General features: G+C 71.3%; 48 protein-coding genes and 2 pseudogenes (1 of these 50 cut by a window edge). 18 read left to right on the top strand and 32 right to left on the bottom strand.

Annotated features, from left to right (window positions below; genetic code table 11):
* Positions 1-1,041, top strand: partial view of a DEAD/DEAH box helicase gene (locus ACWD3H_RS07495; protein ID WP_451954414.1) — the 3' portion only. Its footprint begins 1,689 nt before the window's first position; only the last 1,041 of its 2,730 coding nucleotides appear in the window; its start codon lies beyond the left edge, outside the window; it ends in the stop codon at positions 1,039-1,041.
* Positions 1,042-1,096: 55 nt separating this feature from the next.
* Here the strand turns inward: ACWD3H_RS07495 and ACWD3H_RS07490 are convergent, their stop codons facing one another.
* From ACWD3H_RS07490 to ACWD3H_RS07480, 3 genes are all read right to left on the bottom strand, one after another.
* On the bottom strand, positions 1,097-2,524 hold the full coding sequence (locus ACWD3H_RS07490; protein WP_451954413.1) for an RNB domain-containing ribonuclease: 1,428 nt from the start codon (positions 2,522-2,524) through the stop codon (positions 1,097-1,099).
* Between the two features lie 80 nt (positions 2,525-2,604).
* Complete coding sequence (locus ACWD3H_RS07485; protein ID WP_451954412.1) at positions 2,605-3,498, bottom strand: 5'-3' exonuclease; 894 nt, start codon at positions 3,496-3,498, stop codon at positions 2,605-2,607.
* A 17-nt stretch (positions 3,499-3,515) separates the two neighbouring features.
* Positions 3,516-4,688, bottom strand: coding sequence for a PP2C family protein-serine/threonine phosphatase (locus ACWD3H_RS07480; RefSeq protein ID WP_451954411.1), 1,173 nt, complete (start codon positions 4,686-4,688; stop codon positions 3,516-3,518).
* Between the two features lie 270 nt (positions 4,689-4,958).
* Between ACWD3H_RS07480 and ACWD3H_RS07475 the strand changes: the two genes are divergently transcribed.
* Both ACWD3H_RS07475 and ACWD3H_RS07470 read left to right on the top strand, forming a co-directional pair.
* Positions 4,959-6,074, top strand: coding sequence for a M24 family metallopeptidase (locus tag ACWD3H_RS07475; protein ID WP_355561371.1), 1,116 nt, complete (start codon positions 4,959-4,961; stop codon positions 6,072-6,074).
* Positions 6,075-6,265: 191 nt separating this feature from the next.
* On the top strand, positions 6,266-7,420 hold the full coding sequence (locus tag ACWD3H_RS07470) for an acyl-CoA dehydrogenase family protein (RefSeq protein WP_451954410.1): 1,155 nt from the start codon (positions 6,266-6,268) through the stop codon (positions 7,418-7,420).
* Between the two features lie 54 nt (positions 7,421-7,474).
* On the opposite strand, the gene ACWD3H_RS07465 is transcribed toward ACWD3H_RS07470, so the two are convergent.
* Complete coding sequence (locus ACWD3H_RS07465; RefSeq protein ID WP_451954409.1) at positions 7,475-11,233, bottom strand: CHAT domain-containing protein; 3,759 nt, start codon at positions 11,231-11,233, stop codon at positions 7,475-7,477.
* Between the two features lie 62 nt (positions 11,234-11,295).
* On the opposite strand from ACWD3H_RS07465, the gene ACWD3H_RS07460 reads away from it, so the two are divergent.
* A complete protein-coding gene (locus tag ACWD3H_RS07460; protein ID WP_451954408.1) occupies positions 11,296-11,763 on the top strand; it encodes a hypothetical protein in 468 nt (155 codons plus the stop codon).
* Here ACWD3H_RS07460 and ACWD3H_RS07455 read toward each other — a convergent pair.
* Positions 11,760-13,169 carry a dihydrolipoyl dehydrogenase family protein gene (locus tag ACWD3H_RS07455; RefSeq protein ID WP_451954407.1) on the bottom strand — a complete coding sequence of 470 codons (1,410 nt, stop codon included), beginning with the start codon at positions 13,167-13,169 and terminating at the stop codon, positions 11,760-11,762. The genes ACWD3H_RS07460 and ACWD3H_RS07455 overlap by 4 nt on opposite strands.
* Positions 13,170-13,472: 303 nt before the next feature.
* A complete protein-coding gene (locus ACWD3H_RS07450) occupies positions 13,473-14,423 on the bottom strand; it encodes a pirin family protein (RefSeq protein ID WP_355567034.1) in 951 nt (316 codons plus the stop codon).
* Between the two features lie 124 nt (positions 14,424-14,547).
* Here ACWD3H_RS07450 and ACWD3H_RS07445 point away from each other — a divergent pair, with 124 nt between their 5' ends.
* The gene (locus ACWD3H_RS07445; protein WP_350919324.1) at positions 14,548-15,024 is read left to right on the top strand and encodes an Lrp/AsnC family transcriptional regulator; all 477 of its coding nucleotides are present in this window, start codon (positions 14,548-14,550) and stop codon (positions 15,022-15,024) included.
* 67 nt (positions 15,025-15,091) lie between these two features.
* Positions 15,092-16,048, top strand: a complete 957-nt coding sequence (locus ACWD3H_RS07440) for a nucleoside hydrolase (RefSeq protein WP_355567030.1) — start codon at positions 15,092-15,094, stop codon at positions 16,046-16,048.
* 120 nt (positions 16,049-16,168) lie between these two features.
* On the opposite strand, the gene ACWD3H_RS07435 is transcribed toward ACWD3H_RS07440, so the two are convergent.
* Entirely contained in the window at positions 16,169-17,008 is an 840-nt protein-coding gene (locus ACWD3H_RS07435) for a dioxygenase family protein (RefSeq protein ID WP_451954406.1), read from the bottom strand.
* A gap of 468 nt (positions 17,009-17,476) precedes the next feature.
* On the opposite strand from ACWD3H_RS07435, the gene ACWD3H_RS07430 reads away from it, so the two are divergent.
* Positions 17,477-17,737, top strand: a complete 261-nt coding sequence (locus tag ACWD3H_RS07430) for a hypothetical protein (protein ID WP_350919333.1) — start codon at positions 17,477-17,479, stop codon at positions 17,735-17,737.
* Positions 17,738-17,962: 225 nt separating this feature from the next.
* On the opposite strand, the gene ACWD3H_RS07425 is transcribed toward ACWD3H_RS07430, so the two are convergent.
* From ACWD3H_RS07425 to ACWD3H_RS07400, 6 genes are read right to left on the bottom strand one after another with little or no spacing between them, the layout of a single operon-like run.
* Positions 17,963-18,934, bottom strand: a complete 972-nt coding sequence (locus tag ACWD3H_RS07425) for an N-acetylglucosamine kinase (RefSeq protein WP_355567023.1) — start codon at positions 18,932-18,934, stop codon at positions 17,963-17,965.
* Positions 18,931-20,190, bottom strand: a complete 1,260-nt coding sequence (locus ACWD3H_RS07420) for a 6-phospho-beta-glucosidase (RefSeq protein ID WP_451954405.1) — start codon at positions 20,188-20,190, stop codon at positions 18,931-18,933. The genes ACWD3H_RS07425 and ACWD3H_RS07420 overlap by 4 nt, the downstream gene beginning before the upstream one ends.
* Positions 20,187-21,065 carry a carbohydrate ABC transporter permease gene (locus ACWD3H_RS07415; RefSeq protein ID WP_451954404.1) on the bottom strand — a complete coding sequence of 293 codons (879 nt, stop codon included), beginning with the start codon at positions 21,063-21,065 and terminating at the stop codon, positions 20,187-20,189. The genes ACWD3H_RS07420 and ACWD3H_RS07415 overlap by 4 nt, the downstream gene beginning before the upstream one ends.
* The gene (locus ACWD3H_RS07410) at positions 21,062-22,003 is read right to left on the bottom strand and encodes a carbohydrate ABC transporter permease (RefSeq protein ID WP_451954403.1); all 942 of its coding nucleotides are present in this window, start codon (positions 22,001-22,003) and stop codon (positions 21,062-21,064) included. Before ACWD3H_RS07410 ends, ACWD3H_RS07415 begins: the two co-directional genes overlap by 4 nt.
* 6 nt (positions 22,004-22,009) lie before the next feature.
* Entirely contained in the window at positions 22,010-23,353 is a 1,344-nt protein-coding gene (locus ACWD3H_RS07405; RefSeq protein WP_451954402.1) for an ABC transporter substrate-binding protein, read from the bottom strand.
* Positions 23,354-23,392: 39 nt separating this feature from the next.
* Positions 23,393-24,589 carry an ROK family transcriptional regulator gene (locus ACWD3H_RS07400; RefSeq protein WP_355567009.1) on the bottom strand — a complete coding sequence of 399 codons (1,197 nt, stop codon included), beginning with the start codon at positions 24,587-24,589 and terminating at the stop codon, positions 23,393-23,395.
* A gap of 409 nt (positions 24,590-24,998) precedes the next feature.
* On the opposite strand from ACWD3H_RS07400, the gene ACWD3H_RS07395 reads away from it, so the two are divergent.
* The 4 genes from ACWD3H_RS07395 to ACWD3H_RS07380 all read left to right on the top strand — a co-directional run bounded on the left by ACWD3H_RS07395 (position 24,999) and on the right by ACWD3H_RS07380 (position 30,833).
* Positions 24,999-27,110, top strand: coding sequence for a HelD family protein (locus tag ACWD3H_RS07395; protein WP_451954401.1), 2,112 nt, complete (start codon positions 24,999-25,001; stop codon positions 27,108-27,110).
* A gap of 579 nt (positions 27,111-27,689) precedes the next feature.
* Complete coding sequence (gene lnt / locus ACWD3H_RS07390; protein WP_451954400.1) at positions 27,690-29,375, top strand: apolipoprotein N-acyltransferase; 1,686 nt, start codon at positions 27,690-27,692, stop codon at positions 29,373-29,375.
* The gene (locus ACWD3H_RS07385; protein ID WP_451954399.1) at positions 29,375-30,127 is read left to right on the top strand and encodes a polyprenol monophosphomannose synthase; all 753 of its coding nucleotides are present in this window, start codon (positions 29,375-29,377) and stop codon (positions 30,125-30,127) included. Before lnt ends, ACWD3H_RS07385 begins: the two co-directional genes overlap by 1 nt.
* A gap of 130 nt (positions 30,128-30,257) precedes the next feature.
* Positions 30,258-30,833: an FxsA family protein gene (locus ACWD3H_RS07380; protein WP_350919362.1), complete on the top strand. Its 576-nt coding sequence runs from the start codon at positions 30,258-30,260 to the stop codon at positions 30,831-30,833.
* Here ACWD3H_RS07380 and ACWD3H_RS07375 read toward each other — a convergent pair.
* The gene (locus tag ACWD3H_RS07375; RefSeq protein WP_350919365.1) at positions 30,820-31,263 is read right to left on the bottom strand and encodes an SRPBCC family protein; all 444 of its coding nucleotides are present in this window, start codon (positions 31,261-31,263) and stop codon (positions 30,820-30,822) included. The two genes, ACWD3H_RS07380 and ACWD3H_RS07375, sit on opposite strands and share 14 nt — an antisense overlap.
* Before the next feature lie 204 nt (positions 31,264-31,467).
* On the opposite strand from ACWD3H_RS07375, the gene ACWD3H_RS07370 reads away from it, so the two are divergent.
* Complete coding sequence (locus ACWD3H_RS07370; protein ID WP_451954398.1) at positions 31,468-31,965, top strand: GNAT family N-acetyltransferase; 498 nt, start codon at positions 31,468-31,470, stop codon at positions 31,963-31,965.
* Positions 31,966-32,069: 104 nt separating this feature from the next.
* On the opposite strand, the gene ACWD3H_RS07365 is transcribed toward ACWD3H_RS07370, so the two are convergent.
* Positions 32,070-32,633 (bottom strand): snapalysin family zinc-dependent metalloprotease, encoded by a 564-nt coding sequence (locus ACWD3H_RS07365; protein ID WP_355564920.1) that lies wholly within the window; start codon positions 32,631-32,633, stop codon positions 32,070-32,072.
* 64 nt (positions 32,634-32,697) lie between these two features.
* Complete coding sequence (locus ACWD3H_RS07360) at positions 32,698-33,819, bottom strand: S1 family peptidase (RefSeq protein ID WP_451954397.1); 1,122 nt, start codon at positions 33,817-33,819, stop codon at positions 32,698-32,700.
* A gap of 255 nt (positions 33,820-34,074) precedes the next feature.
* On the opposite strand from ACWD3H_RS07360, the gene ACWD3H_RS07355 reads away from it, so the two are divergent.
* Both ACWD3H_RS07355 and ACWD3H_RS07350 read left to right on the top strand, forming a co-directional pair.
* On the top strand, positions 34,075-34,257 hold the full coding sequence (locus ACWD3H_RS07355) for a hypothetical protein (RefSeq protein WP_355564926.1): 183 nt from the start codon (positions 34,075-34,077) through the stop codon (positions 34,255-34,257).
* A 199-nt stretch (positions 34,258-34,456) separates the two neighbouring features.
* Complete coding sequence (locus ACWD3H_RS07350; protein ID WP_451954536.1) at positions 34,457-35,695, top strand: PP2C family protein-serine/threonine phosphatase; 1,239 nt, start codon at positions 34,457-34,459, stop codon at positions 35,693-35,695.
* Here ACWD3H_RS07350 and ACWD3H_RS07345 read toward each other — a convergent pair.
* The 4 genes and pseudogenes from ACWD3H_RS07345 to ACWD3H_RS07330 form a co-directional block, all read right to left on the bottom strand.
* A complete protein-coding gene (locus ACWD3H_RS07345) occupies positions 35,677-36,495 on the bottom strand; it encodes an isocitrate lyase/PEP mutase family protein (protein WP_350919380.1) in 819 nt (272 codons plus the stop codon). The genes ACWD3H_RS07350 and ACWD3H_RS07345 overlap by 19 nt on opposite strands.
* A gap of 171 nt (positions 36,496-36,666) precedes the next feature.
* Positions 36,667-37,011, bottom strand: coding sequence for an RNA polymerase-binding protein RbpA (locus ACWD3H_RS07340; RefSeq protein ID WP_030904469.1), 345 nt, complete (start codon positions 37,009-37,011; stop codon positions 36,667-36,669).
* 148 nt (positions 37,012-37,159) lie between these two features.
* A pseudogene (locus tag ACWD3H_RS07335) lies at positions 37,160-38,536 on the bottom strand (MFS transporter); the annotation flags it as partial.
* 162 nt (positions 38,537-38,698) lie between these two features.
* Positions 38,699-39,496, bottom strand: a complete 798-nt coding sequence (locus ACWD3H_RS07330) for a glycerophosphodiester phosphodiesterase (RefSeq protein WP_451954396.1) — start codon at positions 39,494-39,496, stop codon at positions 38,699-38,701.
* 241 nt (positions 39,497-39,737) lie between these two features.
* Between ACWD3H_RS07330 and qcrB the strand changes: the two genes are divergently transcribed.
* Entirely contained in the window at positions 39,738-41,417 is a 1,680-nt protein-coding gene (gene qcrB, locus ACWD3H_RS07325) for a cytochrome bc1 complex cytochrome b subunit (protein ID WP_451954395.1), read from the top strand.
* A 3-nt stretch (positions 41,418-41,420) separates the two neighbouring features.
* Here qcrB and ACWD3H_RS07320 read toward each other — a convergent pair whose 3' ends face one another.
* The 5 genes from ACWD3H_RS07320 to ACWD3H_RS07300 all read right to left on the bottom strand — a co-directional run bounded on the left by ACWD3H_RS07320 (position 41,421) and on the right by ACWD3H_RS07300 (position 45,812).
* Positions 41,421-41,978, bottom strand: a complete 558-nt coding sequence (locus tag ACWD3H_RS07320; RefSeq protein ID WP_355628495.1) for a TrmH family RNA methyltransferase — start codon at positions 41,976-41,978, stop codon at positions 41,421-41,423.
* Positions 41,979-42,054: 76 nt separating this feature from the next.
* Positions 42,055-42,669, bottom strand: coding sequence for a class I SAM-dependent methyltransferase (locus tag ACWD3H_RS07315; RefSeq protein ID WP_451954394.1), 615 nt, complete (start codon positions 42,667-42,669; stop codon positions 42,055-42,057).
* Between the two features lie 32 nt (positions 42,670-42,701).
* Positions 42,702-43,649, bottom strand: coding sequence for a VWA domain-containing protein (locus ACWD3H_RS07310; RefSeq protein ID WP_355564941.1), 948 nt, complete (start codon positions 43,647-43,649; stop codon positions 42,702-42,704).
* On the bottom strand, positions 43,646-44,707 hold the full coding sequence (locus ACWD3H_RS07305; protein WP_451954393.1) for a DUF58 domain-containing protein: 1,062 nt from the start codon (positions 44,705-44,707) through the stop codon (positions 43,646-43,648). Before ACWD3H_RS07305 ends, ACWD3H_RS07310 begins: the two co-directional genes overlap by 4 nt.
* A gap of 100 nt (positions 44,708-44,807) precedes the next feature.
* The gene (locus tag ACWD3H_RS07300; RefSeq protein ID WP_355564946.1) at positions 44,808-45,812 is read right to left on the bottom strand and encodes an AAA family ATPase; all 1,005 of its coding nucleotides are present in this window, start codon (positions 45,810-45,812) and stop codon (positions 44,808-44,810) included.
* Between the two features lie 229 nt (positions 45,813-46,041).
* On the opposite strand from ACWD3H_RS07300, the gene ACWD3H_RS07295 reads away from it, so the two are divergent.
* The 3 genes from ACWD3H_RS07295 (at position 46,042) to ACWD3H_RS07285 (ending at position 49,238) form a co-directional block, all read left to right on the top strand.
* Positions 46,042-46,806: a hypothetical protein gene (locus ACWD3H_RS07295; protein ID WP_355564949.1), complete on the top strand. Its 765-nt coding sequence runs from the start codon at positions 46,042-46,044 to the stop codon at positions 46,804-46,806.
* A gap of 239 nt (positions 46,807-47,045) precedes the next feature.
* Positions 47,046-48,704 (top strand): catalase, encoded by a 1,659-nt coding sequence (locus ACWD3H_RS07290; protein WP_355564952.1) that lies wholly within the window; start codon positions 47,046-47,048, stop codon positions 48,702-48,704.
* Between the two features lie 261 nt (positions 48,705-48,965).
* Positions 48,966-49,238, top strand: a complete 273-nt coding sequence (locus tag ACWD3H_RS07285; RefSeq protein WP_030904446.1) for a WhiB family transcriptional regulator — start codon at positions 48,966-48,968, stop codon at positions 49,236-49,238.
* Here the strand turns inward: ACWD3H_RS07285 and ACWD3H_RS07280 are convergent.
* From ACWD3H_RS07280 to ACWD3H_RS07250, 7 genes and pseudogenes are all read right to left on the bottom strand, one after another.
* On the bottom strand, positions 49,231-49,410 hold the full coding sequence (locus tag ACWD3H_RS07280; protein ID WP_451954392.1) for a hypothetical protein: 180 nt from the start codon (positions 49,408-49,410) through the stop codon (positions 49,231-49,233). The two genes, ACWD3H_RS07285 and ACWD3H_RS07280, sit on opposite strands and share 8 nt — an antisense overlap.
* Before the next feature lie 50 nt (positions 49,411-49,460).
* A pseudogene (locus tag ACWD3H_RS07275) lies at positions 49,461-49,556 on the bottom strand (hypothetical protein); the annotation flags it as partial.
* Between the two features lie 160 nt (positions 49,557-49,716).
* The gene (locus tag ACWD3H_RS07270; protein ID WP_355568494.1) at positions 49,717-50,457 is read right to left on the bottom strand and encodes a DUF3152 domain-containing protein; all 741 of its coding nucleotides are present in this window, start codon (positions 50,455-50,457) and stop codon (positions 49,717-49,719) included.
* 252 nt (positions 50,458-50,709) lie between these two features.
* Positions 50,710-51,654, bottom strand: coding sequence for a bis(hydroxyethyl) terephthalate hydrolase (gene bdeA, locus ACWD3H_RS07265; protein ID WP_451954391.1), 945 nt, complete (start codon positions 51,652-51,654; stop codon positions 50,710-50,712).
* Between the two features lie 208 nt (positions 51,655-51,862).
* Positions 51,863-54,622 (bottom strand): AAA family ATPase, encoded by a 2,760-nt coding sequence (locus ACWD3H_RS07260; protein WP_451954390.1) that lies wholly within the window; start codon positions 54,620-54,622, stop codon positions 51,863-51,865.
* Positions 54,623-54,809: 187 nt separating this feature from the next.
* The gene (ptsP, locus tag ACWD3H_RS07255) at positions 54,810-56,459 is read right to left on the bottom strand and encodes a phosphoenolpyruvate--protein phosphotransferase (protein WP_451954389.1); all 1,650 of its coding nucleotides are present in this window, start codon (positions 56,457-56,459) and stop codon (positions 54,810-54,812) included.
* A complete protein-coding gene (locus ACWD3H_RS07250; RefSeq protein ID WP_355568506.1) occupies positions 56,452-56,736 on the bottom strand; it encodes an HPr family phosphocarrier protein in 285 nt (94 codons plus the stop codon). The genes ptsP and ACWD3H_RS07250 overlap by 8 nt, the downstream gene beginning before the upstream one ends.
* Between the last annotated feature and the right edge of the window lie 289 nt (positions 56,737-57,025).

Genomic DNA, 57,025 nt, shown 5'->3' with positions numbered 1-57,025 from the left:
GACATCATCAGGATTCCCGGCGGGCGCCGCGCCGGCCTGGCCGTCGTTCTCGACCCCGGCCTCAACTCCCGGGGCGAGGGCCCGTCCCCGCTGGTGCTGACCATCGGCAAGCAGGTCAAGAAGCTGTCGCCGGCCGACTTCCCCGTCCCGGTCGAACCGGTCGAGCGTCTGCGCATCCCGAAGAACTTCAACGCCCGCTCACCGAAGGAGCGGGCCAACCTGGTCTCCTCGGTACACGCCAAGATCGGCGACCGGGACTTCGGCAAGCCCGTCAGGGCACGCGACCACGCCGCCGAGGACGAGGAGATCACCCGCCTGCGCCGGGAGATCCGCCGGCACCCCTGCCACGGGTGCGACGAACGCGAGGACCACGCCCGCTGGGCCGAGCGCTACCACAAGCTGCTCCGCGAGACCGAGGGGCTGCGCCGCCGGGTCGAGGGCCGCTCCCACGTCATCGCCCGCACCTTCGACAAGGTCTGCGGGGTGCTCGACCAGCTCGGCTACCTCGACGGTGAGAGCGTCACGACCGAGGGCCGCCGCCTGGCCCAGCTCTACACCGAGCTGGACCTGCTGACCGCCGAGTGCCTGCGCGCCGGGCTCTGGAACGACCTGGACCCGGCCGAGCTGGCCGCGTGCGTCTCCTCGCTGGTCTTCGAGTCCAGGCAGGCCGACGACGCCCGCCAGCCCAGGATCCCCGCGGGCGGCGCGCAGCAGACGCTGGCCGACATGGTCCGTCTCTGGAGTGAGCTGGAGTCGATCGAGAGCGACCACGGGCTGTCGTTCATCAGGGAGCCCGACTTCGGCTTCGCCTGGGCGGCCTTCCGCTGGGCCAGGGGTCACACCCTGGACTCCGTGCTCCGAGACGGCGCCGGTGGCGCGGAGCTGGCCGCGGGAGACTTCGTACGCTGGATGAAGCAGCTGCTCGACCTTCTCGGCCAGATCTCCAATGCCGCCCCCGGCGGGAGCAAGGTCAAGCAGAACGCGAGCAAGGCGATGGACGCGCTGCGTCGCGGGGTGGTGGCCTACTCGTCCCTGGCCTGAGCCGGGCCGTGCGGGGGGCGTACCGGGTACGGCCGGTTTCCCGGACGAGGCGCGATCAGGCCAGGCTGAAGCGGACCTCGCGGGTGGTCGGGTCGGCGCGCGTCAGCCGCACGCGCACGCTCCTGCCCAGCCCGAGCCCCTCGCCGTCGCAGCGGGCCACCACCGCCGGATCGGTGAGCTGCACCTGGCCCCACGGCCGGTCCTCGGCCACGTCGATCACCACCGCCTCGAACGTCTGGCCCACCCGCTCACGGAGCACGAAGGCCTCCACCAGGTCCACGCACGCCCGCTCGACGCCGTTCACGCGCCGCCCGGTGGCGTGCATGATCTCCGGCAGCTCGTCCATGGCCTCCTGGACGTCCTGCGGCACCGGCTCGCCCGCCGCGATGGCCAGGCAGATCTCCGTGGCGTAGCGGTCGATGAGCCGGCGCAGCGGCGCGGTCACATGCGCGTACGGCGCGCCCACCGCGGCGTGCTCCGCCTGCGAGGGGGGCTCGCCGTTGAAGGCCACGTAGCCGGCGCCGCGCAGCAGCACCGTCGACTCCTGCAGGAACGCGGCCTGCTTGGGGATCTTCGGGTCGAGGGCGTGCACGACGTCGCCGTACCCGGCACCCTCCGGCCAGGGCACGCCGAGTGCCGCGGCCACCCTGCGGACCTGGGCGACCCTCTCGGCGGGGGCGGGCGGCAGCACCCGCAGCAGGCCGATCTCCGCGTCCAGCATCATCGAGGCGGCGGCCATGCCCGTCAGCAGCGAGATCTGCGCGTTCCACGCCTCGGCCTCCAGCGGGGCGCGCAACTCCAGCCGGTAGCCGTCCCCGTCCGGAACGACCTCCTGGTCGGGGGTGGGCAGCGTGACGCCGCCTCTGGCCCGCTCCAGGGCGAGCCTGAGCCGGCCGATCTCGGCCAGCAGCCGCAGCGTGCCGTCGGCGGTGCCGGTGTCGATCGCGGCCTGCGCGTAGTCGTAGTCGAGCCGTTCGCGGCTGCGCACCAGCGCCCTGGTCACGTCCGCGCCCATGATCCGGCCCTCCGCGTCGAGGTCGACGCACCACAGCGCGGCGGGCCGCGTCACGCCCGGCAGCAGGCTGGCGGCGGCCTCCGACAGCAGGGGCGGGTGCAGCGGCACGCGCCCGTCGGGCATGTAGACCGTCTCGCCCCGGGTGCGGGCCTCGGTGTCGATCGCCCCGCCGGGCCTGACGAACGCCCCGACATCGGCGATGGCGTACCAGACGCGGTAGCCGCCGGGCCGCTCCTCCAGGTGCACGGCCTGGTCGAGGTCCATCGCCCCTGGAGGGTCGATGGTGATCAGTGGCAGGTCGGTCCGGTCCAGCCGGGGCAGGGCGGGCACCTCGGCGACCCACTCGGCCTCGTCGACCGCCGCCCGGGGAAACCCCTCGGGCAGCTTCATCTCACGGCGGATCCGTTCGAAACCGTCGTCGAGCCGGGGATGGGACTCTCCGGGTACCCGGATGCTCTTGTGAGGCACAGGGAGCAACCTACCGGCTTGCGGCGGTCCCGCCCCACCGACTAGGGCGAAATGGTCAGATCGGACATTCGGCGGGTGGGTCAGAGCGCGGAGGTCAGGCGTTCCAGCGGCCCGCCCAGGCCGTAGCGCTCGCTCAGCGCCGCCAGGGCGTCCGGGTCGCGGGGCTTGGTCGGGAGCGTGAGGTCGGTCTCGGGCAGGGGCGCGTCGCGGGCGACCCGGACCACCTCGGGGGCCACCCGCAGGTAGTCGCGGGCGGCCGACAGCCTGGCACGCTGGCCCGAGGTCAGGTCGCCGTCCCCGTCGACGGCGCGCAGCAGCGCCTCCAGCGAGCCGAACCGGGTGATCAGAGCCGCCGCGGTCTTGTCGCCCACCCCCGGCACGCCCGGCAGGCCGTCACTGGGGTCGCCGCGCAGGGTGGCGAAGTCGGCGTAGGAGCGGCCGGGGATGCCGTACTTCTCGGCGACGGCGGCCTCGTCGACCAGCTGGAGGTTCTTGACCCCTCTGGCGGTGTAGAGAACGCGGACCGGCCGGGAGTCGTCGACCAGCTGGAACAGGTCGCGATCGCCGGTGACGACGTCGACCTGGCCGCTCGCCCGTGCGGTGAGCGTGCCCATCACGTCGTCGGCCTCGTAGCCGGGCACGCCGATGCGGGCGATGCCCACCGCGTCGAGCACCTGCTCGATCACCGGCACCTGCGGGGCGAGCGTGTCCGGAGTCTCCTCGGCACCGTCCTCGGCGACCCTGTGGGTCTTGTACGTGGGGATGGCCGCCACCCGGAAGGCGGGGCGCCAGTCGGCGTCCATGCAGGCCACGAGCTCGTGGGGAGAGTGCCGGCGGACCAGCATGGCGATCATGTCGATGACGCCGCGCACCGCGTTGACGGGCATGCCCTCGGGCGAGGTCATCGACTCGGGAATCCCGTAGAAGGCGCGGTAGTACAGCGACGGGGTGTCAAGAAGCATCAGGCCGGGCATGGCGACCATTTAACCAATCAGCCGAGCACCCCGATGGCCAGAACGCAGGTGTCGTCCTCGGGATTGGGGCCGCCGATCACCTCGATGAGCTGATCGAGCCCGTCGTTCGGATCCCCCCTCAGCAGGGCCGCGGCCTCCATGGTCAGCGCCAGGCCCTCGTCGATGTCCCGGGTGCGCCGCTCCACCAGCCCGTCGGTGAAAAGCAGCAGCAGGTCGCCCTCCCGCAGCTCGACCCCGGCCAGCTCGTACGGCTCGTCGGGGGTGGCGCCCAGCAGCACCCCGGCGGGCGGGTCGAGCTGGGTGGCGGTCCCCTCGCGGACCAGGATCGGTGCCGGGTGCCCGGCCTGTCCCCAGGTGAACATCCTGGTGGCCGGGTCGAGGTGACCGACGATCGTGGTCGCCGTCGTCTCCGGCATCCGGTGCAGCACGAAGTCGTTGAGCCAGGCCAGCAGCCGGTCGGGGGAGTGGCCGGTCATCGCGAGGCCGACCAGGGCGTGCCGCAGCTGGGCCATCTGGGAGATCGCGGGCATCCCGTGCCCGGCCACGTCGCCGATGGCCAGCAGCACCCTGTCGTCGGGCAGGGGAACGGCGTCGTACCAGTCGCCGCCGAGGCTGGGCTTGGCGTCCGCCGCCACATAGCGGACCGCGATGCGCGCGTGCGGCAGGTCGATGGTCTCTCCAAGGCCGGGCATTATCGCCTCGCGTAGCGCGAGGCTCATGTGGTGTTCCTGCTCGGCCTGCTCGCGGACCCGCAGCAGCTTGCTCCGCGACTCGGCCATGATGCGCTCGGCGCGACGTCGGCAGGTGATGTCCTGGACGACACCGTGCACGGCGGCGTGACCGCCGGTCACGACGGGGTCGAGTACGGCGCGAAGGTGGCGGAGCTCGCCGCGGCGGCGGATGCGGAACTCGACCTCGCCGGGCTCGGCCCGGTGCATGACGGACCACAGACGCAGGTCGAGGTCGGGACGATCGGTCGCCTCGACGTGGCCGGCCAGATCGCGCAGGTGAATCGGGCCGTCGCCGGGATCTCGGCCGAATATGGTGTACACCTGATCGGACCAGGTGGACTCTCCGGTCTGAAGATTCCACTCGGTCCAGCCCATATCGCCCAGGCGTTCCGCGTGCGCCAGGCGGGTGTTGAGGAGTTGCCGCTCCACGGCCATGTGCTCGTCCGGTTCGTCTGGCAACCGCTGCGCCATCTCAGCGGCGATCGACGGAGCCGAACCGGTCACTTGGTCGTTTCGTGGGTGGAGGGGGGGCTGGTGGCCGCCCACTACGCCGACCATGTAGCTCGCTCTCGGAATGTATGGCTTTGCGGACATTTTGCCAACAAAATGTGATCGTACTTCAACGGATTGTAGTGGCGGGGCTGTCGTCGTACCTTCCTTTTCCTGAGTTTCGGTCCCGGGGCCGCTCCCGGATGCATCGCCGCTCCGCCCGGGATTAGATTGGTCGGTGTGACGACGGAGTCCTCTGATCTCTATCCCGTGACCCGCCTGGAGGCCGCCCGCGAGGCCGCCGCCACCGCCGGGCTCGACGCGCTGCTGCTCACGCCAGGCCCAGACCTGCGTTACGTGACCGGTTATGAGGCGCTGCCGCTGGAGCGGCTCACCTGCCTGGTGCTCCCGGTCGTGGGTGAGGCGTTCCTGATGGTGCCCCGCCTGGAGTTGCCCGCTGCCGAGCGCTCTCCGGCATCCAGGCTCGGCGTGGAGTTCGTCCCCTGGGACGAGACCGACGACCCGTACGCGGTCGTCGGCGGGCGTTTGGGCGCGGTTGGAAAGGTGGGCCTCGCCGACCGGATGTGGGCGATGCAGTCGCTGCGCCTGCGCGATGCGATCCCCGGAGCCGAGCAGGTGCTCGCCGGGACGGTCCTGCGCGGGCTGCGGATGCGCAAGAGCCCGGCCGAGGTGGCGGCGCTGCGCGAGGCGGGCGCCGCGATCGACGCCGTCCACGCCCAGGTGCCCGGCTTCCTGCGGGCCGGCAGGACCGAGCGGGAGATCGGCAGGGACATCGCCGAGGCGATCATCGCGGCCGGGCACTCCACCGTCGACTTCGTCATCGTCGGCTCCGGTCCCAACGGCGCCAGCCCGCACCACGAGCTGTCGGACCGGATCGTCAGGGAGCGCGAGCCGATCGTGGTCGACATCGGGGGTCAGATGCCCGGCGGCTACTGCTCGGACTCCACCCGCGTCTATGCCATCGGCGAGCCTCCGGCGGGCTTCCTGAAGTACTACGAGGTGCTCAGGCACGCCCAGCAGGCGGCCTGCGACGCCGTGCGTCCCGGGGTGCCGTGCGAGGCGATCGACGCCGCCGCGCGAGACGTGATCGCGGCCGAGGGGTACGGCGACTACTTCATCCACCGCACCGGCCACGGCATCGGCCTGGAGACCCACGAGGAGCCCTACATCGTCGCGGGCAACGCCGAGCCGCTGGCGCCCGGTTTCGCCTTCTCCGTCGAGCCGGGCATCTACCTGCCCGGGGCACACGGCGCCCGCATCGAGGACATTCTCATCTGCACGGAGGAGGGCGGCGAGCGGGTCAACCACCGCACTCGCGAGCTTGTGGTCGTCTGACGGGTGCCCCGGCAGGCCCCTGTCCGGTCGCGCCCCGGGGGGGAGCCGCGATCGTCCGGCGGGTGCCAGAATCGGGGTGGCCGGCGACCCCGGCCACCCACCTTCGTCGTCCGCGCCAGGACCTGGAGCACGCGGATGCGATCCCCTCCCCCCGAGCCCAGGGGAGGGGTCTCCACGTTGGAAGGATTCAGATGACCGTTGAGCGCGTTCTGCCGACCGGTGACGCCCATGACCTGCTGGACCTGGTCCGCGACCTGATCGGCAAGGAGGTCGCCCCCCGGGCCGCGGCCGACGAGTCCGCCGAGCGCTTCCCCCGGGAGGTGTTCACCACGCTGGGCCGCGCGGGACTGCTCGGCCTGCCCTACCCCGAGGAGCATGGCGGGGCGGCACAGCCGTACGAGGTCTACCTGCAGGTGATCGAGGAGCTGGCGGCCGGCTGGCTGGCGGTGGGGCTCGGCCTGTCGGTTCACACCCTGTCGTGTTTCCCGGTGGCCGCCTACGGCACCGCCGAGCAGCGCGCCGCGCTGCTTCCCCGGATGCTGGGCGGTGAGTGGCTGGGCGCCTACTGCCTGTCGGAGCCGCAGTCGGGGTCCGACGCCGCCGCGCTGGCGACCCGGGCGGTTTCCGGCGAGGACGGTTACACGGTCGACGGGGTCAAGGCCTGGATCACCCACGGCGGCGCCGCCGACTTCTACACGCTGATGGCCCGTACCTCGGCCGACGGCGCGCGCGGCATCTCCTGCTTCCACGTGCCCGCGGGGACGGAGGGGCTGTCGTTCGGCGCGCCCGAGCGGAAGATGGGCATGAGGTCGTCACCGACCGCCCAGGTCCGCTTCGACGGGGTGCGACTGGGGCCGGAGGCGCTGCTGGGCGCCGAGGGGGAGGGCTTCAGGATCGCCATGGCCGCGCTGGACGGCGGCAGGCTCGGTATCGCCGCCTGCGCCGTCGGCGTGGCGCAGGCCGCCTTCGAGGCCGCCACCGCGTACGCCGCCGAGCGCCGCCAGTTCGGCTCGCGGATCGTCGACTTCCAGGGCGTCGGCTTCATGCTCGCCGACATGGCCACCCAGATCGCCGCCGCCCGCGCCCTCTACCTCGACGTCGCCCGGCTGCGCGACGCGGGCCGGCCCTACGGCACGCGGGCGGCGATGGCGAAGCTCTTCGCCACCGACATGTGCATGAAGGTCACCACCGACGCGGTCCAGGTCCTCGGCGGCTACGGCTACGTGGAGGACTTCCCGGTCGAGCGTTACATGCGGGAGGCCAAGGTCCTGCAGATCGTCGAGGGCACCAACCAGGTCCAGCGCCTCGTCATCTCCCGCGCCCTCGCCAGGAGCGACCGGGCGTGACGTCCCGACCGGCCGGGCGGTGAGCTCAGGCCCTGGCGGAGGGGATCCCGGTCGTCACCCCGAGGCGCCACCGGAGTTCTGGGGGCCGGTGTGGATGATGGCGGCCCACAGGTCCGGCCGGCCGGGGTATCGCTCGCGAAGGGCCAGGCTCGCACCGTGGACGGCGTCGGCGACGCCGGCGCCGGGCGGGACGCCGGGATCCAGCCGGGCGTAGACGTGGTCGGCCGCCTGCGCGGCGACATCGTCCCTGATCCCCCACAGCGTGGCGATGACGTGCTCGTAGCCCGCGAGCTGGAAGGCCGACGCCAGGTGGATCGCCTCGTCGGCGATCCTGCCTGTCGGGGCGGCGGTGTGGCATGCCGAGAGGTAGGCGAGCTCCGCGTGGGGCAGGTCCTGCCGGGCGATGTCCAGAACACCGAGCCGGTCGTGCCCCAGGGCCAGGTGGCTCCTGGACGGCCGGTGCGGATCGGCGTAGGCGTGACCGGCGAAGTGCAGCCAGGCGTGATCGGGGAGCGCGGCCAGCAGCCGCTCGCGGGAGACCGCTCCCAACAGGACCGACCCGGGAATCCGGTGCGCGATCCGCTCGGCCTCCTTGACGGTGGCGGGCAGGTCGCTCATCCCCGGTGTGCGGTCGACGGCCACGACCAGGGGACGGCGCGGACGTGGAGGCGCCGGCGGCTGCCGGCGGGCGTGCTGCAGGGCTCGCAGCGTGGAGGTGTACGAGGACACGACGTGGTCGAGCACGCCCGGTTCCCCCGGCCGCCCCGCCGCGTGCAGCGGAAGGTACGAGAGAGCGGTGGTCGGGCACCAGCAGACACGGGGAGCGGGCCCGCCGGGCGCGGAAGGTCCGGTGAGGCCGAGGGCGTCGAGGACCGGCGCGGCGACCGCGTCCCACAGCCAGCTCAGCGTCTCCTCGGCGACGCGTATGTCCACGGTGCCCTCGACGGCCAGGCGGAATCGTATGGCGTGCTGGAACGACCTGTCGCGGTCCAGGAGGGGAAGGTGGACGGAATCGACGCCGTCTTTCCGCACGATCAGGGCGTCGCTGCGGTAGGGACTCACATTGACGACCACCACGGGGTCCTCGCCCACGGTGGCGATCAGATCCTCGCCACGCGGGGGCACGAGAAGGCCCATCGCGTGAACCGCCCGCAGCGCCTCCTCCCACTCGGCCGCCAGGCGCCAGCGGTGCTCGGCGGTGAGGCCGCCGGCCATGGCGGTGCCGAGGACGGAGGGCTCCTGATCCAGCAGGCCGCGCAACCGCCGCACGCGGAGCGCCAGCTCCGGTGCCCGCTCCTCAAGCTCACCCAGGTCGGAACGGGTTTCCAGGGACTGGGCGAACAGCAGGCCCCGGCCGTACTCCAGCAGTTCCAGCGCCCGGACCGGCTGCCCCTGATGGAGGGCGCACGCCGCGGCGTCCAGGCCGAAGTAGGCGTTGCTCCCGAGCACGCGTTCCTGCTCGGCCCTGGGCAGCCTGCGGGTGGTGGCCAGGGGAAGCAGCCGTACGGCTGCCGCGAACCCGTCCGCGCCCTCCTCCCAGCGCCCGTGGTCGGCCGCGGCCTGACCCCATTTCCAGCTCGCGCGGAGCCGGTCGGACAGATTCCCGCTGGGGGACCGCGCTACCTCTCGCAGCGTCCGCAGCGCCTCGTCGAGATCGGCGGCATCGCCGCTCCGGGTGAATCGCTCCGTCATGGCGTCGCCGACGCCGATGGGGTCGTCCGCCTCGCGCAGCAGGCGGATGGCTTCGGCCAGCTCGCCGGGATCGCCGGTCAGCTGTGCGCGGCGCAGGAGGGTCTGCCCGAGTTCCTTGAGCCCCGCCTGCCGCTGCGCGTCCCCCGGGGGAGCAGCGGCGGCCGCGGCCCGGCAGAGCTCGACGGCCTCGTCCAGCGCGGGCCGCTCGCCTGTGTGGTCGAACCTGATCCTGAGCGCCCAGGCGAGCCCGGAAAGCAGCAGGGGAGTGTCCCGCATGGCGGGGTCGGTCTCGGCGACCGCCTGGCGCTTCCGTCTGATGCCCTCGTTCAGGCAGGTGGCGTCGCCGCTCGCCTGGAAGCGGAGGAGCTGGACCGTGCCGAGCAGGTCCAGATGCAGGGCCCGTCCCGAGGCCCCGGGCGGAACGGCGTCGATGCTCTCCTCAAGCGCGTCGGCGGCCTCGGGGAAGGCGGACAGGTCGCCGAGGTAGGCGGAACGGATGAGGATGACCTGCGCGTACGTGGGGAGAACCGTGTAACGGCCGGCCGACCGGAGGGGAAACATCTCCAGTGCCTCGCGGGCGATCCGCACCGCCTCCTCGATGTCCTCCTCACTGCCTCGCTCGGCGAATCGCATCGTCAGCGACATGGCGAGCCGCGGCACGATGAAGGAGTGATGCGGATCACCGGGATTCAGGCCGCCGGACGCCGCGCGCAGCGCCACGACCGCCTCCTCCAGGGCCGTTTCGTCCCCGGTGCGGATGGCCAGGTTCCGCAGCGCGCTGCCGAGCGCGCTCCGGGCGATGACCAGGTCCTTCGACGGCTCGTCCCCGAGCAGTTCCACCGCCTCCCGCAGCGACGCGACCGACTCGGCCAGCGACGCGTCGTCACCGTGGCGCAGGTACACCTCCTCCAGAACGCTTCCAAGGGTCGTCAAGCAGGCCGCCCGGATCGGATCCTCGGCGCGGACACGCGCCACGGCCTCTCGCGCCGCGTGGACGGCGTCGTTCAGCGCAGGCCCGTCGGCGGCGAGGACGTAGAGGTTCCGCAGCGTCATGGCGAGATCTTTCAGGCACGCCACCCGCTCGGGAGCTTCGGGAGGGAGCAACGCGGCCGCCCGGCGCAACAGCGTGGCCGCCTCCCGTAGCTCGGCCCCGTCCCCGGTTCTCATCGAGGACTCGGACAGCACCCCGCCGTAGGCCTGGAACACGGCGGCCTCCGCGGGATCGCCCGGAGGGCAGGCCTCAAGGGCGAGCCGGCCCGCATCGATCGCCTCCGCGATCACGGACGGGTCACCGCCGTGCAGGAAACGGTGATGGAGGACGGCGCAGAGACCCAGCGTGGAGCTGAGTCGTTCCCGGCTGCCGGGCGGGGCGCTCGCCCATGACCGCCGGAAGGCCGTGGCGGCCTCCTCCAGGAGCCGTAGGTCGCGGGAGACGTCGAAGTGGTTCGCCGCCGCGAAACCCAGGGCGTTCAGGTACTCGGGCGTCTCGGGGCTGCCGGAGGGGAGCAGGGTGACGGCCCGCCGGGCGGTCTCCACCGCCTCGTCGAGGGCGTCCCGCTCACCCGTCGAGGCGCACCACTCCATCGCGTACCAGGAGATTTCCCTCATCAGGGCCGGCAGCATCGGGTCGCCCTCGGGCGTCAGCGATTTCGCCACCATGAGGAGCAGCCGGCCCAGCGCGATCCTCTCGTCCTCGGTCGGCAAAAGGCGCAGCGAGCCGCCGTCCGGGTGAAGCACCCCGAGGAGCCGGTCACGATGGCCGGGGCGTCTCCGGCGCGTGTGCTGGATGAACGGCAGGACCTGCTCCGGCACCGTGAGCCCGCAGAGATCGGAGAGGTCGAGGAGGACGAACATGGCCACGAAGTCCGGTGAGTCCATGGCGAGGTCCGCGGAGCCGCGGTCGCTCGCCCGGTATCTGGCGCCGTACAGCATGCCGGTCGCGTAGAGGAGCACGGCGGTCTCCCGCGGTGGCAGTCCCTCGTGGTCGCGGAGCCAGCTGCCGGACCTGTACAGCAGTTCCGCGGCGGCGGCACTCGTCCAGGGGCTCAGCACCTGATCCGGACGGCCGTCGTTGATGATGCCGCCAAGGCGCGTCAGGACGTCCTGGATGGTGATCTCCACACCGTCTCCTCTCCGATCTTCCAAGAGTGCGCGACGGCGGAAGATCGGCCAAGATTGACTTCGTGAGAGAGCAGAGTTCCCCCATGTCCCCCGGCGGGGATCCGGCCGAGCGGGGTGTGACCGAGATGCTGCTCGGAGCGCTCGCCGGGTCGGCCCTGCTGCCGTTCCTCCAGGCGGTCGCGACCAAGGCCGGAGAGGATCTGTACACGAGGATCCGGGACCTCCTCTCCGGTGAGAGCCGCGAACGCGCCAGGACCTCGATCGCCGAGGCCGGTCATGTCACGCTGGCCGACCAGGGCTCGAAAACGATCGTGCGACTGCCCGCAGACCTTCCCGCCGACGCGGCGGCGGCGCTCCGAGCCCTGAGGCTGCCCCCGGCGGAGCCGGGGTGGCGCGTCGTCTACTGGGACGGGGCGCACCGCGTGTGGGTCTGCCACGAGGTGGACGCCCCTCCCCGGGGTGCTCTGCGGGTCGACGAGATCACCGGGGACACCCCGCCCGAGCCGGAGCCTCCGGCACAACCCCGCTAGAGCCCGTACGTCTCCAGCAGCCGCAGCCAGATCTCGCTGACCGTGGGGAAGGACGGCACCGCGTGCCAGAGCCGGTCGAGGGTCACCTCGGCGGTGACGGCGATCGTCGCGGCGTGCAGCAGATCGCCCACGGCCGGGCCGACGAAGGTCACCCCCAGCAGGACGCGGCGCCGCTCGTCCACCACCGCCTTGGCCATGCCGCGGTAGCCGTCGCCCTGCAGGTAGGCTCCCGACACCCTGCCCAGGTCGTACTCGACCACGCGGACGTCGAACCCCTCGGTGCGGGCCTGTGCCTCGGTCCGGCCGACCGCGCACACCTGCGGGTCGGTGAAGATGACCTGCGGCGCGCCGTAGCCGTCCGCCACGTCGCGCATTCCCGGCAGGTCGTCGGGCTCGCCCTTGACCCGCGCCGCGATGACGTCGCCGCACAGCCGTGCCTGGTACTTGCCCATATGGGTGAGCAGGGCGCGGCCGTTGGTGTCGCCCACCGCGTACAGCCAGCCGCCGGGGACGCCGGTCGCGCGCATGCTGTCGTCGACCTCCACCGAGCGCCCGGCCTCCAGGCCGACACTCTCCAGGCCCAGGTCGCCGGTGGCGGGGCGCCTGCCGGTGGCCACCAGCAGCTCGTCCGCCTCGACGGGCGGGCCCTCGGACAGGTGGAGCGTGACCGGGCCCCCCGGCCCGGGCCGCTCGACCTTCGTCACCTGGACGCCCTCACGCACCGTGATGCCCGCCCCGGTGAACGAGGCGGCCACCAGTTCCCCGGCGAACGGCTCCATCCTGCCGAGCAGTCCGCCGCGTGCCAGCACCGTCGTCTCTCTCGCGCCGAGTCCGTGCATGGCCTGGGCCATCTCGCAGGCCACCACGCCGCCGCCCAGCACGGCCAGCCGCCTGGGGACGCTTCTGGCCGCCGTCACCTCATGGCTGGTCCACGGCCTGGCCTCGGCCAGGCCGGGGATCGGCGGGACGACCGCACCGCTGCCGGTGGCCAGCACGACCGCGTGCCTGGCGGTCAGCGTGCGGACCGAGCCGTCCTGCGCGGTCACCGCGACCCGCCTCGGGCCGTCCAGCCGCCCGTGGCCGCGGACGAACTCCACGGGCACGCTCCTGATCCACTCGACCTGGCCGCTGTCGTCCAGGTGGGACACCGCCTCGTCGCGCCGGGCGAGCACGGCGGCGGTGTCGATCGGGCCCAGTGTCAGGCCCGGTACCCGGGCGACCTCGGCGGCCAGCTCCACCGGGCGCAGCAGTGCCTTGCTGGGGATGCACGCCCAGTACGCGCACTCGCCGCCGGCCAGGTGCCTCTCGACGATCGCGGCGGTCAGCCCTCCCCTGACCGCGCGGTCGGCGACGTTCTCGCCCGCCGGGCCCGCGCCCACAACCACCACGTCGAACTCGTCGGACACGACTTACCTCCCAGGCAGAACCGGTCATGGGCCCGCGCCGCTCCCGTGGCGCGGGTCGTATCAGCTTCGCACCCTCCGGTCCGGGCCGGAGCCACGTGCGTGGCTCCGGCGAGGCGCGGGGCCTCGCCCTCTCGCCGCCTTGTCGTCGATCGCCGCGGCTCCCTCCCCCCGCGTCGAGAGGCGCGGCCTGACCGGTGGTCCCCGCCACGGCAAGAGCCGCGGGCCAGGGGCGCGGCACAGGGCCTGGCGAGGGACGGGGCCTGGCGACGGGCGGGACGTCCCGCGCGGGGTCGGGGCCGGTCGCTAGCGGCGGCGTCCGCGAGCCTTCAGGGCGGTCAGGGGAAGCTCGGGAGCGGGCAGCGGGGCGGCGCCGCCGGGCACCGTGCCGAACTCCTCGCCCTCCATCCACTCCTGCCGGAACCTGGCGATCTCCTCGTGGCTGCGGCCGACGAAGTTCCACCACATGACGATCCGCTCCTCGAACGGCTCGCCGCCGATGAGCAGCAGCCGACCGGCATCCTCGGCCCCTATGGCCAGCGCCGAACGCCCGCTGCCCAGGTAGAGCAGCGGCCCGGGGGACAGGTCCGTCTCGTCGACCCGCACGGTGCCGGACAGGGCCAGCGCGGCGTACTCGAAGCCGGGACGGAGCGGGACGGAGATCGCCGCGCCGGCCTCCAGCCTCACCTCGGCCCCGACCAGCGGGGTGTGGACCGTCGCCGGTGACGTGACGCCGCCCAGCTCGCCCATGATGACGGTCACCCTGGCGCCCGGCAGGGTCAGCTCGGGCAGCACCGGGTGGTGCTCGAAGGCCGGAGCCGTCTCGCGGGCGGCGGAGGGGAGCGCCACCCACAGCTGGACCCCGTGCAGGGCGGCCTCGGCGGCCGACTCCTCGGAGTGGGAGATGGCACGTCCCGCGGTCATCAGGTTGAGCCGGCCCGGTCTGATCAGTTGCTCGCTACCGACGCTGTCGCGGTGCAGGATCTCGCCCTCCACGAGCCAGCTGACGGTCTGCAGCCCGGTGTGCGGGTGCGGGGGGACGCTCATCGTCGTCTTCTCCGGGCCGTAGTGGTCGACGAAGCACCAGGCGCCGACCATTCTGATGTCCCGGTTCGGCAGGGTTCTGGTGACCTTCATCGCCCGCGGGCCGCCCAGCACCACATCCCTGCCGGCCAGCACTTCGGTCACCGGCTCCGCCACCACGTCCGCGAGGCCACCGCACGCCGACTCCCGCGGATCCGTTTCCAGGTTGCTCATTTCGCGACTGTACGTGCTGATCCGGCCGCCACGGGAACCGGGTCGCGAGATTGCCCGTGGGTTGGGACCGTGCCGTGACATCCGGGCGATGCGTGTGCTCTCCGGTGCCGTTACCGTTTACGGGATGGAGGAGATCGACCGCTGTATCGTCACGTTGCTGGCCAGGGATGGCCGGATGAGCTTCACCGATCTCGCCAGGGAGACCGGGTTGTCGGTGTCGGCGGTGCACCAGCGGGTGCGCAGGCTGGAGAAGCGCGGGGTGCTGCGGGGTTACGCGGCGCTGGTCGACTACGACGCCATCGGGCTGCCGCTCACCGCGTTCGTGTCCATCAAGCCGATCGATCCGGCCGCCGCCGACGACGCCCCGGAACGGCTGGCCCACCTGAGCGCCGTCGAGGCGTGCCACAGCGTGGCCGGGGACGAGAGCTACATCCTCAAGGTCCGGGTGGCCTCGCCGATCGCGCTCGAAGAACTGCTGAACCAGATCCGCACCGCCGCCAACGTCTCCACCCGCACCACGGTCGTGCTCAGCACGCCGTACGAGCACCGTCCCCCGGAGCCGGCCGGTACGGAGGCCGGTAAGCCCGACGAGCGCGCCTGAGCCCCGCGGGCGCAGGTTACTAAGTACCGATTTGCCGGACATGGGGTAGTTAATCCAAGCTGAACGGGTGTCTGCTAGGAAGATCATTATTGACTGTGACCCGGGGATCGACGACGCCCTGGCGCTCGCCCTCGCTCACGGGAGCCCCGACCTGAAGGTCCTGGGGATCACCACGGTCGGCGGCAACGTCGACCTGGCCAGGACCACGGACAACGCGCTGCGGCTCCGCGAGTTCCTGGGGTTCGGCGACGTACCGGTCACCGCGGGCAGTGCGGGCGCCCTGCTGCGCGCCCGGGTGGACGCGGCCGACGTGCACGGCGGCTCCGGTCTCGGGGACGCGCTGCTGCCTCCGGCGACGCTCCCGCCGGCCGCCGGGCACGCCGTCGACTTCATCGTCGAGACGCTCAGGGCCGACCCGGGCGAGGTGACCCTGGTCGCCATCGGCCCGCTGACCAACGTGGCGCTCGCGGTGCTCAGGGAACCGAGGATCGTCGACTGGGCGCGGGGGCTCACCATCCTCGGCGGGTCGTACACCCGGGGCAACTTCTCCCCGGCGGCCGAGTTCAACATCGCCGCCGATCCGGAGGCCGCCGCGATCGTCTTCGGCGCGGGCTGGACGGTGACCATGATCGGCCTTGACGTGAGCCGTGCCGCCATGACCACGGAGGCGGTGGCGGCCAGAATGGCGGCCATGGGCAGGCTCGGCACCGACCTGCTCATCCCGTGCGTGCGGTTCTACGGCATGATCACCGCCGACGACGGGCCCGCGATTCACGACGCCTGCGCGGTCGCCCACCTGATCGACCCGTCGCTGATCACCCTGGAACCCGCGGTCGTCGACGTCGAGACGGCGGGCCGCTTCACCTCGGGGATGACCGTGACCGACTTCAACCTCCGGGGCCGCGCCCCCAACGCCCTGGTCGGCACCTCGCTTGACGTCGGCCGCTTCTGGGACCTTCTGCTGGCCGTCTACGCGCGGGTCGCGGAGTCGATCGAACGCCGGGAGAAGCGCGTCGGACTTTGACCGGGAGACCTCGGGCGGGATGCCCGGTCCGGGGAGAGGCCGGACCGGGCCCCCGGGCCACGGCGACACGACGTCCACGAGCGGAGGTGGGGGCGCCGGTCACGTCGGCCGGTCGGTGCGTCAGACGCGCTGCCACAGGGCCGGTACGTTCGGCGGCTCCCATCCGGAGTAGGCCGTGTGCCCCTGGAGGCAGCGGTAGGTCACGCCGCCGTAGGTGACCTGGTCGCCGGCCTTGTAGTTCGTTCCGGCCTGCCACGTCCCGCCCGGCGGGGGGCTCGTGGTCGGCGTCGGGCTGGGCGACGGGGTGCCGACGATGTTGAGCACGAAGTCGAACGTCGCCTCCCTGCCGGAGCCGACCGTGCGCACGGTCATGACCAGTGACGGGTCGAAGATCGTGTCGGTGTTGTTGCGCGGTTCGTTCGGGAAGTAGAGCTGGGTGGTGAGCACCGGCCGGTTCGGGGCCTGGACCTTGACGTGGATGTGCCGGGTGCGTCCGGGATACAGGCCCGGAACGATCGTGGTCAGCTTGAACGCGCCCTGGGCGTCGCTGAACTGGTGCCCGCGGAAGCCGAATCCGCTGTTGTCGTAGGCGCCGTTGGTGTCCGCCTGCCAGAAGTCCAGAAGCGCGTTGGCGATCGGCTGGCACGAGCGGCCGAACACGTAGCCGCTGACGGTCAGCGGGACGCCCGGTGTGCCGGGCCCGACCAGTGAGGTGCGCCGTGGCGAGTTGGGCTTGAAATAGGGGCCCTCGGTCTGGGCGATCGTCGGGTCGTCGCCGTCGTCGCAGAAGGGGGTGGGGTCGAGCAGCCCGTCCGTCCGCTGCGCGTCGCGGGCCAGCACGGGGGCCTGGCCGACCAGCAGCGGGATCGGGGCGATGAGAGCGGCCTTCAGCAGGGTCTTGCGGCTGATGCCCCCGCTCTCGCTGCCGGTATTCTGGTGGTGGGTGTTCTCGGCGTCCACAATGGCCTCCTTGGCCTCCGGGGGGACGTGCCTGGACGCGACCTGTCGAACGCGTGCGGCGCCGGGGCGGCCGGTCGAAACCGGCACCGTGCGACACCGCCGCGGGGAACCGGCGGGACCTGGCAGCCTGGACGTGCACAAGGCTGACATTGGACGTGAGGCCGCAATACCCTCCATGTTTCTATAACTTTGCCATATGGCTACCGTGGTAATAATCATGCAGGTGAGGGCCGCCCGAATAAGGCTTTCGCCACGTCATACCAAATATTTATGACACGAATGGGATGACATGACCGGCGAAATTCCAATGGGGTGATTCACCTCGCGGATATCTCCGTTTCACCGCATGGGAACGGGGCGCCTCCGCGACGGCCGGGTCCTCCGCGTGAAGCCCGGGTGGCGACGGTTGTCTACAGCGTTCGACGCTGGGCAGGTACTTCCTGTGGACACTGGCGAAAGGAGCCGGCTGTGCCTGACAACGATGTACTGATCATCCGATTCCACCCGGTGGGGGGTGAGGACGTCTCCGTGACGAGCGGGGATTTCGACGGGGAGTCCGAGGCGGTGGAGGCGATCTCCCGTGCTCTGGACGAGCGGCGCAGCCTGGTGCTGACCCAGGTGAGATACGGCTTCGAGACCGAGATGATCGGCATGGTCGTCAACCTGGCCAACGTGGTGTCGGTGCGGGTGTCGAAGACGGACGGAGCCGAAGCCGGCCAGTACCTGTAACGGCTGGTCAGGGGAGAGGCGACCGCACCGCACGCGGGGACGAGGGGCTTCCCGATCACCTTCTCCCGGACGGCCCGGGGCGGAGACGCCCGTGACCGCACCGTGCGCGGGGAGCACCGCCTCCGCAGCCGGTACCCGGCGGCCCTCTCACCGAACTCCGCACCTGGATGCGACGCCGGGGGAGAGGACCGATCTCCGGGAGGGGGCGGGTGAGCCGGGCGCGTCTCAGGTCAGGGCGTGGAAGTGGGCCCGCAGGCGGGCCCTGGCCTCCTCGGTGGCGCCGAGGGCGTCCAGCCCCAGGAGGGCGGCACCCATGATGGGGGCGACGTCGGCGACGATCGGCTTGGCCTGCGGGGCCCGCTCGGCGAAGCCCCGCTCGAGCAGCTCGCTCATCAGCGGGTCGCGGGCGGTGAGCACGCCGCCGCCCAGGACCACCTCCATCGGCACGGCGAGCAGGTCCAGGCGGCGCAGCGCGACCACCGCGAGCACGACGACCTCCTCGGCCATCCGCGCCACCAGCGAGCGGGCCACCCCGTCACCCTGGGCGGCGACGGCCATCAGCACCGGTACCAGCTCGTTCAGTCTGCCGTAGGGCAGCTCGCCGAAGTGGATGGCCAGGGACACCTCCTCGACGGTGCGGGTGCCGAAGTGCCCGCGGATCGCGGAGGTCAGCGCGCTGGCGGGACCCCGGCCGTCCTCGGCGCGTACGGCGTGCCAGAGCGCCTCCTCGCCGAGGCCGAGACCACCGCCCCAGTCGCCGGTGAGCCGCCCCAGGGCCGGGTATCTCGCCACCTCCCCCGAGGGGGAGACCGCCACCGCGTTGATGCCCGCGCCGCACACCACGGCCACGCCCGCGGGGCCCGAGGCCCCGGCGCGCAGCAGCGCGAAGGTGTCGTTGCCGACGGTCACCTCCGTGCCGTACCCCCGCAGGAGGATCTCCGCGCGGAGCGCGTCCTCCTCCACCGGCAGGTCCGCGCCCGCCACGTAGGCGGCCACGTGGTCGGCGTACGGTGTCCTCGCCCCCTCGCCGAGCGCGGAGCGCACGGCGTCGCCGATCACGTCGATCGCGGCCCCCACCCCCGCGGTCTGCGGCTGGAAGGCGCCGCCGCGCCCGGTGGCGATGACCGAGCCGTCCTCGCCGACCAGCGCGACGTCGGTCTTGCTGTTGCCGCCGTCGACGGCCAGGACCGTCCTCACGCGTTCGCCCAGGACAGGTGCCCGCGGTTGGCCTCGATCAGGCGCCGGGCCAGGTCTTTCGAGAGTGCGGCCTGCCCGATCAGCGGGTGGGCCAGCAGCGCGTCGGCGACGCGGTCCTCGCCGCCGTGCAGCGCGGCCGCGAGCGCCAGCGTCTCGTACGCCGTGACGTGGGCGATGAGCCCGGCGAAGAGCGGCTCCACCGGGTCCACCGGCAGCGCGGTCGCGCCCGCCGCGGTGATCGTGGCCGGGACCTCGATGACCGCCTCGTCGGGCAGGAACGGCAGCGTGCCGTCGTTGCGCAGGTTGACCACCTGGGTGTCGCCGCGGTCGCCGACCAGCGAGGCGATCAACGCCACCGCGGCCTCCGAGTAGAAGGCCCCGCCGCGCTTCTCCAGGAGTTCCGGCTTGGTGTCCACGGCCGGGTCGGTGTACATCTCCAGCAGCGCCGTCTCCATCGCCGAGACCTCGGCCGCGCGCGACGGCCTGGTCCGCTGCTCGGCCACCACCAGGTCGTGCTCGTAGAAGTAGCGCAGGTAGTAGGAGGGGACCACGCCCAGGTGCCGGATCAGCGCGGCGCTCAGGCCGACGTCCTCGGCGATCTTCGCACCGTGGCTCTCCAGCAGCCGCGGCAGCACGTCGACTCCGTCCAGGTGGACGGCCCGCTCCCAGGTGAGGTGGTTCAGGCCGACGTGGCCCAGGGAGATCCGCTCGGGGGCGACGCCCAGGTTCGCGGCGAAGCGGCGCTGGAAGCCGATGGCCACGTTGCACAGGCCGATGGCCCGGTGCCCGGCCTCCAGCAGCGCCCTGGTGACGATGCCGACGGGGTTGGTGAAGTCGACGATCCAGGCGTCGGGCGCGTGCTTTGCGACCTTCTCGGCGATGTCCAGCACCACCGGTACCGTGCGCAGCGCCTTGGCCAGCCCGCCCGCCCCGGTCGTCTCCTGGCCGACGCAGCCGCACTCCAGGGGCAGGGTCTCGTCCACGTCCCGCGCGGCCTGGCCGCCGACGCGCAGTTGCAGCAGGACCGCCCCCGCCCCGGCGACGCCCTCCTCGACGGAGGTGGTGGCGACGACCGCGGCCGGATGCCCGGCCCGCGCCAGCATCCGGCGCGCCATGCCGGACACCGGTTCCAGCCGGCGGACGTCCGGGTCGACCAGCGCGATCTCGGTCAGTGGAAGCTCGTCGCGTAGCCGCGCGAACCCGTCGATCAGCTCCGGCGTGTACGTCGAGCCGCCCCCGACAACGGCGAGTTTCACCCTTTTACTCCTGTCAGCGTGACGCCCTCGATGAAGACCCTCTGGGCGAAGAAGAACACGATGATCACCGGGGCCATGACGAGCAGGGTCGCCGCCATGGTGAGGTTCCACTGCACGCTGTGCAGTGCCCGGAAGGACGCCAGCCCGAGGGAGAGCGTCCAGTTTTCCTCGTTTATCTGGGCGTAGAGCAATGGACCGTAGTAATCGTTCCAGCAGTAGAAGAACTGGAACAGACCCACCGCCGCTATCGCCGGACGCGCCATCGGCAGGATCACCCTGATCAGGGTCTGGAAGTCCGAGCACCCGTCCACGCGGGCGGCCTCGGTGTACTCCCTGGGGATCGTGACCAGGAACTGCCGGAGCAGGAAGATCGAGAAGGCGTCCCCGAACAGCATCGGCAGGATCAGCGGCCACAGCGTGCCGGTGAGGTCCAGGCGCGCCCAGATGAGGTAGACGGGGACCGCGACGACCTGTGGCGGCAGCATCATCATCGTGATGACCGCGAGGAAGGCGAGTCTGCGCCCGCGGAAGCGGAAGCGGGCCATCGCGTAGGCCACCGGGATCGACGACAGCAGCATGAACGCGGTGCCGAGCCCGGCGTACAGGAACGTGTTGCCCAGCCAGGCCAGCAGCCGCGACCTGGTGAACACCTCGGCGAAGTTGCCCCAGTTCCAGGTGTCCGGCCACAGGTCGCCGGTGAGAGTCTGGTCGGTGCTCATGAGCGCGGTCAGCGCCACGAACACCAGCGGAGCGACGAACATCAGCGACAGCGCCACGGCGATGGCGTGGGTGGCGATCCAGTACAGGACCCTGCGGGTACGCGGGCCGCGCGCGGGGGAACCCTGCGCTGCGAGCTTCATGGCCAGGGTCGTCACCGGTCCGCTCCCTGGTCGAACGCGCGGAACCGGCGGAGCAGGACGAGGGTGAAGAGCGTGGAGACCGCGAACAGCAGCAGGGCCAGCACGCAGGCGTAGCCCATGCTGAAGTCGCGGAAGCCCACGTGGAACAGCCACTGGGCCAGCGTCAGCGTCGACAGTTCGGGGTAGCCGGGGACGAAGGCACTGCCGGGGGAGTCGGTGACCCCGGCGGCGACCCGGGAGGCGATCATCGCCTGGGTGAAGTACTGCAGGGCGTAGATGACGCCGGTGACCGCCGAGAACATCAGCACCGGCGAGATCGTCGGCAGCGTGATGCTCCTGAACTGCCGCCACCCGCCGGCCCCGTCGATCGCGGCGGCCTCGTACAGATGCTTGGGCACGTCGAGCAGGGCCGCGAGGAAGATCATCATGGTGTTGCCGATACCCCACATGGCCAGCAGGGTCAGGCCGGGTTTGGCCCAGTTCGGGTCGCCGAACCAGTCGGGTGCGGTGATCCCGGAGAGTTCGATGAACTGGTTGAAGGGACCCGAGGGGTTCAGCAGGAACACGAAGGAGACGGTCCCGGCCACCACCGGGACCAGCGAGGGCAGGTAGAAGAGGGTGCGGAAGAAACCGGCCCCCGCCTTGAGGCGGGTGAGCAGCTGCGCCACGCCCAGCCCGAAGATCACCTGGGCGGGGACCATGAAGACCGTGAACCAGAGCGTGTTCCTGATGGAGACCCAGGCCCGGTCGTCCACCAGGAAGTAGCGGTAGTTGTCCAGGCCGACGAACTCCAGGGTGAACAGGTCGTAGCGGTGGAAGGAGAAGTAGACGGTCGCCGCGAGGGGGTAGGCGAAGAACACCGCGAACCCCACCAGCCAGGGCGATATCCAAAGGAGGGCCACCAGGCCCTCACGGCGCCGCCACCTGGGCGGCGCCGCGTGGACGATGCTCATCGAGGCTCAGCCCCCGGAGAGCTTCAGCTTGTCGTCGAGACGCTTGTCGACCTTGGCCAGTTCGGCGTCGAGGTCGGTGAGCGTCCCCTTCTCCCACCGGCCGAGGAACTCCTGCACCGTGTCCTGGTTGAAGGCGCTGTTGACGTTCGCCGGGACCGTGCTCGTCTTCGGGTGGGCGAAGATGTCGAGGAAGGTCTGGAAGTTCGGGTCCTTGTCCAGGTCGGGCGACTCCAGTGAGGCCTTGGTGGTCGGCACGTTGCGCAACGCGTTGGAGAGCGTGACCAGTGCCGAGGTGTCGGTGGTCAGATACTTGACCAGTTCCCAGGCCGCCTGCGGGTTCTTGGCGCCCTTGGGCACGCCGATCACGGTGCCCGCGGTGAAGCCGCTGCCGTACAGGTCGGGCTTGGTGTCGGAGACCGGGAGCGGTGCGGTGCCGTAGTCGAGGTCCGCGGCCTCATTGGCGATCATGGCGTTGCGCCACTCGCCGTCCAGGACCATGGCGACCTTGCCCTTGTAGAACGGGTGGTCGGCCGACCACTCCTGGCCCAGGCTCTTGCGGAACTTCTCCAGCTTGTCGTAGCCGTACCAGTCGACGAGCTCCTTCTGCCAGCGCAGCAGTTCCTTCCACGCCGGGTCGGAGCCGATCGCCGAGGTGCCGTCCGGCTTGTACCAGGTGGCGCCGACCATCGGGGCGAGGTGCGAGGCGGAGTTCTCGTAGTACGAGAAGCTCGGGATGAATCCGGCGACCTTGATGTTGCCCTCCGCGTCGCGGACGGTGAGCTTCTTGGTCAGCTCGGTCAGCTCCGAGAGCGTCTTCGGCGGCGCGGAGCCCTTCATCAGGGCCTTGTTGTAGTAGAGCCCGTACGCGTCGGCGAGCAGGGGCATCACGCACCGCCTGCCCTCGTACTCGGTGTAGGAACGCGAGACCTCGGGCAGTACGGACAGGTCGATGCCGTCCTGTTCGATCACCGGAGTGAGGTCCTGGAACGTTCCGCTGCGGCACCACTGGGCCACGTTGTCCGTGGTGAAGGAGGAGGCGACGTCAGGGGCCTTCCCGCCGCGCACCGCCTGGGTGATCTGCTCGTCCTGGACGCCCTTGACCAGTTTGACGGTTATCTGGGGAAATTTCGTACGGAATCCGGCTATGGCGTCTTCGAACGCCTTGACCTCGCCGGGCGCGGAGAATCCGTGCCACAGTTCGATGGCCGAGGCCGGCAGGGTGGCGGAGGCCGAGCCTGAGGGCTTGGGGCGCGAGCCGAGCGTGGGTGCGCCCTCCGTGCCCGCGGTGCAGGCGGTCAGAGCGGCGGCTGTCAGGGTGGCGAGGGCGAGGGTGAGAAAGCGTCGGTGCACGACGGCTGCCTCCTGGGGGGTGGGGGGTACACGGGAGGGTCAAGAAGGGACTGTGGAGCCGAAGACCTCGTCGCGTACGGTCGCGAGGGCCAGATCCAGCGCGCCGGCGAGAACGGGATTGCCCTCGACGGTCGACAGCAGCAGCGGTGGTCGGGGGATGGTCAGCGCGTGGAGTTCGTGCTCGACGAGCTCGCGCAGGGTGTCGCCGCCCGCGAGCAGGGTCCCGCCGGTCAGCACGATGATCTCGGGGTCGATGACCGAGGTGATCGAGGCCAGCCCGACCGCCAGCCGGGAGGCGATGTCGCGCAGCCCGGCACGGGCGTCGTCGGCGCGCCTGCCGGTGGAGGCGGCGGCCCGCACCGCGTTCAGCACCGCCTGCGCGGGGGCGCCGCCGCGCACGCCGTACGACCGGAGGATCTTGAGCACCGCGGGGCCGCCGGTCAGTGCCTGGTAGCCGTGGTTGGCGTAGCGGCCGGTCTCCCTGGCGGTCGGCGCGCCGGGGGTGGGCATGTAGCCGATCTCGCCGGCGCCGCCGGTGGCGCCCCGGTGCAGCCGGCCGCCGAGGACCAGCGCCGCGCCCAGGCCCTCGTCGGCCCAGAGCAGCACGAAGTCCCGGTGGCCCCGGCCCACGCCGTGCGCCTGCTCGGCCTGGGCGACGAGGTTGACGTTGTTCTCTATCGCGACCGGTATGCCCAGGCCGTCGCCGAGGGTGCGGACCAGGTCGGGGATGTGCCAGCCGGGCATGTCCCTGCTGGTGGCGTAGGCCAGCCTGCCGGTGCCCGGGTCGATCGTGCCCTGCACGCCGATGACCGCGCACCGCGGCGTCGCCGGGGCGCCCGCGCCCTCCAGCGCGGCGGCGACCCGCTCCACCGCGTCGCCGCCGGAGCGGCCGGGAGTGGGCAGGTGGTACTCGCCGACCACGGCGCCGGTGATGTCGGCGACCCTGACGTCGATGCCCGCGCGCGTGACGTCCATCGCGGCGGCGTACGCGGCGGCCGGGTTGAGCCGGTAGACCTCGGCGGTGCGGCCGGGCAGTCCCTCGCGGATGCCGTTGAGCACGACCAGGCCCGCCTCCTGCAGGCGGATGAGGAGCTGTGAGGCGGTGGGCTTGGACAGGCCGGTGAGGGCGCCGATCTCCGGGCGGGTCAGCGGGCCGCGCTCCAGCAGCGCCTGCAGGGCGGCGCGGTCGTTGATCGCGCGCAGCAGGCTGGGGGTGCCCGGCGTCGGCTGTTTCACTGGCCCTCCGCGTGCGTCCTCGCATTCACCGGCGAAGCGAAGTTAGGAAACTTTCCTAACTTCGAGTGAATGTAAGGAACCCGGCGGATCCTCGTCAAGCGGGCAGGAGCCGTCGCAATAAAGCTGTGATGGCGCAGGGGCGGGTAAACTTCTCAACGGACCTGCTAGGGTGATGGTTTGTCATAACAACTAGCGCAATGGTCCGGAGTATCCCATTACTAGCAACGATAATGGAGCGACGGCAACCCGTCAAATCGAGCTGACCAAGGAGCAGGAGTACGTCTCCGGTCTCTACGCGAGGCTCGATCTGCTGCGCGAGCGCACCCAGCGGCAGCTGGACGGCGTCCTCGCGCAGGGAGGGAGCGGGGGCACGCACCAGAACCGCTCTGAGCGCGACACCTTCGCCGGGATGTACGCCGAGCGTCTGGGCCGTCTGTGGGCTGTCGAGAACGGCCTGTGCTTCGGCCGGCTCGACAACGCCGACGACACCTCCCTCTACATCGGCCGCATCGGCATGGCCGACGACGATCAGCGCCGATTGCTGATCGACTGGCGCGCCCCGGTCGCCCAGCCCTTCTACGGTGCCACCCCCGCGGCCTCGATGGGCGTCACCCGCCGTCGCCACCTGCAGACCAAGGGCCGCAGGGTGATCGGGATCGACGATGATCTCCTGGATCTCGACAACCTCACGGACGAGGACGTGGCCACCCTCAACGGGGAGGCCGCCCTGCTCGCCTCCCTGGCCGCGCGGCGCACCGGGCGGATGCGCGACATCGTGGCCACCATCCAGTCGGAGCAGGACCGCATCATCCGCTCGGACCTGGGCGGGGTACTGGTCGTGCAGGGCGGTCCCGGGACCGGCAAGACCGTGGTCGCGCTGCACCGGGCGGCCTACCTGCTCTACACCCACAGGGAGAAGCTGGCCCGCAGGGGGGTGCTCATACTCGGGCCGAACCTGACATTCCTGCGCTACATCGAGCAGGTACTGCCCTCCCTGGGGGAGACCGACGTGCTGTTGTCGACGGTCTCCGAGCTGTACCCGGGGGTCGTTCCCGGGCGCAAGGAGCCCCCGGAGGTGGCCGGGCTCAAGGGCGACTCCCGGATGGCCCAGGTCATCGCACGGGCCGTGCGCGAGCGGCAGCGGGTGCCGCGCAAGCCGATCGAGATCCGCCTCGACCGCTACACCCTGCGGCTGGAGGGCAACGTCCTGGAGGCGGCACGCAACAGGGCGGCCCGCTCCAGGCGGGCGCACAACGAGGCCCGCGCGCTCTTCGTCCGCCACCTGCTCAACGCGCTCGCCCGCCAGGCGGCCAGGCAGCTGGGCAAGGGGATGATCGACGACGACGAGCTGGCCGACATCCGTGAGGAGCTCCGTACCGAGCGGCCCGTCAAGGCGGCCCTGAACCGGCTGTGGCCCTACGTCACACCACAGCAGCTCCTGATCGGACTGTTCACCTCCCGGGAGCGCCTCGACCACGCCGCCGCCGAGTTCGGCGAGGCCGAGCGGGAGCTGATGCTGCGCGAGCCGCCCCGCAAGGGGGAGAGCTGGTGGGCCGAGTCCGACGTACCGCTGCTGGACGAGGCCGCCGAACTGCTCGGCGACATCGACCCCGCGGTGCTGCGGGCCGGGGCCTGGATGGCCGAGGAGGAGCAGGCGGCGCAGCGTGCCGCCGCGCTCGACGAGCGGCAGCACCAGCTCGCCTACGCCAAGGAGGTCCTGGAGCTGACCGGGCTCTCCGACATCATGGACGCCGAGAAGTTCGCCGCCCGCCACCTCGGCGACGACGTCTTCCTGACCACCGCCGAGCGCGCCGCGGCCGACCGCAACTGGGCCTTCGGCCACGTCATCGTGGACGAGGCGCAGGAGCTGTCGCCGATGGACTGGCGGATGCTGATGCGTCGCTGCCCGACGCGGTCGATGACGATCGTCGGCGACCTGGCCCAGACCGGATCCTCGGCCGGGGCGCGCTCCTGGGGCCGGGTCCTCGACCCCTACGTGGCCGGGCGCTGGCGCGAGGAGACCCTCAGCGTCAACTACCGCACCCCGGCGGAGCTGATGGCGGTGGCCGCCGACGTGCTCACCCTGGTCGATCCGGCGCTGAAGGCCCCGGCCTCGGTCAGGGAGACCGGGGCGCGCCCGTGGGCGGCCTCACCGACGGCCTCGCTCGGCGACGTCGTCAAGGCCGAGATCGTGGAGGGTGGGCGACTTGTCGTGATCGTCCCCGAGTCGCGCGCGCGGGAGCTCGGAGAGGTGGTGGTCCGCTCCGTCGACGGCGCGGTCGCCGGTCCGGGGGCCGCCGCCCTGGACGCCCAGGTGGCGGTGCTGACCGTCGCCGAGGCCAAGGGGCTGGAGTTCGACGCGGTCATCGTGGTCGAACCGGAGTCGATCCTGGGCGAGTCCCCGCGCGGGGCCAGCGACCTTTACGTGGCATTGACCCGCGCGACCCAGCGGCTTGGCGTCGTGCACGACGGTCCGCTTCCCGATGCCCTCGCTCGACTTGAGAGACATCGGATCACATGAGACCATTGACGGCTCTCGTCGATCATGTCCCAGCTGCGAAAACTTGATGTTTCCGCTGTTAGTGACACGGTTGACATCTGCGCTGGGCTCGGTAGTTTGCTGCCCAGTCCAGCACGGGACTGGCCGGTCGGCCGCCTTTCGACATCGCCGTTTCCTGCGCCCGTGACGGGGGTGACCCCGTCCGTTCAGCCAGACGCAGGGCCGGCAGTCCGTCGAGGCGGGGCACTCCTTCCGGGCGGGGGGTTGGACCCAGGAGGGGTCCGGGCACCCAGTAGACAACGGCAATCCGCGCTCGCCGCCGACGGGACGGAACCGGTCCGAAGGGTTGTCCGGGCTCTCTTCCCGCTCCCGTGCGAGCGCCGCAAGCGTCGGGGCGGTCCGGGGTGTCGAAGGACACCCCGGACCGCCCCGTTGCCGGTTATGGAGCCCCTCTGGGGGTTTGCTGGTTTCAGGGCGATCTGGTGGGCTTGCGAGGAATATGTCGTGGAACTTTTTGGGGGCGTGCCCGCTGGGCGGTAGCGTTCGGGCTAGGAGGACCGGGCGTCACCGGCCCGTACGACATCGCAAGGAGCCCCGCCCGTGGTGCAGGAGAAGACGGCCGCCCCGGTGCCGGAGGCGTCCGATACGGACGACCCGTCAGGCGAGGTGACCTCGCCTCCCCCTTCCCGTCTGGAACTGCCCGCCCGCGTCGCGGGTGTGATGGCCGGTGGCCTGCTGATCTTCCTCGCCTTTCCGCCGCTCGGGCTCTGGTTCCTCGCGCCGCTCGGCATGGCCTCGGCGGTCCTGGCGGTGCACGGCACCCGCCCGCGCCGTGGCACCTGGCTGGGCCTGCTGGCCGGGCTCGCCCTGCTGCTGCCCGGCCTGTACTGGGTGAGCCCGATCGGCATCGATGCCTGGCTGGGGCTGGTCGCCATGGAGAGCGCCTTCTACGCCGCCTGGGGTGCGGGCACCGCCCTGGTGGCCAGATTGCGCCTGTGGCCGCTGTGGAGCGCCGCGCTCTGGGTGGCGGCCGAGTGGGCCAGGGGCGAGTTCCCCTTCGGCGGGTTCCCCTGGGCGCGGGTGGCCTTCAGCCAGGGTGAGTCGATCTTCACCCCGTACGCGGCACTCGGCGGGGCGCCGCTGGTGAGCTTCGCGGTGGCCCTGTGCGGTGGCCTGCTCGCGCTGGCGGTGTCGCGATCGTTCCCGGCTTCGCCCGCGCTCCGGGCATCGCGCACGTCTTCGGCCCCGGAAGGGGCCCGGGGCCCGCGCTGGGGGCGGGCCGTCGCGTGGCCGCTCGCCGGGGCGCTGGCCGTGCCGGCCGGGGCGCTGGCCGTCCCCCGGTACGGCGACGAGGGCAGAAACGTGACCGTCGGCGTCATCCAGGGCAACGTCCCCGGCCGGGGCATGCACCCGCTGGGCGACGAGCCGGCCGTGGTCCTCGGCAACCACACCCGGATGCTCCACCAGATGGCGCGGGACGTCAGGGAGGGCAGGACTTCCCGCCCCGACCTGGTCGTGCTGCCGGAGAACTCCACGGACATCGACCCGCTGCGCAGCGAGTTCGCCAGGAGCGAGATCGACGCGGCGGTCAAGGACATCGGGGTGCCCGTCCTGGTCGGCGCGGTGGTCGGGATCGGGGAGAACAACCGGGCGACCCGCAGCCTGGTCTGGGACCCGGTCACCGGGCCCGGCGCCCACTACGACAAGCAGCAACTGGTCCCCTTCGGGGAGTACACCCCGCTCAAGGACCTCGTGCTGGCCCTGTTCGAACGCGCGTCCCTGGTCGGCAAGCAGTCGGTGGCGGGCACCCGCGACGGCGACCTCAGGCTGGGGCCGGTGACCATCGGCGCGATCAACTGCTACGAGGTGGCCTTCGACGGCATCGTGGGTGACACCGCCAGGACGGGCGCCTCGCCGCTGGTGGTGCAGACCAACAACGCCACCTACGCGCTGACCAACCTGCCGCCGCAGCAACTCGCCATGTCCCAGTTGCGGGCCGTGGAGCACAATCGGGCGGTGATCACTTCCGCAATTACGGGTATATCGGCATACGTGACTCCGAGCGGTTCGATCGCCTGGCGCACCGGGGAACTGGTGCCCGCCATGAACGTCCTGACAGTCCCGGTCAGGACCGCGCAAACCATCGCCACACGCGTGGGCGCGCTGCCCGAATGGGCCTTGATACTTGTGGGTGCGGGCGCGCTGGCCGTCGCCTGGCGGCGCCGGACGCGTAGCGTGGGGCACCCCGTGATCCGGAAAGACGATCAGCAGGTGGGAGACGCGTGATGGAGCGGATGCTTGGTCGGGTGCTCGTCATCGTCCCGACGTACAACGAGCGGGAGAACCTGCCGATGATCACCCGGCGGCTGCGCGAGGCCGTGCCCGAGGCGCACCTCCTGGTCGTCGACGACGACAGCCCCGACGGCACGGGGGCGGTCGCCGACAAGCTGGTGGCCGACGACGACCACGTCCACGTGCTGCACCGGCCGGGAGGCAAGCAGGGCCTGGGCGCGGCCTACATCGCGGGTTTCCGCTGGGGCCTGGGGGAGGGCTTCGGTGTCCTCGTGGAGATGGACGCCGACGGCTCCCACCGGCCAGAGGAACTGCCCAAGCTGCTGGACAGGCTGGTCGACGGGGCCGACCTGGCGATCGGCTCCCGGTGGGTGCCCGGCGGCAAGGTCGTCAACTGGCCGGCCTCGCGGGAGTTCCTGTCGCGCGGCGCCAACATCTACACCCGGTTCATGCTCGGCCTTCCGGTCCGCGACGCCACCGCGGGGTTCCGTGCCTACCGTGCCGCCACCCTGGAGAAAATCGGCCTGGAGGACGTCGAGTCGCAGGGCTACTGCTTCCAGGTGGATCTGACCCTGCGCACGGTCCGCAACGGGCTGCGCGTCACCGAGGTGCCGATCACCTTCGTGGATCGCACCATCGGGACCAGCAAGATGGGCCGCGGCGTCGTGGTCGAGGCCTTCTGGCGGGTCGCCGCCTGGGGTGTCATGGGCCTGCCCGCGCGTCTGCGCCGCCGCCGTGGTCGCTGATCTCCGGGGTACGGCGAGAGCGTGGTCCCAAGGCTCCGCCGAAGATGCGTCCACGCTGAGCGAACGCGGAACGCGCGGCCGCTCTGCGGCGTTGTCATGTCATACGGCTGTCGCATGAGTTGAGGCAAAGATGCGCTTTCTGCTGGTCCTGACCTTCCTTGTAGTGCCGGTCCTTGAGGTGTTGGTGCTCATACAGGTCGGTCAGGTCATCGGTGGCTGGACGACGCTGGCCCTCCTGCTCGCCGGCGGCCTGCTCGGTTCCTGGATCGTGCGCCGCGAGGGCCGCCGGGCCTGGCGTAACCTCCAGAGCGCGCTGCAGAGCGGGCGGATGCCCGACCGCGAGCTCGCCGGCGGCGGCCTGATCCTGGTGGGCGGCACCTTGCTGCTCATCCCCGGATTCCTCTCCGACGTGCTGGGCATCCTGTGCCTGCTGCCCTTCACCCGGCCGATGGTCCGCAGGCTCGGAGCCTGGTTCTTCGCCCGCCGGGTCCGCACCATCATGGCCAGGAACGCGGCGGGTGCCGGGCTCGGCTCGCCGTTCGGCGACGGGTCGCCCTTCGACGTGCTGCGCGACGCCGGGAGGCCGCCCGGCTCGGGTCCGGTCCTGCACGGGGAGGTCATCCGTGACGAGCCGGCCGCACCTGGAAGAGCCCCCGAAGGGGCCTCCGACGGGACCGCCGGCCCCCGGAGCCTCACCGATCGCTGAGCGCGGCCAGACGGCGCAGCGAGAGCCGGAACAGCGCGGCGTTCAGCGGCCTGACCGCCAGCCAGCCGAGCCGCCCGGCCGCGCCGAACGGCAGGTCGAGATCCTCTTCCCAGATGATGGTGCTGCCGCCGCCCTCACGGGGCAGCACACGGAAGACCCCGGTGCCGCGCACCGGACGCCCCGTGTGCCGGACCCCCACGCTCCTGGGCGGGTCCCACTCGGTGATCTCCATGGTGTCGAGGAACCCGAGAGGCCCCACGCCGGTGAAGGCCGCCAGTCGGCTCCCGGCGCTACGGCCGTTCCCGGCGGTGACCCGGGCCCGGGTCAGGACCATCCACTCGTCGTGCCTCGACCAGTCGGTCAGCACGGAGAAGACCTGCTCGGGCCGGGCATGTGCGTCCACCGAGACGCTGATGTGAGAACGGGTCACCTCCGGTTCCTTCCCACTGCCCGGCGGCCGCCCCCTGGGGCGCGCCGCGAACATTGACAGGAAAATGCTATTTTCCTACCTTTTAAAGCGGTATTTAGTCGAGTCGGGACCGTGAGAATGTGATGGCCTGACGGGCGACGCCGGTGCGGGCCGGTGCCATGCGGGTCTGTGACCATGGGAACAGAGAGGGGGAGAGGGGCTGTTATGACCGCGTCCGCGGAGGGAACCGGCCTGGTCACGGTCAGGTCCGTGCCCTGGGACGACGCCGCGGCCGTGGCGCTGCGCCAGGCCATGGCCGAGGAGATGCGCGCCCGCTACGCCGACCTGCTCGCCGCCACCCCCGACCTGCTGCCCCGGGGCATGGACGTCGAGCCCGAGACCGTCGCCTACAGCGGGGTCGCGTACTCGGCGGAGGGTCTCCCCGTCGGGCACGTGGCGCTGCGCAGGCTCGGCGGGGAACTGGAGCTCAAGCGGATGTTCGTGGCCCCCTCGCACCGGGGCACCCGGGTGGCGCGAGCCCTGCTGGCCGCGGCGGAGGATGCGGCTCGCGGGCTGGGCGCGTCCCGGGTCGTCCTGCAGACCGGCGACCGCCAGCCGGACGCGGTGAGGCTGTACCGGAGGGAGGGGTACACCCCTGTCCCGATCTTCCCTCCGTACGAGCGGCTCGCGGGCTCCCACTGCTTCGAGAAACTCCTGTCATGAAAAGCCCGGGGGCTCCCGGCGAACGCAGGCCGACACGCCCTCGCCGGCCCGGCCGATGGGTTCGGCCGGGCCGGCGAGGTGCCCGCGGGTACCTGGACGATCGGCTAGGACGCCACGCGCTCCGGGCTGTCGACGTAGATCTCACCGAAGTCGATCGCCGGGGCGAACCCGGCGAAGTTCCGCTGGACTTCGGCCTTCTCCGCCGCGTTCGGGTAGGGGTTGGTGCAACTCGTGCCCGCGCTCGCGCCGGACATCAGGTCCGTGCACCGGCCGGTGCGCCGGTCGGGCAGGCCCAGGATGTGGCCGATCTCGTGGGTGGCGATACGCAGCGGGTTGTGGCCCTCGGTGGTCGCCTGCCGCCCCATCCACACGGTTCCGCGGCCCAGGCTGGTGGGCTGCGCGCGAGGCCAGCCGTTGTCGGCGAGCACCACGAAGTCCGCGGGGCTGCCGGCCACCAGTCGCACGTTCGAGACGCTGGAGTTCCAGATTTGTGCCGCCTGATCCACGGCGGACCGGAACTCCGCAGCTCTGCTCGCGTCGTACCTGAGCACGCGTACGGCCGCCGTACGGGCGTCCGCCGCGTGGACGAGCGTGGCCTGGGCGGGGATGGCCACCAGGAAGGCCAGTCCCAGGATGAGGGCGACACCGAGGCGAGTGATTCTGGACATTTCTAGCGGGCCTCCTCGGCCATCGGGGGGTTGCTCACGGGGAGCAGCTGGTGAGGAGGTGGGATCAGCCGGTGACGAGCGTCAGCCCGTACGCCGAGAGGATCTCGTTGACCGGCTGGTGGTAGGTGGTGCCGCCGACGGTGCAGTTGCCGGAGCCGCCGGAGGTGACGCCCTGGGCCTGGCTGCCGGAGATGTAGGAGCCACCGGAGTCGCCGGGCTGGGCGCACACGGTGGTGCGGGTCAGGCCGCTCACCGTGCCCTGCGAGTAGGTCACGCTGGTGTTGTGCTGGCTGATGACGCCGCAGCGCCAGCCGGTGGTCGAGCCCGAGCGGCAGATCGAGGCGCCGACCGAGGCCTGGGTGGAGCCGCGGACGATCACGTTCGCGCCGCCGGAACCGCGCACCCACGGCTGCACGGTGTGGCCGGGAGTGGCGACCCAGGCGTAGTCGTTGCCGGGGAACGACGAGCCCTGGAAGGTGCCGGACGGGTTGGTGGTGGCGTTGCCGGCCCGGCCGCAGTGTCCCGCGGTCACGAAGCCGGGAGTGGTTCCCTTACGGACGGAGAAGCCGATGCTGCACCGGCTGGAGCCGATGTAGTAGGCGCTGCCGCCGATGATGTTGATGAGGGGCTGGGGCTTCTCGGCGGAGAGCGTCACCCGTACGGCGTTCTTGTCGACGCCCGCGGCGGCGACGAGGGCCTCGCCCGCGGCCTGGTCGCCGGTGAGGACGACGACGCTGTTGGTGGTCACGTCGACGTACCAGAGGGACGCGCCGGCCTTCGCCTCCGCGGAGGCCTGGTCGAGACCGTCCTGGACGGCGTTGAGTTCGGCCAGGGTCCGGCCGACGATCACGGGTTGTGCGCCCTTGGCCCTGATGGCGGCGGCGTCGGCGGCGTCGGTGGTGGCCACGGAGAGCTGGGAGGCGTCGCCGTTGAGCCAGGCGCCGGCGTAGTCGGCGCCGAGCTCACCGCTCAGGGCGGACTCCGAGGCGGCCGCGCGCTGCTCGTTGGCCAGTCGCTGGACGGCCTGCTCGGCGGTGAGGCCGAGGTCGCGCTGGAGGGCCTCGAGCATCGCTGCCGGAGGCTGGGGGGCGAGGGGGGCGGGTGCTGCGACGGCGGGCGCCACGGTGGCGACCAGGTACAGGGCCACGGTGGTGGCTCCGGCCAGGAGGGTACCTCGACGTAACATGAACACTCCTTGTGAGGGGTGCTGTCAAGGTATTTGCGGGACGCCCGTCAAGGGATCTCCCAAACGATCCCTATCGCGATGTTATGGAGTCCTGATCACCGATGGCGGACGCGTGATCGACTGGTCCACCCCACTCGCGCGGCTGTGAAGGACTCTGGAAGACTGATCACCTTGCCCTCGGCGCACGGATGTCGATCTCTGAAAGCGATCGGACGGAGCGGCGTCGAACGATCGGTTGCAGGAGGACGCGTGCCCATGGCCGAAGAAGTCGCCGTCGACGGTGGGAGCGGAGGGCCGGCGCCGTTACCACGCCGCGATGACGCGTCCCGGTGCCCGCACACCGAGCACGACGAGCGCCGCTGCGTCCTGCCCCCCGGACACGATCTGAAGCACGTCTACCCGCACCAGCAGGCCGTCGCCCTGTGCGAGGGTGATTGACGGGTACGGATCCCGCCGGGAGAACCCGGGTCGATCCCCCTGGCAGGGGTAGAGGTTCTCTTACAAGCGCCGGATGGGCCGCTCGTGTTCGGCGTCCGGCGCGGGCCGGGGGTCTCGAGGAGTTGCCGTGGACGGATCTGCGCCATCCACGCCGCAGGCGGGCGGGAACGACGTGGGGCCTTACCAGGGACGGGCGAGAATGCTCGCGGGACTTGTCGAGGCCAGCCATCTGAGCACGGTGGAGCGGCTGCCGTCCCTTGTCGAGGAGCATGCCGCCCACGCCGGTCTGTACGACGTGCTGATCTATCTGGCCGACCTGCAGCAGGACGTGCTGCGCCTGCTTACCGGCCGGGGCGGTGGCGAGGGCGCCGAGCGGGAGCCGGCCGAGCTGCGGATCGACGGAACGCTGGCGGGGCGGGCCTTCCAGGAGGTGCGGGTCCTGTCCAGCGCCGGTGCCGCCGGCGAGGTGGGACGATGGTGGGTGCCGCTGCTGGACGGCACGGAACGCCTCGGGGTGCTGCGCGTCAGCGTCCGGCCGGACACCGACGGCGACCGGGCACAGGAGGACATGCGGTATCTGGCGTCCGTGGTCGCGCTGATGCTGGTGAGCAAGCGTTCCCAGAGCGACTCCTATGCCCGGCTGGTGCGGACCCGGCCGATGAACGTCGCCGCCGAGATGCAGTGGAACCTGTTGCCGCCGCTCACCTTCGCCGGCGAGAAGGTGGTGATCGGCGCCGCGCTCGAACCGGCGTACGAGCTCGGTGGCGACGCCTTCGACTACGGGCTGGCCGGCGAATCCGTCCACCTGGCGGTCTTCGACGCGATGGGCCATGACGCGTCAGCCGGGCTGACCGCCAACCTCGCGGTGGCCGCCTGCCGCAACCAGCGCCGCCAGGGTATCGGCCTCGTCCGGGTCAGCGAGGGGATCGAGGAGGTGCTGATCAAGGAGTTCGGCCGGGGCAACCGTTTCGCCACGGCCATTCTGGCCAACCTGAACATGCGCACCGGAGTGTTCACCTGGGTCAACCGGGGCCATCACCCACCGGTGGTGATCAGAGGGGGGCGATGGGTCACCACCTTGAGGTGCCCGCCCGCTCACCCGCTGGGCCTCGGACTCGGGCTGCCGGTGACCCTGTGCAGGGAGCAGTTGGAGCCGGGCGACCGCGTGCTCCTCTACACCGACGGCATGATCGAGGCCCGCGACCGGGAGGGCAGGGAGTTCGGCCTGGAGCGCTTCGTCGACTTCATCGTCCGGCACAACGCCGACGACCTGCCCGTGCCGGAAACCCTGCGCCGCCTGGTCCGCAGCGTGCTGAAACACCATGACAGCAGGCTCCAGGACGACGCCACGGTCCTGCTGGTGGAGTGGTGTGACGGAGCCGGGGGCAAGCTCAGCCTCTGGCCCGGTGGGGCGCCGGGTCAGAGCGCGGGGGAATAGGGGCTCTCGCCGTCCCGGATCGCGGTGAGCATCCGGGCCGTGTACGCCTGCACGGCCTTGTGCAGGCCGTGGCCGAAGCTCACCCGGGCCACCCCGAGGGAGGCCAGCTCGCCGAGCGACGGCGTGCCCGGACGGAACAGGATGTTGATCGGCCCCTCGATCCGCTCGGCCAGTGCGCGGACGGCCTCGGCCTCGGCCGCGAAGATCGGGTAGACGCAGTCGGCGCCCGCCTCCAGGTAGCGGCGGCCCCGCCGCACCGATTCGGCCAGTCGCTCCCCGGCGTCTCCCGTGCCGTTCATGTAGGTGTCGATCCGCGCGTTGATCACCAGGTCCACGCCGGCGTCGACCGCGGCGGACCGGACGGCGCCCAGGAAGGCCGCCTGCTCGTCGGCGTCGACCATGGCGCCGGTGCGCGGATCGGAATCCTCCAGGTTGCAGCCGGAAGCCCCGGCGGCGGCGAGCCGCTCGACCAGTTCGGCGGGCTCCAGCCCGTAGCCGCGCTCCATGTCCGCGGTGACGGGCAGGCCGACCGAGCGGCTGATCCTGGCGATCGCGGCCAGCATCTCCTCGACCGGTGTCTCCTCACCGTCGTCGTAGCCGAGCACCGGGGCGACGGCGGCGCTGCCGGTGGCGATCACCGGGAACCCCTCGGCCTCGACGGCACGTGCCGACGCGGCGTCCCAGACGTTGGGCACCACCAGCGGGCGGCCCGGCACGTGCAGCGCCCGGAGCGCCGCGGCTTTCTCACCGGCCGTCGTCGAGGTGGTGCCGGTGGTTTCTCTGCTGGTCTGAGTGGTCATGGAAGTGACCTTAGGGAGAAAGTGGACCGACCCCAAGGACCAATTCCGTATTAATCGGTTGAGCCACTTCGTGCCCAGGTCGTCACCGGGGCAGCGGAGAAGGCAGCGGAGAAGACGGAGACCTTCGGCCCCCTGGCCAGGGGGCCGAAGGTCTCCGTCCCTTCGAATCAGTCAGGCGCTCTTGCGGCGCTGGGCGCGTAGAATCGCCAGGCGCTCGTTGAGCACCTCCTCCAGGTCCTCGATCGTGCGGCGCTCCAGCAGCATGTCCCAGTGCGTGCGTGGGGGCTTGGCCTTCTTGGCCTCCGGCACCTCGCCGTCCACCCGGAGGGCGGTCGCACCGCACATGCGGCACTCCCAGGTCGCCGGGATCTCGGCCTCAGCGGCAAGCGGAACGTCGAATCGATGGCCCTTCGGGCAGGTGTAGGACACCTCCTGGCGCGGGGCCAGATCGGTGTTGCGGTCGTTCTCGTAGCTGGTCGCCCCGAGCCGGGTACCGCGTAGCGCACGCTCGCCCATGTCTGAATGCCTCCTGAGGGCCCCGTCGTGAGGGGTTCGTCTCCCACGGCGTACAACGCTTGATACCGTGTGTGGATTCCCACAGACAGGGTGATCCAATCGCACGTTCTTGACCCGGTCTGTGAAGGAACCCTTTTCCGGGGCGTTCTCAGAGGCGTTCCGGCACCTGGTTTCCGGCCGCTCTGATGGCCTTGGGCAGGTCGATGAGGGCGAGCAGCACGAAACCGAGCACGAAGAAGATCACCAAAGAGATGATGCCCAGGCGGTAGCTGTCGGTCAGCTGGAGCGCCAGGCCGAGGGTGAACGACCCGAGGAACGTCGAGCCCTTGTCGCTGATCTCGTACAGGCTGTAGTACTCCGCCTCCTTGCCCCGCGGGATCACGTGTGAGAACAGCGACCGCGACAGTGCCTGCGTCCCGCCCATCACGATCGCGATGGCGAATCCCAGCGCGAAGAAAGGCCCCGCCGACCCCTTGGGCAGGAAGTAGGCCACGGCCACCACGGCGACCCAGGCGATCAGCGCGACCATCACGACCCGCTTGGCCCCGTACGAGCCGGCGAGCCGGCCGAGCAGCAGCGCCCCGAAGAAGGCCACGAACTGCACCATCAGGATCGCCGCGATCCGCACGGTCTGGTCAAGACCGAGCTCCTTGTCGGCATAGGTGGCCGAGAAGGAGATGACCGTCTGCACGCCGTCGTTGTAGATGAGGTAGGCGACCAGGAAGCCCAGGGTCAGCGGGTAGCGCCGCAGTTCCCTGATCGTGCGGCCCAGCTGGCGGAAGCTGCCCGTCACGGCCTGAGCGGCCGTCTCGGTACCGGGGGCGAGCGCCCGCCGGTTGCGCAGCCGCAGCAGCGGGATGACGGTGAACCCACCCCACCACAGGCCCGCCGAGGCCAGGGCGATGCGCACGGCCTCGCCCTCGGTCACGCCGAAGGACTTGTGCTTGAGGAAGAGCGCCAGGTGGAAGGCGAGCAGCAGGCCGCCGCCGAGGTAGCCGAAACCCCATCCCTGGGCGGAGACCCGGTCGCGCTCGTCCGCCGTGGCGATCTCCGGCAGGAACGAGTTGTAGATCACGAACGCGGCGGCGAAGGCGACGTTGGCCACCAGGAACAGCGCGCCGCCCAGCAGGTAGCGTCCGTCGGCGACGAACCAGAAGCAGAGGGTGGCACCGGCGCCGAGGTAGGCGAACAGCCCCATGAGCTCCTTCTTGCGGCCGGTGTGATCGGCCAGGGCGCCCGCCACGGGCATCAGGATGATCTGCAGGATGGCCGCGCTGCCCACCACGAAGGAGTAGTAGGCGCTGGGCCGCACGTCGAACCCGAGCACGTCCACATAAGGGCGGCCCTGGGCGGCGGTCTCCGCGATCGTCGTCAGGTAGGGGCCGAGGAAGACCGTCAGGACAGTGGTGGGGAAGGCGGAGTTCGCCCAGTCGTAGAAGTACCAGCCGCGCTGTTCGCGACGGCGGGCCTGGGGGGTTTCCTCGACGACCTGTTCGGAGGTCATGGGGGTCCTCGGTTCGCTGGGGGGCGGGGGAAGGGGTGCTCGCGCCGTCGTGCGCTCAGGTCGCCACGAGAGGGCACGCGCGCGGTGGCCGGGTCGGTGCTCTCGCGGGGCCGCGCCTGTTCCGGCGGTCACGCGCCCGCGCGCCACCCGCGCGGTTCATGCGGTTCATACAACTCATGCGGTTCATGCGGCGAGACGGCCGGGGTGCCACTGGCCACGGGCCTCCAGCACGTCGCGCAGTCCGGAGATGTTGTCGGTCATCAGGCCGTCCACGCCCGCGTCGAGCAGGCGTTCCATCACCCCGGTGTTGTTGACGGTCCACACGTGGACCTGCATGCCGAGCGCGTGTGCCGTGCGGACCAGGCCGGGCGTGGCGATCCGCAGGCCGCGGAAGCCCACCGGCACCTGCGCGCACGGCACCCCGGCGCGGGCCAGGCGGGCGAGCAGCCGGCCGTACCCGGAGGTGGTGGCGGCGGCGCGCAGGGCCGCCACGCCGCGTGGTCCGAGCGAGGAGCACACCTCGCGACCGATCGCGGCGCGGGCACGGGCGAGTCGCTCCTCGGAGAAGGAGGTGAGGCAGATCCGGTTGTGGGAGGCGGTCCGCCTGACCACCTCGGCGAGCGGCGTGATGGCCGCCGCCTCCTTGACGTCGATGTTGAAGCGCGCCTCGGGCCACGAGCCCAGCAGGTCCTCCAGCAACGGGATCTCGTCCACGCCGCCGATCCGCGCCTCGCGCACCAGCCGGTACGGCAGCGCGGCGATCCGTCCCCGGCGATCGGTCACCCGGTCCAGCGTGTGGTCGTGGAAGGCCAGGAGCACCCCGTCGGAGGTGGCGTGCGCGTCGGTCTCCAGGTAGGTGTAGCCGAGCTCGACGGCCCGCTCGAAGGCGGCGAAGGTGTTCTCCCTGCCCTCGGCGGCCCCGCCCCGGTGGGCGAAGGCAAGTGGGGCGGGATGGTCGAGGAAGGGGTAACGACGCTGCACGTGCAGGAGTATGCCCCCTGTGAGCAGGGCTCGTCATCGCGAGCAGATGAACATTTGGGTCACAAGACCCCGGAACGGAGCCGATCGGCGAGTCTTTGCCTCGGCTTGTTCACCGGCTTGTTCATCGCCATGGATGATGAAAAATACCTGGTCGTCCACGGCAGGCCTCGCCGCTTCAGCTGGTTCTCGGTTCACGGGAGCACGACGTCGAGACCGAGGTCCACGAGAACGGAGGCCGCGCATGAGCACCGGGAGCATTCCGAAGCCCGTGGCGGGCGTCGGCGGTTTCGTCGACGACCGCCTCGGCGCCGCCCCCTTTCTCAAGCGCAACCTGCGGAAGATCTTCCCCGATCACTGGACGTTCCTGCTCGGCGAGATCCCGCTCTACTCGTTCGTCGTCCTGCTGCTGACCGGTACGTTCCTGACGTTCTTCTTCAGGCCCACCATGGGCGAGATCGTCTACGACGGCTCCTACGGCCCACTGCGGGGCGTCATGATGTCCGAGGCGTACGCCTCGACGTTGAACATCAGCTTCGATGTGCGCGGTGGCCTGCTGATGCGGCAGATGCACCACTGGGCCGCCCTGCTGTTCGTCGCCGGGATGATGGCGCACATGCTCCGGATCTTCTTCATGGGTGCCTACCGCAAGCCCAGGGAGCTGAACTGGGTGATCGGCGTGCTGCTGCTGACGCTGGCCCTGGCCGAGGGGCTGACCGGCTACTCCCTGGCCGACGACCTGCTCTCCGGTGTCGGCCTGCGGATCACCGCGGGCACGATGATCTCGTTTCCGGTGATCGGCACCTGGCTCACCTTCTTCCTCTTCGGCGGCGAGTATCCCGGCGAGGACATCATCTCGCGGTTCTACTCGATACACATCCTGCTCCTGCCGGGCGTCCTGCTGGCGCTGATCACCGCCCACCTGATGCTGACCTGGGTGCTGAAGCACACGCAGCTGCCGGGCAAGGGCCGCACCAACGACAACGTGGTGGGCGGGCCCTTCTACCCGTCCTTCATCGCCAAGTCCAACGCCTTTTTCATGTTCACCTTCGGCGTCATCGCGCTGCTGGGCACCTTCGCCCAGATCAACCCGATCTGGCTGTACGGCCCCTACACCCCGGCCAACATCTCGGCGGGCTCGCAGCCCGACTTCTACCTGGCGTTCCTCGACGGCGCGCTCCGCCTGATGCACTCCTGGGAGATCAATTTCCTGGGCTTCACGCTGCCGCTGAGCGTGCTGATCCCGGCGCTGGTGCCGATGGGCATCATCATGACGGGCCTGGCGCTGTATCCGTTCATCGAGTCGTGGGTCACCGGAGACCACCGCGAGCACCACGTCGTGGACCGTCCCCGCAACAACCCGCACCGCACCTCGATCGGCATGGCCGCGATCACGTTCTACGGGATCCTGTGGCTGATAGCGTCGAACGACGAGATCGCCGCGTTCTTCCACCTCTCGCTGAACGCGCTGACCTACACCGGCCGCGTCATGATCTTCCTGGGGCCGGCCCTGGCCTACTACATCACCTACCGGATCTGCCTGGGCCTGCAGCGCCGCGACGCCGCGCAGATCGGCCACGGCGTGGAGACCGGTGTGATCAAGCGTCGGCCGCTGGGTGACTACATCGAGGTGCACGTCCCGCCCAACGAGGGCATCGAGGCTCTCATCCGGGGCAAGAGGCCGATCCCGACCGTCCCCGCGGCCGTCGAGGACAAGGAGAGGATCCCCGAGGCCGGGAGACACCGCCGGCTCGCCAGGCTTCGCGCCAGGATGAGCAGGATCTACGGAGGCGAGAAGGTCCCGCTCGACGGTGCCCGGGGGCACGACGGGCAGAGGCAGGACGGGCAGGGGGCCGAAGGGCGCGCGGCCATCGGTCCGGGCACCGGCTCGAGCACGGATGAGAGCGGGCGCCCGTCCCGGTGACGGTCAGTCCTCCGGCAGCGCCTTGCCCGACCACTCCTGGCGGCGGGCCTCCGCCACCGCGATCGCCGCCGCGACCGAGACGTTGAACGAGCCGACCCGGCCCACCTGCGGGATGTAGCAGACGCCGTCGACGGCCTCCAGCAGCGCGGGGGAGCATCCGTGGTCCTCGCTGCCCACCACCAGGCACACGTCGCCGTCCAGCTTGGCCTCGGACAGGGGCACCGCGTCGCCGGTCAACTCCACCGCGACCACGGTGAACCCGTCGTCCCTGGCCGCCCGTACGGCCTCCAGGACGGGCACCGGCTCCTCCCAGGCCACCAGGCGGTCGGTGCCCAGCGCGGTCTTCTGCGCCTTGGGGTTGGTCGGCGGGGTGGCGTTGCCCGCCAGCCAGATCCGCTCCACCCCGAAGGCGGCGGCCGTGCGGAAGATGGAACCGACGTTGAACGGGCCGGTCACCGACTCCAGGATCAGCGCGAGCCGCCCCTCGGTGTTTCTCCGCCAGGTGCGGTTGAGGCGCTTGACATCGGTCGGGCGCAGCTGCCTGCGCGGGTTCGCCGTCATCGGTCGTTCACCGTTCCTCGTCGTTCCTCGTTCGTCTCTCGGGCGGCTCGTGTCCCGCCCGCCGGGATGACCCTGCTCACCGCGCCGGGTCCGCCTGCGACCCGGCCTCCACCCGGAGGATCCGGTACGCCGAGCGGGAGGCCACCCGCTCGGTGGGCCAGCCCCGCTCGTTCAGCCAGCGCTGCAGGGAGTCCGAGCCCAGGTGCTTCTGGACCACCAGGTGCGCGACGCCGTCGGGGGTGAGGCGTGACAGCCAGCGGGTCAGCATCTCGTGCATCGCGGCCTTGCCGATGCGGATCGCCGGATTGGACCAGATGGCGGAGAACCGCACCTGGGGCGGAACCTCGTCGACATGCATCGCCCTCACGTTGCCGAGGGAGGCGGACCTGGCGTTCCTGGCGCACAGCTCCACGGACCTGCGGTTGACGTCCACCGCCCAGACCGTCGCCTCGGGGGCGCGCGAGGCCATCGTCAGCGCGATCGGCCCGTAGCCGCAGCCCAGGTCGAGCAGGTCGCCGCCGGGCGGCGGAGGAGGCACGCTCTCCAGCAGGATCCGGGTGCCCACATCGACGCGCTCGGCGGAGAAGACCCCGCTGTCGGTCTCCAGCTTCAGGTGAAGGTCGGGGAGCACGAGCGTGACCGAGCCGGGACGGCCGGCGGTCTCGGGACGCTCCTCGAAGTAATGTGCCACGTCGTAGAACGTTACCAATGGCCGGGACCGGTTCAGGGCAGCCGCGACCCCAGCAGCAGGGCCACCCCGGCGGTCACCAGCCCGGTCAGGATCGCCGCCACCACGAACCACTGGGTGACCTCCTGGTTGACCGTCCGGTAGCCCAGCGAGGTGCCGATCTGCTCGTACACCTCCCGCAGCTGGCTGCCGGACTCCGCCTCGTAGGCCCGGCCGCCCGTGCCGTCCGACAGGGTCTGCAGGGTGGTCTTGTTCACCGGCACGTTCACGTCGCGCCCGTCGATCGAGACGGTGCCCTCCTGGGTGCCGTAGGCGATCGTGGAGACCGGCACACGCGAGCTCATCGCCGACTCGATCGCCTCCGCCACCGAACGGCCAGAGGTGTTGTCGCCGTCGGACAGCAGCACGATCGCCGCCGGCGGGGGGTCGGTCACCGCCTGCTGGTCGAAGGAGCGCAACGAGTCCAGGGAGCTGAACACCGCCTCGCCGATCGCGGTGCCCGCACGGGTGCTCAGGTTGCCGAGGGAGGTGCTCACCGCCTGGTGGTCGGTGGTGGGGGAGACCACGACGGAGGCGGAGCGGGCGAAGGCGACCAGCCCGACGTTGAAGCGTTCCGGCAGGTCCGCGACGAACTTCTGGGCCGCCTCCTTGGCCGCGGCGATCCGGTTCGGCTGGACGTCGTCGGCCTCCATCGACAGCGAGACGTCCAGCGCGATGATGATCGTCGCACGGTCGCGGGGGATCCGCACCGAATCGGCGGGACGGGCCGCGCCCACGATCAGCAGGCCCATCATGACGAAGAACAGCAGCGGGGCGACGTGCCGCCGCCAGCCGGGCCCCGGGGGGGTCACCAGCGTCAGCAGCGGCAGGTTGGTGAAGCGCAGCGCGTAGCGGCGCCGGGCGAACTGGGCGGCCACGTAGCCCGCCACGAGCAGCGCCAGCGCGGCGAACAGCCACAGCCAGGCCGGAGAGAGGAAAGTCACCGTGTCGCTCCCGACCTCGGGTGCCTATGGGTCAGGTACGCCATGCGCCGCTGCCGCAGCACGAACTGGGCGATGTCGAAGACCCAGTCGCGGTCGGTGCGCAGCACCAGGTGGGCCACCCCGCAGCGGCGCAACGCCGTCTGGTTGGCCGCCCGCTGCGCGGCGGCGGCCTCCGCGTACGCCCGGCGGACCTTGGGCGTGAGCCGGATCTGGCGGCTCCGCCCCGACTCCGGGTCGGTCAGGTTGACCAGTCCGACCGCCGGCAGCTCCAGCTCGCGGGGGTCGATCACCTCGACGGCCATTACCTGGTGGTGAGCGGCCAGCCTGCGGATCGGCCGCTCCCAGGGCAGTTCCAGGGTGGGATCGAGAGTGGGTTCGGGGTCGAGGAAGTCGGAGACGATCACTCGCAGGCCGCGCCGTCGCCATGCCGAGGCCATCACCTCGATCGCCTCGGCCAGGTCGGGGGCGTCGGCGACGGCACGACCTCTGGGAGCCTCCATCAGCGAGTGCAGCAGGCCGTACAGTGCCGGGCGGCCGCTCCTGGCGGGCATCCGGTGGACGTACTCGTCGTGCAGGACGTACGCGCCGAAGCGGTTTCCGATCCGGCCCGACAGGAAGCCGATCGCCCCGATGGCGGCCACGACCAGGTCCCGCTTCTCCATGTCGGCGGTGCCGAAGTCCATGCTGGGCGACAGGTCCGCCAGCGCCCAGGTCTCCAGCTCCCGGTCGGCGACCAGGTCGCGCACGTGCGGGACCGTCGTGCGGGCGGTCACCGCCCAGTCCATCCGCCGGATGTCGTCCTCGCCGGGCACGTAGACCCGGCTGTCGCCGAACTCGCTTCCAGGACCGGGAAGGAGCCCCTGGTACGCCCCCTGCAGCAACCCGTCCAGGCGCCGCACGATGGTGAGCTCCAGCCGCCGCAGCGCCTGCTCGGCTGTGCCGATTGCGACGCTGCGCGTCGCGGTGAGGCCGCTCTTATCCGGCTCCTTTCCTGCTATCGGCGACGCTGCGCGTCGCGGTTCGGCCGCTGGGATCCGGCTCCTTCCCTCGTCGCTCATCCGCTTCGCTCCTTCACTCCTCAGTCCAGTCCCCGGCGCGGCCTCACGGAAGTCCCTCAGTCCGGGCATGGGCACGTCCCCACGCCGCTTTCTGAGGTGGTCACCGGGGGCCCTGGTTCCAGACGACGAGGGGGGGCGGGACGGCGGCGAGGATCTGGCGGATCACGTCCTCGGGGTCGATCCCGTCGGCCAGGGCGTCGAAGGTGAGCATCAGCCGGTGGGACATCACGTCCACCGCCACGTCGCGGATGTCGTCGGGGAGCAGGTAGTCGCGGCCCCGCAGCAGCGCCAGGCCACGCCCCGCGGCGACCAGGCCGAGGGTGGCCCGGGGACTGACACCGATCTCGATGTTCTCCTCCAGTCCGGCCAGGCCGTAGTCGGCGGGGGAGCGGGTGGCCATCACGAGCCTGACCACGTAGTCGGCGACGAGCTGGTGGACCGAGACCTGATCGGCCATCGACTGCAGGGCGGCCAGCCGCGCGGGGTCGAGCACCGCCCTGGGAGTCGGCGGCGTGACGCTCATCCGGTGCAGGATCTCCAGCTCCTCGTGGGCGCTGGGATGGGTGACGCGGACCTTGAACAGGAACCGGTCGCGCTGGACCTCGGGGAGGGGGTAGACGCCCTCGGACTCGATCGGGTTCTGGGTGGCCAGCACGATGAACGGCCTGGGCAGCGGATGGGTCTCCCCGGCCAGGGTCACCTGCCGCTCGGCCATGACCTCCAGCAGCGCCGACTGCACCTTGGCCGGGGCCCGGTTGATCTCGTCGGCGAGCAGGAAGTTGACGAACACCGGGCCGAGCTCGACGTCGAAGACCTCGCGGGAGGGGTGGTACACCCGGGTGCCCACGATGTCGCTGGGGACCAGGTCGGGGGTGAACTGGATACGGGCGAAGGCGCCGCCGACCACGGTGGCCAGCGTCGAGGCGGCCAGGGTCTTGGCCACGCCCGGCACGCCCTCCAGCAGGCAGTGGCCGCGGGCGAGGAGCGCCACGAGCAACCGCTCCACCATGTGCTCCTGCCCGACGATGACCCGCCGGACCTCGGTCAGGGCGTCGCGCAGCAGTCCGGTGTCGATCTCGCTCGGCAGTTCTTCTGCGACGGTCATGTCGATATTCCATCACGTCCGGGAAGGGAACCGCCGGGTCGACCCGGCGGTGAATCGCCTTCCCCGTCATGGTTCCCGTGTTCGAGACGGCCGGTGCCCATCTCGGCTGAGAGAGGCGAGAAGCCGACTCCTCGGATGGGGGGAGGTCACCCGAGCCCGGTGGTGGCTCGCACGGTGTGCCCGATCTCGTCACCCGTGCGGCATGGGGTGATCACCCGGGTGTGCTTTCATGTCAGACGTGGCCACTCCGCTCCAGTATGGTGACCCGCCCCAGTTGGGACCCTTCGTCGTGCAGGCACGTCTGCGGGTGGGACCCGCCGGGCTGGTCTATCTCGGGCTCGCGCCCGATGGCAGGGCCGTCTCGGTCGCGGTGCTGACCAGGGGAGCCGCGCTCGACCCGGCGGCCCGTGACCGCTTCGTCACCGGTGTCCGTGACGCGGCGGCCAGCCGTTCCGGCGTCCGGGGCTGGATGGCCAGGGCGACACGCGGGCGCACCGCGGTGGCCGACACGGTCCCGCAGGTGCTGGCCATGGACGGCGGGAGCGCCCCGTGGGTGGCCACGCCGTACGAGCCCGACAGGGCGGGAGCGGAGCGGTTCCTCGAACCGGTGCTGGTCAGCGGAACGCTGATCGGCGAGCAGCACGGCCCCGACTTCGCGCCGCACTGGGTGGGCGACCGCTCGCCCGCGCTGCCCGCGCCGCCCAAGAGCGCGCCGCCGCCGACCGAGACCCGCCGAGCCGTGATCGTCGCGGGGGTCGTGCTGACCCTGCTGCTCGTGCTGCTGGCCGTGACGGTCTGGCTCCTGCTGCGCAAGGAGGACGATTTCCGGCCGCCGCCGAGGCCGCTGCCGCCCACGGTGTTCGTACCGACTCCGCCACCGGTCCCCGCGACGCCGGATCCCGGCCGGCCCACCCCTTCGCCGTCGCCGAGCCAGAGCGGGACCGGTACCCCCGGCCCTGAGCGGGGCGACGAGAACGAGGGCGAGCCGATTTAGGGGGGCCGCCCGTGAGGCCGGGGAGGCGGCCGGTGGGTGGTCCGCCTCCGGGCGCGGGTGTGTCGGCCGGCTGGGAAAGGGCGCCCGCCGAGCCGTCGCCGGCTGTTTAAATTGCCACCCCTCTTTGTGAAGATTCTTCTCTTTATCGCTATAAAGCACTCTGTGTCGGTTAAGGGGGATTGTGTGCCGATATGGAGTGGTACGCCGAGCGCGACCGCGGCAGGGAAGGAATCGTCATCATGACGGATGTGTCGAGCGTGGGACCCCAGCCGGGCGATGACCGCCCGATCCTGACCAATCGGCAGGGGCACCAGGTCTACGACAACCAGAACCAGCGCACGGTCGGCGCGAGGGGTCCGGCCACGCTGGAGAACTACCAGTTCCTGGAGAAGATCAGCCACTTCGATCGCGAGCGCGTCCCCGAGCGGGTGGTCCACGCGCGAGGGGTGACCTCCTACGGTTACTTCGAGGCCTACGGCACGTTCGGTGACGAGCCGATCAGCCGCTACACCCGGGCGAAACTCTTCCAGGAGCCCGGAAAGCGGACCGATGTGGCCGTCCGGTTCTCCACGGTGATCGGTGGCAGGGACTCCTCGGAGGCCGCCCGCGACCCGCGCGGGTTCGCGGTGAAGTTCTACACCGAGGACGGCAACTGGGATCTCGTCGGCAACAACCTGGCGGTCTTCTTCATCAGGGACGCCCTCAAGTTCCCCGACGTGATCCACTCGCTCAAGCCGGACCCGGTGACGTTCAGGCAGGAGCCCGGCCGGATCTTCGACTTCATGTCGCAGACGCCGGAGAGCATGCACATGCTCGTCAACCTGTTCAGCCCGCGCGGCATCCCGGCCGACTACCGGCATATGCAGGGCTTCGGGGTCAACACCTACAAGTGGGAGAACCAGGAGGGCGACAGCCGTCTGGTGAAGTACCACTGGATCCCCAAGCAGGGCGTGCGCAGCATGACCGCCGAGGACGCCGCGGCCGTACAGGCACTGGAACTCGGGCACGCCACCAAGGATCTGCACGAGGCGATCGACCGGGGCGACTTCCCCGAGTGGGAGCTGCGGGTGCAGATGATGAGCGATGACGACCACCCCGAGCTGGACTTCGACCCGCTGGACGACACCAAGGTGTGGCCGGAGAACGAGTTCCCGCCCATGCCGGTCGGCAAGATGGTGCTGAACCGCAATGTGGCCAACAACTTCGCCGAGAATGAACAGATCTCCTTCGGGACCGGCGTCCTGGTCGACGGCCTCGACTTCTCCGACGACAAGATGCTGGTGGGCCGTACCTTCTCCTACAGCGACACCCAGCGCCACCGGGTGGGCCCCAACTACCTGCAACTGCCGGTCAACCAGGCCAAGCACGCCCAGGTGCGCACCAACCAGCGCGACGGCGAGATGACCTACCACGTCGACGGGCAGGGCGCCAACCCGCACGTCAACTACGAGCCGTCCATCACCGGGGGGCTCCGGGAGGGGCAGTACCCCACCTACGACGAGCAGGGGCCGGTCATCTCCGGGAGGCTGACCCGCAAGCGCATTCCACGTACCAACGACTACACCCAGCCCGGTCAGCGCTACATGCTCATGGAGCAGTGGGAGCGCGACGATCTCGTGCTGAACTTCGTCGACATGCTCTCCCAGGCCTCGCGCCCCGTCCAGGAGCGGATGGTCTGGCACTTCCTGATGGTCGAGGACGATCTCGGGCTCAGAGTGGGAGAGGGGCTGGGCATCAGCCCCGGGGACGTCTCCCACCTGAAGCCGTTGATCGGCCAGGACCTGACGGACGAGGACCGCGAGCGGCTGTCCAAGCTGGGCAAGAACGGGCCGCGCGAGGTGACCGGCCTGAAGATGACGCACTGCGTGCCCGACGAGCGGGCACGGGTGGAGCGGTAGGAACCGGCCGCCGGGCCGGGGTGCGCACCCCGGCCCGGCGGGGGCGGCGGTCGCCGGGCCCCGGAGCGCGCGGGGATGGTCCGGCCGTTGCGCACCGCCGGGGTTCGACCCACTGATCGGGGCCTTCCTTAACGGAAGGGACCATCGGTCAAAATCGCCCGATTTTTCCGCTTAAAAGGTATGAGTACCACTACAGCGGGCACGCGATCCTCAACCTGAGCTGCCAGTATCTGAGCCGTTCTCACTCCCAATTGGATCGCCATGCCTGTTAAGAGCAACGTTATTCCGATCATCAACTGGTCTCGCCGCTCCTCCTGCCTCAGTGAGGATCCCGAACTCTTCTTTCCGGTGTCCTACGAGGGGCCGGGTCGTGAACAGTACGAGCGTGCCAGAGCCGTGTGCCGCCGCTGCCCGGTGCGCGGGCGCTGCCTGGAGTACGCGTTGAACACCCAGCAGATGGACGGTGTGTGGGGAGGCACCACCCCCGACGAGCGCAGGGCCACCATGACCAGGGCGAGGCGCCAGGTCAGGTAGCGGTGCCCCGGAGCCGGCCGGCCGCCCAGATCTCGCCCTGCCCGTCCTGTTCGCCGGGCTCGCCCGCCTCTTCGACGAGCGCGCGGAACCTGGCGGCGTTGCGCTGGGCGTTGTCCCGGCAGCAGTTGTTGAAGAGCACGTGGGTGACCTCGGCGCGCAGCGCCGGGCGCACTCCAGGATGTGGCGCCTGTTGTTCTCCCCGATCGGGAACCACGGCGGGAACTGGAAGAGCACCGCTCCCAGCCTGCCCGCCTCGTGCAGCGGCTCCAGCGCGCTGAGGAATCGCCGCCAGACCTCCTCGACGATCTCCGGCGGCACGTCTTTGAGGTGGAGGTTGCGCTCCGGCGGTGTGCCGAGCCTCTCCCGCGACGGCTGTCGGCATGTCCATCGGGTGCCCGGGGAGAGGCCGGTGAACCTTCCTCCGCCACGGCTTTGCCGTATGCGGTGGTTCACCGGCCCCAGGTGACCGCCGTGCCGGTCAGCGGCGGGGCGAGGGCCAGGGGTTGGGGCGGCAGCCGTACAGGGACTTGGTCTGCTGGAGCATCACCGGGGCCCGCCGGCCGGGGCCGGGGCAGGAGACGTGGCCGTGGCCGAGGCCGTGCCCGACCTCGTGGCTGATGACGTACTCGCGGTAGGAGGCCACGTCACGGCCGTAGCCTCGCGCCCCGGTGTTCCAGCGGACCGCGTTGATGATCGCGCGCCCGCCGTTCCAGCAGGACAGCGTGCCGTTGGTCCGCATCGGCAGGCAACGCCGGTCGGCCGTCTCCGGGCTGCTCAGCGAGACCCTGAGCTCCACCGGGCCGCGCGCCACCCGTTTGAACCGGTACCCCCAGCCACGCGGGTCGTTGAGGATCCGGTGCACCTCGGAGGCGAACTCCTCCACCTCGAACGGCAGGCCGCGCTCGACCTCCACCGCGTACCGGACGACCCTGCCCTTGCCCCTGGGTGGTCTGGCCTCGCCGGGGGCGACGGCGTAGCGGCCCTTGGCCGCCCGGGGCACCTTCACCCTCAGCGGTTGCTGCCGGCCGTTGGCCAGCAGGAGCGGCTCCTCGGCCGGGCCGGAGGGGTCGGCCGTACCCCGAGGCTGCGGTGGCGGGGTCGGTGTCACCGGCGTCACGGGTATCTGGGGCAGGGCGGCGTCCGGGGGTGGGGGAATGTCGGGAACAGGCTCGAGGTGACCGCTCAGCAGGGTGACCGCTCCGGCCGTGAACGTGGCCATGACGCTGAACGCGAGAAGCCACATAACGGTCTTGGAGTCACGTCGACTTTCGTTCCTGGACATAGTCCGTAAACCCTATTGCCCTCCGGAGGTAACTGATCAAACCAGGGGAAAATCCATCAGATGGTGGCATCTCGGAGAGTCTTGGGGCGGGTACGCCGACGGCGGCCGCGGGTGGCGGCCGCCGTCGGGTCAGGGGGTTCGCGGTCGTGGGCCGCCGCCGGTGCCGTGCTGCGACGGCGGCCCGGTGCCCTAGGAGTGCGGGCAGGTGTCCTGGTACTCGGAGATGTTCCTGTCACCCCGGGGCGCGGGGCACAGGAACTGCTCGTAGCGGGTGTCGTTGTCGACGAACCGCTTCAGCCACGAGATGCTGTACTTGGCGATCGTCGTGTTGGAGCTGTTGGGTGCGAAGTGGCCGGCCCCGTCGAGTTCCAGGTAGGCCTTCTCCGAGGAGGCCGGGATGCTGTTGTAGAACGGCTTGGAGTGCAGGCTCACCGAGGCGATGGTGTCGTTCTCCGCGCCGACGATCAGCGTCGGGACCCGGATGCCCGACCAGTTCTTGGTCAGGTTCCACGCGGTCAGCGGGATGGCCGCCTGCAGCTGCGGCCGGCTGTTGGCGGCCTCCAGGGTGCCGCCACCGCCCATCGAGTGCCCCATCACGCCGAGCCTGCCGGCGTCGACCCGGCTGGCCGCCGAGCTGCTCTGCACCAGGTAGTCGAGCGCGGCCAGCAGTTGCCTGCCGCGGCTGGCGGGCTGGTCCGCGGTGGTGATGGTGTCGATGTTGAAGACCACGAAACCGTGGGAGGCCAGCCGCGAGGCGAGCCAGGCCATGCTCGACCTGCTCGCGGTGTAGCCGGGGGCGATGGCTATTCCGCCGAAGGTCCCCTCGCTGGTGGACGTCGGGTAGTAGATCGTCCCTCCGCCGAAGCCGGTCACCCGGAGCGAGGAGACGTTGGTCTCCGCGATCGCGAAAGGCCCTCTGACCGCCTCGATGCCGGCGTTGGTCGGGTCGGGGCCGCGGTCGTACGGGCCCGCGGCGGCGGCCTGTGCGGCGGGGGCCGCGACGGCCTGCGCGGTGGGCGCGAGGCCCCCGCCGGTGCCGAGCAGAGCGAGTGCGAGGGTCAGCGTGGCGACAGTCGTCGCCCGGCGGGACCGCCTGGGCGCGTGGGCCTGGGGGGTGGTGCTGTACGGCTGCACGTTGCTGTACTCCGTTCCTGTGGGGGGAACCAGGGCGATACGGTGGTCGGCCGACGACCGTTCGTCGCGCGCCGGTCCGCCGCCGGAGGTGGCGACGGCACGGTCGGCGCTACCGGGTAACCCCTCGGGTTTCTGACATTCGCCACTTTCTCGTTGTCAGGTCCGGAGTGCATCGGTGAAATCACCCGTACTGCACTGCACCCGTGAATCAGGACATCAGTCGCACCAGCTCCACCCGCGAGCGGATGTCGAGCTTGGTGAAGATGTTCCTGAGGTGGTGCTCGACGGTCCTCGGGCTCAGGAAGAGCCGGGCCGCCACCTCCCGGTTGGTGGCGCCGTCCGCGACGATCCGCGCGATCTGGTACTGCTGAGCCGTGAGTTTCTCGGTGGCCTTGGGGCGGGACGACCTGACGGCCTCCCCGGCTCCGCGCAGCTCGGTGCGGGCCTGCTCGGCCCAGAGGCGCGCGCCGGACCGCTCGAACGTCTCCAGGGCGCTGTGCAGATGCTCCCTGGCCGCGCCGGGACGCCGGTTCCTGCGCAGGGCGCTGCCGAAGAGCAGCTGGGTGCGAGCCGTCTCGAACTCGGAGAAACCCTGGTGGTGCAGGTCGAGCGCTGCTCTGAAGTACTCCTCGGCGTCACCCGGGGCGGCCAGGAGCGCGTGACAGCGCGTGGCGAGCGCGCGCCGGTCGGGGCTGCGAGTGCTGCCCACCCAGCGGTCCAGCACCCGCAGGGCCCTCTCGGCCGCCTTCCGGTCGCCCGTGCGCGCGGCGGCCTCGACGAAGTGGGGCGTCGACATGACCCGCACCACGAGGTGGCCGCCTGTCCCGCCCGACCTGGACGTGGCCCGTAGCCGCTTGGCCGCGTCGGCGTGGCGTCCCGCCGCGAGGTCGAGGTGGGCCAGCGCCCAGTTGCCGAGTGCCCCCGCCACGCCCAGGCCATGGGCGCCCGCCAGCTCGATGGCGCTCGCCGCCCTGATCGCGCACGTCTCCTCGTCGCCCTCGACGGCCGCGGTGAGCGCGAGCCATCCCAGGTGCTGGCCCGCGCTGTTGGGCCTGCCGCGCTCCTGGGCGATCCGGAGCCCCTCGACGGCGCTGGCGGCGATGGAGGCGTAGCGGCCCATCCAGATCTCGGCCTGGATCATGAACTCCAGTACCTGAGGCACCGTGGAGACCGCCCCGAGCGCGCGCGCCGTCTCCACCGCCCGGCCGAACAGCCGCTGCGCCTGCGCGTCGTCACCCAGCAGCAGGCCGGCCACCCCCGCCCACACCAGCACCGACGGGGTGCGCACCGAGGGCGCGAGCTCCAGCACCCGGCGGAGCGGATCGGCCGCCTCCCGGTGACGGCCGCCGAAGGTCGCCGCCGTACCGGCCAGATACTCGAACATCAGCTGGGTGGCCGCCGGGTCGTCCGGGCGGCGCAGCGTGGCGGCCCGCCGTGCTATGTCCAGGTAGCGGACGTTGTCGCCGGCCAGATAGCTCGCCTCGCCCGCACGGATGAACACCCGGACGGCCTGTCCCCGGTCCCTGTCCAGCAGCGACTCGGCCGCCGACATCAGGTCGTCCCCGGCGCTGCCGGTCTTCCCGCTGCGCAGCTCCAGGCTGCCGCGGATCAGCTCGGCCTGGCTCCGTACCTCCTCGGAGATGGTCAGCGAGTGCAGGCGGGCCAGCAGCGACCGGGCGCGCCGGGGCAGCCCGGCACGCCACGCGCGGTTGGCGGCGGCGGCCAGGCGCGCGGCCTTGACGTCGCCGTGCGCGGTCAGCTCGGCCGCCCGCTCGAAGGCGAGGAAGGAGGCCGGATGGCCGCCCTGGAAACCCGCCGCCGCGGCGGCCGCGGCCAGTTCGTCGGCCAGCGACTCGTCGGGGCCGTCCATCGCGGCGGCTCGATGCCAGGCGCGCCGCAGCCGCTGGTGGTCGTGGCGCAGCACGCCGGCGAGCAGGCGGTGCGCCGTGCGGCGCCGGGCAAGCGAGGAGCCGGCGTAGACCACGGCCCGCATCGCGGGCTCGTGGAAGTCGTAGCGGTCGCCGGCGACATCGGTGACGCGGACGATCACGCCCGCCCTCTCCGCCGGTTCGAGCACGGTCAGCGCGCACCGCGGCTCCGCGGCCTCGAGCAGGGTGACCGTCTCCAGATCGGGGTCGGCCGCGAGCAGCAGGAGCATGTCCGCGGTGTCGCCGGGCAGCCGCGCCAACCGGTCGGCGTACGCGCGCCAGAGCCGCCCGCCTCTCGGCAGCGTCTCGGGCGGCGCGGCGGCACCGGAGAGCTGCTCGGGACTGAGCGACCGGGCGAGCTCCCCGAGCGCGAGCGGGTTGCCGCAGGCGATCTCCAGCAGCGACGCCCGCACGTCGTCGGTCAGTCCCGGCACCAGGTCGCCTGCCAGCCGCCCGGCCGCCTCCTTGTCCAGGGCGTCCAGCTCGAAGGCCGGTATGTCGTCGGGGACGGCGGTGCCGTCGTCGGCACCGAACAGCAGTGCCACCGCCTCCCCCGTCAGCCGCCTGGCCGCGAAGAAGAGCGCCTCGCGGCTGGGCGCGTCGAGATGGTGAACGTCGTCGACGCAGGCCAGCACCGGGCCGCCGGCAGCCGCCAGGAGGTTGAGCACCGCGGCGGGAAGCGCCAGCCCGCCGTCCACCGCGCCCAGTTCCAGTGCCCGCGCCAGCGCCGCGGCCTGTGCCGGGGGCAGCGCGGGCAGCCGGTCGGCGACCGGCCGGAGCAGTCCGTGCAGCCCGGCGCAGGGCAGGTGCGACTCCGCCTCGCTGCCGCGCACCCTGAGCACGAAGAAGTCGCCCGACTCGCCCGCGCGTTCAGCCGCGACATCGAGCATCGCGGTCTTTCCCGTTCCCCGCGCCCCCCGCAGGATCAGCGCGCCTCCGGATCCGTCGCGCGCGGCGTCGAGGAGTCGCAGCAGTGCGTCCTGCTCCGCGTCACGGCCGTGCAGCGCCGGTGACCGGGTGACGGGGGAGGGGGAGGGCATGTCCCAGTGTTACGCGCGTATGTCGCGCCTGGAAAGGGCCGGTGCGGGGGTCTCCGCCGGTCCGCGCCGGTGCCCCGGCAGTTTCCGCGGGGAAGACCGGTGATTTCACCGATGCGCGCCGGGGAAACGGGCCGGAGGCGGCAACCGGGCCGGAGGGAGGGGGTCTCCGGCCCGGTTCAGGGGGTGCTCACCAGCCCGGGACGATCATCTTTCTGGCCTGCCCGGGGTCGTCCGCGCCCAGGGCGAACCGGGCGTTGTCGCGGCACTGCGCCAGGGAGTGCGCGGCGAGGCTCTCCCGCACCGCGGGAACGCTGGGCGCCGACATCGACAGGCTGGTGACGCCCAGCCCGACCAGGACCGTCGCCAGGAGCGGGTCCGCCGCCGCCTCGCCGCACACGCCGACGGGCTTGCCCACCGCCTGCCCGGCCGCGGCGCAGTCGGCGATCAGCTGGAGCAGCGCCGCCTGCCAGGGGTCGAGCAGGTCGGCGAGATCTCCGTGCTGCCGGTCGGAGGCGAAGGTGTACTGGCTCAGGTCGTTGGTGCCGATGCTCAGGAAGTCGAGCTCCTTCAGCAGGCGTTCGGCACGCAGCGCGGCGGCGGGGACCTCCACCATCGCCCCGACGCGGGCGATTCCCCGGGCGCGGGCCCGCCCGGCGAAGTCGGCCGCCTCGCCCACCGTCGTCACCATGGGCGCCATCACCCACGGCTCGGCTCCGCTCTGGCGCGCGGCCTCGGCGATGGCGTCGAGCTGGGTGTCGAGCACCTCGGGCCTGACCCGGGACACCCGCAGCCCCCGCACGCCCAGCGCCGGATTGGTCTCTTCGGCCAGCCCGAGGAACGGCAGCGGCTTGTCGGTGCCCGCGTCGAGGGTGCGGACCACGACGTGCCCGCCGGGCGCGGCGCGGAAGACCGCGGCGTAGGCGGCCACCTGCTCCTCGTAGCCCGGCTCCTCACGCCGGTCCAGGAAGAGGAACTCCGTACGGAACAGTCCCACTCCCTCGGCGTCCACCCCCTGCGGGGCGAGGTCGGCCGCGGAGCCGATGTTGAGCAGCAGCTTGACCGGGTGGTCGTCGGAGGTGCGGCCGGGGCCCCGGCTCGTGCTCGCCCGGCGGCGTTCGGCCTCCGCCAGGCGCTGGATCTCGGTGGCGGCCTCCTCGCCGATGCCGACCTCCACCTCGCCCCGCAGACCGTCGACGGACACCCACGTCCCCTCGCCGACCTCGCTCATCTCCCGGCAGGCGACCACGGCGGGCAGGCCGCGGGCGCGGGCCAGGATGGCGGTGTGGCTGGTCGGGCCGCCCTTTGAGGTGACGAGGGCGAGGACGGTGTCGGGGTCCAGGTTCACCGTGTCGGCGGGGGAGAGATCCTCGGCGACCAGGACGAAGGGATGACCGGGGGTGGGCACCCCGGGGACGGGTAGGCCGAGCACCGTCGCGACGGCCCGGTTGCGGACGTCGTCGAGGTCGGCGGCTCGTTCGGCGATGTAGCCGCCCGCCGCCAGCAGTGCGCGCCGGTGGTGGGCGCATGCCTCGTCGATGGCGTACGCGGCGTCCTTGCCCGACCTGACGGCGGCCTCTACGGACTCGTGCAGACCGGGGTCGTCGGCGATGAAGGACTGCGCCTCCAGGATCGCCCGCGCGTCGGTGTCGGGTGCCTTCTCCGCCCGCTCCGCCAGTTCGGTGGCGGTGGCTCGCAGCGCGTCCAGCGCCCGGCCGAGTTCGGCGTCGGCGTCGGCGACCGGCGTGGGGGCCGGCAGCTCCGGCGGGGCCGCCATCCGGCAGACCCGTCCAGCGGCCCGCCCTGGGCTCACGCCCAGGCCCTTGAGCGTCTCAGCCATGCGGTGTCTCTTCGGCGTCGAGGTCGCGGGCGAGCAGGTCGGCGAGGGAAGCGAGGGCCTCGTCGGCTCCCGGTCCCTCCGCGTCCAGGGTGACCTCCGTGCCGTGCGTCGCGCCCAGCGCCAGCACGGCGAGCATGCTGTTGGCGGGTACGGGTTTGCCTTCCCCGACACGGATGCGGACGGGCATCCCCTGCCTGGCCGCGGCCTGCACGAAGATCTTCGCGGGCCGGGCGTGGAGGCCCGTGCTTGAGGCGATGACCACTGTCCTCTCCGGCATCTCCGGTTCTCCTTCTGCGTGTTCTGCGAGTGGTGTGAGCTTGCGCCGGCTCTCCCGCCGGATCCGGCGGGAGGCGGGTGGGGCACTCCGGTGTGGGTGGGCGGGTCTTCCGGAGGTTCCCCGGCACGGTCTTGCGCTCCTGTCCGGCCCGGAGGCCCGGAGCTCCGGGGGCCGGAGCTCCGGGCCGGGGGCGGTCAGGGCTCGATGGTGACCTTGATGGCCTCACCCCTGCTGACGATGTCGATCGCCTCCAGGACCTCGGTCAGAGACAGACGATGCGTGATCAGGT

The sequence above is a fragment of the Streptosporangium sp. NPDC002607 genome (assembly GCF_053592655.1).
This window is presented reverse-complemented; position numbering and strand designations above follow the sequence as displayed.

Excerpts from the sequence above, each read along its gene's own strand:
- ACWD3H_RS07395 (WP_451954401.1), top strand. The coding sequence starts at position 24,999 with ATGTACGCCGAGCGTCTGGGCCGTCTGTGGGCTGTCGAGAACGGCCTG.
- ACWD3H_RS07485 (WP_451954412.1), bottom strand. The coding sequence starts at position 3,498 with ATGCCCGGCCTGATGCTTCTTGACACCCCGTCGCTGTACTACCGCGCC.
- ACWD3H_RS07365 (WP_355564920.1), bottom strand. The coding sequence starts at position 32,633 with ATGTCCAGAATCACTCGCCTCGGTGTCGCCCTCATCCTGGGACTGGCC.
- ACWD3H_RS07360 (WP_451954397.1), bottom strand. The coding sequence starts at position 33,819 with ATGTTACGTCGAGGTACCCTCCTGGCCGGAGCCACCACCGTGGCCCTG.
- ACWD3H_RS07285 (WP_030904446.1), top strand. The coding sequence starts at position 48,966 with ATGCCTGTTAAGAGCAACGTTATTCCGATCATCAACTGGTCTCGCCGC.
- ACWD3H_RS07355 (WP_355564926.1), top strand. The coding sequence starts at position 34,075 with ATGGCCGAAGAAGTCGCCGTCGACGGTGGGAGCGGAGGGCCGGCGCCG.
- ACWD3H_RS07450 (WP_355567034.1), bottom strand. The coding sequence starts at position 14,423 with ATGAGCAACCTGGAAACGGATCCGCGGGAGTCGGCGTGCGGTGGCCTC.
- ACWD3H_RS07345 (WP_350919380.1), bottom strand. The coding sequence starts at position 36,495 with ATGACCACTCAGACCAGCAGAGAAACCACCGGCACCACCTCGACGACG.
- ACWD3H_RS07260 (WP_451954390.1), bottom strand. The coding sequence starts at position 54,622 with ATGCCCTCCCCCTCCCCCGTCACCCGGTCACCGGCGCTGCACGGCCGT.
- ACWD3H_RS07380 (WP_350919362.1), top strand. The coding sequence starts at position 30,258 with ATGCGCTTTCTGCTGGTCCTGACCTTCCTTGTAGTGCCGGTCCTTGAG.
- ptsP (WP_451954389.1), bottom strand. The coding sequence starts at position 56,459 with ATGGCTGAGACGCTCAAGGGCCTGGGCGTGAGCCCAGGGCGGGCCGCT.
- ACWD3H_RS07445 (WP_350919324.1), top strand. The coding sequence starts at position 14,548 with ATGGAGGAGATCGACCGCTGTATCGTCACGTTGCTGGCCAGGGATGGC.
- ACWD3H_RS07295 (WP_355564949.1), top strand. The coding sequence starts at position 46,042 with ATGTCAGACGTGGCCACTCCGCTCCAGTATGGTGACCCGCCCCAGTTG.
- ACWD3H_RS07250 (WP_355568506.1), bottom strand. The coding sequence starts at position 56,736 with ATGCCGGAGAGGACAGTGGTCATCGCCTCAAGCACGGGCCTCCACGCC.
- qcrB (WP_451954395.1), top strand. The coding sequence starts at position 39,738 with ATGAGCACCGGGAGCATTCCGAAGCCCGTGGCGGGCGTCGGCGGTTTC.
- ACWD3H_RS07320 (WP_355628495.1), bottom strand. The coding sequence starts at position 41,978 with ATGACGGCGAACCCGCGCAGGCAGCTGCGCCCGACCGATGTCAAGCGC.
- ACWD3H_RS07290 (WP_355564952.1), top strand. The coding sequence starts at position 47,046 with ATGACGGATGTGTCGAGCGTGGGACCCCAGCCGGGCGATGACCGCCCG.
- ACWD3H_RS07300 (WP_355564946.1), bottom strand. The coding sequence starts at position 45,812 with ATGACCGTCGCAGAAGAACTGCCGAGCGAGATCGACACCGGACTGCTG.
- ACWD3H_RS07410 (WP_451954403.1), bottom strand. The coding sequence starts at position 22,003 with ATGAGCATCGTCCACGCGGCGCCGCCCAGGTGGCGGCGCCGTGAGGGC.
- ACWD3H_RS07340 (WP_030904469.1), bottom strand. The coding sequence starts at position 37,011 with ATGGGCGAGCGTGCGCTACGCGGTACCCGGCTCGGGGCGACCAGCTAC.
- ACWD3H_RS07350 (WP_451954536.1), top strand. The coding sequence starts at position 34,457 with ATGCTCGCGGGACTTGTCGAGGCCAGCCATCTGAGCACGGTGGAGCGG.
- ACWD3H_RS07305 (WP_451954393.1), bottom strand. The coding sequence starts at position 44,707 with ATGAGCGACGAGGGAAGGAGCCGGATCCCAGCGGCCGAACCGCGACGC.
- ACWD3H_RS07385 (WP_451954399.1), top strand. The coding sequence starts at position 29,375 with ATGGAGCGGATGCTTGGTCGGGTGCTCGTCATCGTCCCGACGTACAAC.
- ACWD3H_RS07470 (WP_451954410.1), top strand. The coding sequence starts at position 6,266 with ATGACCGTTGAGCGCGTTCTGCCGACCGGTGACGCCCATGACCTGCTG.
- ACWD3H_RS07270 (WP_355568494.1), bottom strand. The coding sequence starts at position 50,457 with ATGGCCACGTTCACGGCCGGAGCGGTCACCCTGCTGAGCGGTCACCTC.
- ACWD3H_RS07370 (WP_451954398.1), top strand. The coding sequence starts at position 31,468 with ATGACCGCGTCCGCGGAGGGAACCGGCCTGGTCACGGTCAGGTCCGTG.